Origin of the sequence: Nonomuraea rosea (assembly GCF_039539705.1) — a bacterium.
In the GTDB taxonomy this organism is placed as follows: Bacteria; Actinomycetota; Actinomycetes; order Streptosporangiales; family Streptosporangiaceae; genus Nonomuraea; species Nonomuraea rosea.
The window spans coordinates 54730-112400 of sequence record NZ_BAABDQ010000044.1; the positions used below are offsets into that span (position 1 = coordinate 54730).

47 protein-coding genes (2 of these 47 only partly in view) are annotated in these 57671 nt (G+C 70.1%); 27 read left to right on the forward strand and 20 right to left on the reverse strand.

All coding sequences use genetic code 11. The features are described from left to right. The 4 genes from ABEA43_RS55430 to ABEA43_RS55445 all read right to left on the reverse strand — a co-directional run. Positions 1–7, reverse strand: partial view of a hypothetical protein gene (locus ABEA43_RS55430; RefSeq protein WP_345575262.1) — the beginning only. It extends 410 nt beyond the left edge of the window; 7 of the gene's 417 nt are visible here — the first part of the coding sequence; the start codon lies at positions 5–7; the stop codon falls past the left edge of the window. Positions 8–214: 207 nt separating this feature from the next. Then, positions 215–694 (reverse strand): hypothetical protein, encoded by a 480-nt coding sequence (locus ABEA43_RS55435; RefSeq protein WP_345575265.1) that lies wholly within the window; start codon positions 692–694, stop codon positions 215–217. A gap of 50 nt (positions 695–744) precedes the next feature. Next, positions 745–1503 carry a PIG-L deacetylase family protein gene (locus ABEA43_RS55440; protein WP_345575266.1) on the reverse strand — a complete coding sequence of 253 codons (759 nt, stop codon included), beginning with the start codon at positions 1501–1503 and terminating at the stop codon, positions 745–747. Positions 1504–1629: 126 nt separating this feature from the next. Continuing rightward, positions 1630–3240 carry an FAD-dependent oxidoreductase gene (locus tag ABEA43_RS55445; protein WP_345575267.1) on the reverse strand — a complete coding sequence of 537 codons (1611 nt, stop codon included), beginning with the start codon at positions 3238–3240 and terminating at the stop codon, positions 1630–1632. Between the two features lie 146 nt (positions 3241–3386). Between ABEA43_RS55445 and ABEA43_RS55450 the strand changes: the two genes are divergently transcribed. From ABEA43_RS55450 to ABEA43_RS55460, 3 genes are read left to right on the forward strand one after another with little or no spacing between them, the layout of a single operon-like run. Next, a complete protein-coding gene (locus tag ABEA43_RS55450; RefSeq protein WP_345575268.1) occupies positions 3387–4019 on the forward strand; it encodes a TetR/AcrR family transcriptional regulator in 633 nt (210 codons plus the stop codon). A gap of 25 nt (positions 4020–4044) precedes the next feature. Continuing rightward, the gene (locus ABEA43_RS55455) at positions 4045–4674 is read left to right on the forward strand and encodes a sensor histidine kinase (protein ID WP_345575269.1); all 630 of its coding nucleotides are present in this window, start codon (positions 4045–4047) and stop codon (positions 4672–4674) included. A 22-nt stretch (positions 4675–4696) separates the two neighbouring features. Then, the gene (locus ABEA43_RS55460; protein ID WP_345575270.1) at positions 4697–5041 is read left to right on the forward strand and encodes a response regulator; all 345 of its coding nucleotides are present in this window, start codon (positions 4697–4699) and stop codon (positions 5039–5041) included. Between the two features lie 79 nt (positions 5042–5120). Here the strand turns inward: ABEA43_RS55460 and ABEA43_RS55465 are convergent, their stop codons facing one another. Further along, complete coding sequence (locus tag ABEA43_RS55465) at positions 5121–5417, reverse strand: hypothetical protein (RefSeq protein ID WP_345575271.1); 297 nt, start codon at positions 5415–5417, stop codon at positions 5121–5123. 197 nt (positions 5418–5614) lie between these two features. Between ABEA43_RS55465 and ABEA43_RS55470 the strand changes: the two genes are divergently transcribed. Continuing rightward, positions 5615–6775 (forward strand): DUF5685 family protein, encoded by a 1161-nt coding sequence (locus tag ABEA43_RS55470; RefSeq protein WP_345575272.1) that lies wholly within the window; start codon positions 5615–5617, stop codon positions 6773–6775. Between the two features lie 148 nt (positions 6776–6923). On the opposite strand, the gene ABEA43_RS55475 is transcribed toward ABEA43_RS55470, so the two are convergent. The 8 genes from ABEA43_RS55475 to ABEA43_RS55510 all read right to left on the reverse strand — a co-directional run bounded on the left by ABEA43_RS55475 (position 6924) and on the right by ABEA43_RS55510 (position 21763). Beyond that, a complete protein-coding gene (locus ABEA43_RS55475; protein WP_345575273.1) occupies positions 6924–8408 on the reverse strand; it encodes an AAA family ATPase in 1485 nt (494 codons plus the stop codon). A 113-nt stretch (positions 8409–8521) separates the two neighbouring features. Further along, positions 8522–8824, reverse strand: a complete 303-nt coding sequence (locus tag ABEA43_RS55480) for a hypothetical protein (RefSeq protein WP_345575274.1) — start codon at positions 8822–8824, stop codon at positions 8522–8524. After that, positions 8821–9198, reverse strand: coding sequence for a hypothetical protein (locus ABEA43_RS55485; protein ID WP_345575362.1), 378 nt, complete (start codon positions 9196–9198; stop codon positions 8821–8823). Before ABEA43_RS55485 ends, ABEA43_RS55480 begins: the two co-directional genes overlap by 4 nt. Next, positions 9161–11188 (reverse strand): hypothetical protein, encoded by a 2028-nt coding sequence (locus ABEA43_RS55490; protein ID WP_345575276.1) that lies wholly within the window; start codon positions 11186–11188, stop codon positions 9161–9163. Before ABEA43_RS55490 ends, ABEA43_RS55485 begins: the two co-directional genes overlap by 38 nt. 2 nt (positions 11189–11190) lie before the next feature. Continuing rightward, the gene (locus ABEA43_RS55495) at positions 11191–14835 is read right to left on the reverse strand and encodes a vWA domain-containing protein (RefSeq protein WP_345575277.1); all 3645 of its coding nucleotides are present in this window, start codon (positions 14833–14835) and stop codon (positions 11191–11193) included. Then, positions 14832–15998, reverse strand: coding sequence for an ATP-binding protein (locus tag ABEA43_RS55500; RefSeq protein WP_345575278.1), 1167 nt, complete (start codon positions 15996–15998; stop codon positions 14832–14834). The genes ABEA43_RS55495 and ABEA43_RS55500 overlap by 4 nt, the downstream gene beginning before the upstream one ends. 27 nt (positions 15999–16025) lie before the next feature. After that, entirely contained in the window at positions 16026–20906 is a 4881-nt protein-coding gene (locus ABEA43_RS55505) for a DNA-binding protein (protein WP_345575279.1), read from the reverse strand. Then, complete coding sequence (locus ABEA43_RS55510; protein WP_345575281.1) at positions 20903–21763, reverse strand: DUF4132 domain-containing protein; 861 nt, start codon at positions 21761–21763, stop codon at positions 20903–20905. Before ABEA43_RS55510 ends, ABEA43_RS55505 begins: the two co-directional genes overlap by 4 nt. A 180-nt stretch (positions 21764–21943) precedes the next feature. Between ABEA43_RS55510 and pta the strand changes: the two genes are divergently transcribed. Continuing rightward, positions 21944–24040: a phosphate acetyltransferase gene (gene pta, locus ABEA43_RS55515; protein WP_345575283.1), complete on the forward strand. Its 2097-nt coding sequence runs from the start codon at positions 21944–21946 to the stop codon at positions 24038–24040. Here the strand turns inward: pta and ABEA43_RS55520 are convergent. Further along, positions 23946–25157, reverse strand: a complete 1212-nt coding sequence (locus ABEA43_RS55520) for an acetate/propionate family kinase (protein WP_345575285.1) — start codon at positions 25155–25157, stop codon at positions 23946–23948. The two genes, pta and ABEA43_RS55520, sit on opposite strands and share 95 nt — an antisense overlap. A 497-nt stretch (positions 25158–25654) precedes the next feature. Between ABEA43_RS55520 and ABEA43_RS55525 the strand changes: the two genes are divergently transcribed. Both ABEA43_RS55525 and ABEA43_RS55530 read left to right on the forward strand, forming a co-directional pair. After that, positions 25655–27076, forward strand: coding sequence for an MFS transporter (locus ABEA43_RS55525; RefSeq protein WP_345575288.1), 1422 nt, complete (start codon positions 25655–25657; stop codon positions 27074–27076). A gap of 124 nt (positions 27077–27200) precedes the next feature. After that, positions 27201–27857: a class I SAM-dependent methyltransferase gene (locus tag ABEA43_RS55530; protein WP_345575290.1), complete on the forward strand. Its 657-nt coding sequence runs from the start codon at positions 27201–27203 to the stop codon at positions 27855–27857. Between the two features lie 82 nt (positions 27858–27939). Here ABEA43_RS55530 and ABEA43_RS55535 read toward each other — a convergent pair whose 3' ends face one another. Continuing rightward, a complete protein-coding gene (locus tag ABEA43_RS55535; protein WP_345575292.1) occupies positions 27940–29889 on the reverse strand; it encodes an anthranilate synthase family protein in 1950 nt (649 codons plus the stop codon). A gap of 329 nt (positions 29890–30218) precedes the next feature. Between ABEA43_RS55535 and ABEA43_RS55540 the strand changes: the two genes are divergently transcribed. The 4 genes from ABEA43_RS55540 to ABEA43_RS55555 all read left to right on the forward strand — a co-directional run bounded on the left by ABEA43_RS55540 (position 30219) and on the right by ABEA43_RS55555 (position 32933). Further along, positions 30219–30647, forward strand: coding sequence for a DoxX family protein (locus ABEA43_RS55540; protein WP_345575293.1), 429 nt, complete (start codon positions 30219–30221; stop codon positions 30645–30647). Positions 30648–30691: 44 nt separating this feature from the next. Next, complete coding sequence (gene chrA / locus ABEA43_RS55545; RefSeq protein ID WP_345575295.1) at positions 30692–31894, forward strand: chromate efflux transporter; 1203 nt, start codon at positions 30692–30694, stop codon at positions 31892–31894. 21 nt (positions 31895–31915) lie between these two features. Beyond that, the gene (locus ABEA43_RS55550; RefSeq protein ID WP_345575297.1) at positions 31916–32353 is read left to right on the forward strand and encodes an HIT family protein; all 438 of its coding nucleotides are present in this window, start codon (positions 31916–31918) and stop codon (positions 32351–32353) included. Positions 32354–32555: 202 nt separating this feature from the next. Continuing rightward, positions 32556–32933: a DUF6223 family protein gene (locus ABEA43_RS55555; RefSeq protein ID WP_345575299.1), complete on the forward strand. Its 378-nt coding sequence runs from the start codon at positions 32556–32558 to the stop codon at positions 32931–32933. A gap of 16 nt (positions 32934–32949) precedes the next feature. On the opposite strand, the gene ABEA43_RS55560 is transcribed toward ABEA43_RS55555, so the two are convergent. Further along, a complete protein-coding gene (locus ABEA43_RS55560; RefSeq protein WP_345575355.1) occupies positions 32950–35157 on the reverse strand; it encodes an NAD(P)-binding domain-containing protein in 2208 nt (735 codons plus the stop codon). 365 nt (positions 35158–35522) lie between these two features. On the opposite strand from ABEA43_RS55560, the gene ABEA43_RS55565 reads away from it, so the two are divergent. From ABEA43_RS55565 to ABEA43_RS55600, 8 genes are all read left to right on the forward strand, one after another. After that, a complete protein-coding gene (locus ABEA43_RS55565; protein WP_345575301.1) occupies positions 35523–36806 on the forward strand; it encodes an aspartate kinase in 1284 nt (427 codons plus the stop codon). Between the two features lie 12 nt (positions 36807–36818). After that, positions 36819–37643 (forward strand): 2-amino-3,7-dideoxy-D-threo-hept-6-ulosonate synthase, encoded by an 825-nt coding sequence (locus ABEA43_RS55570; RefSeq protein ID WP_345575303.1) that lies wholly within the window; start codon positions 36819–36821, stop codon positions 37641–37643. A gap of 87 nt (positions 37644–37730) precedes the next feature. Beyond that, positions 37731–38834, forward strand: a complete 1104-nt coding sequence (locus ABEA43_RS55575; RefSeq protein WP_345575305.1) for a 3-dehydroquinate synthase II family protein — start codon at positions 37731–37733, stop codon at positions 38832–38834. A 12-nt stretch (positions 38835–38846) separates the two neighbouring features. Beyond that, positions 38847–39608, forward strand: coding sequence for an amidohydrolase family protein (locus tag ABEA43_RS55580; protein WP_345575307.1), 762 nt, complete (start codon positions 38847–38849; stop codon positions 39606–39608). Beyond that, positions 39605–40921 carry a phenylacetate--CoA ligase family protein gene (locus ABEA43_RS55585; RefSeq protein ID WP_345575309.1) on the forward strand — a complete coding sequence of 439 codons (1317 nt, stop codon included), beginning with the start codon at positions 39605–39607 and terminating at the stop codon, positions 40919–40921. Before ABEA43_RS55580 ends, ABEA43_RS55585 begins: the two co-directional genes overlap by 4 nt. A gap of 27 nt (positions 40922–40948) precedes the next feature. Beyond that, entirely contained in the window at positions 40949–42145 is a 1197-nt protein-coding gene (locus tag ABEA43_RS55590) for an FAD-dependent monooxygenase (protein WP_345575311.1), read from the forward strand. 19 nt (positions 42146–42164) lie between these two features. Continuing rightward, positions 42165–42950 carry a 2,3-dihydro-2,3-dihydroxybenzoate dehydrogenase gene (locus tag ABEA43_RS55595; RefSeq protein WP_345575357.1) on the forward strand — a complete coding sequence of 262 codons (786 nt, stop codon included), beginning with the start codon at positions 42165–42167 and terminating at the stop codon, positions 42948–42950. Between the two features lie 41 nt (positions 42951–42991). Further along, positions 42992–43678, forward strand: coding sequence for an isochorismatase family protein (locus ABEA43_RS55600; protein ID WP_425570618.1), 687 nt, complete (start codon positions 42992–42994; stop codon positions 43676–43678). Here the strand turns inward: ABEA43_RS55600 and ABEA43_RS55605 are convergent. Both ABEA43_RS55605 and ABEA43_RS55610 read right to left on the reverse strand, forming a co-directional pair. Beyond that, positions 43627–44856, reverse strand: coding sequence for a LuxR C-terminal-related transcriptional regulator (locus tag ABEA43_RS55605; RefSeq protein WP_345575315.1), 1230 nt, complete (start codon positions 44854–44856; stop codon positions 43627–43629). The genes ABEA43_RS55600 and ABEA43_RS55605 overlap by 52 nt on opposite strands. Next, positions 44853–46172 carry an MFS transporter gene (locus ABEA43_RS55610; RefSeq protein ID WP_345575317.1) on the reverse strand — a complete coding sequence of 440 codons (1320 nt, stop codon included), beginning with the start codon at positions 46170–46172 and terminating at the stop codon, positions 44853–44855. The genes ABEA43_RS55605 and ABEA43_RS55610 overlap by 4 nt, the downstream gene beginning before the upstream one ends. Positions 46173–46491: 319 nt before the next feature. Here ABEA43_RS55610 and ABEA43_RS55615 point away from each other — a divergent pair, with 319 nt between their 5' ends. Then, positions 46492–47193, forward strand: a complete 702-nt coding sequence (locus ABEA43_RS55615; RefSeq protein ID WP_345575319.1) for an SDR family NAD(P)-dependent oxidoreductase — start codon at positions 46492–46494, stop codon at positions 47191–47193. Here the strand turns inward: ABEA43_RS55615 and ABEA43_RS55620 are convergent. Beyond that, complete coding sequence (locus ABEA43_RS55620) at positions 47186–47944, reverse strand: DUF6081 family protein (protein WP_345575321.1); 759 nt, start codon at positions 47942–47944, stop codon at positions 47186–47188. The genes ABEA43_RS55615 and ABEA43_RS55620 overlap by 8 nt on opposite strands. Before the next feature lie 241 nt (positions 47945–48185). Here ABEA43_RS55620 and ABEA43_RS55625 point away from each other — a divergent pair, with 241 nt between their 5' ends. From ABEA43_RS55625 to ABEA43_RS55645, 5 genes are all read left to right on the forward strand, one after another. Next, positions 48186–48521 (forward strand): DUF485 domain-containing protein, encoded by a 336-nt coding sequence (locus ABEA43_RS55625; protein WP_345575323.1) that lies wholly within the window; start codon positions 48186–48188, stop codon positions 48519–48521. Continuing rightward, positions 48518–50161 (forward strand): solute symporter family protein, encoded by a 1644-nt coding sequence (locus ABEA43_RS55630; protein WP_345575325.1) that lies wholly within the window; start codon positions 48518–48520, stop codon positions 50159–50161. Before ABEA43_RS55625 ends, ABEA43_RS55630 begins: the two co-directional genes overlap by 4 nt. Before the next feature lie 55 nt (positions 50162–50216). Next, complete coding sequence (locus tag ABEA43_RS55635) at positions 50217–51857, forward strand: FAD-dependent monooxygenase (RefSeq protein WP_345575327.1); 1641 nt, start codon at positions 50217–50219, stop codon at positions 51855–51857. 56 nt (positions 51858–51913) lie between these two features. Beyond that, positions 51914–52924 carry a methyltransferase gene (locus tag ABEA43_RS55640; RefSeq protein ID WP_345575329.1) on the forward strand — a complete coding sequence of 337 codons (1011 nt, stop codon included), beginning with the start codon at positions 51914–51916 and terminating at the stop codon, positions 52922–52924. 143 nt (positions 52925–53067) lie between these two features. Further along, on the forward strand, positions 53068–54510 hold the full coding sequence (locus ABEA43_RS55645; RefSeq protein WP_345575331.1) for a vanadium-dependent haloperoxidase: 1443 nt from the start codon (positions 53068–53070) through the stop codon (positions 54508–54510). Positions 54511–54593: 83 nt separating this feature from the next. On the opposite strand, the gene ABEA43_RS55650 is transcribed toward ABEA43_RS55645, so the two are convergent. Next, positions 54594–55394: an arsenate reductase/protein-tyrosine-phosphatase family protein gene (locus ABEA43_RS55650; RefSeq protein ID WP_345575333.1), complete on the reverse strand. Its 801-nt coding sequence runs from the start codon at positions 55392–55394 to the stop codon at positions 54594–54596. 331 nt (positions 55395–55725) lie between these two features. On the opposite strand from ABEA43_RS55650, the gene ABEA43_RS55655 reads away from it, so the two are divergent. Both ABEA43_RS55655 and ABEA43_RS55660 read left to right on the forward strand, forming a co-directional pair. Further along, positions 55726–57066 carry a metallophosphoesterase gene (locus tag ABEA43_RS55655; RefSeq protein ID WP_345575360.1) on the forward strand — a complete coding sequence of 447 codons (1341 nt, stop codon included), beginning with the start codon at positions 55726–55728 and terminating at the stop codon, positions 57064–57066. 91 nt (positions 57067–57157) lie between these two features. Then, positions 57158–57671 carry the 5' portion of a phosphatidylserine decarboxylase gene (locus ABEA43_RS55660; protein WP_345575335.1) on the forward strand. It continues 110 nt past the right edge of the window, so 514 of the gene's 624 nt are visible here — the first part of the coding sequence; its start codon is at positions 57158–57160; the stop codon falls past the right edge of the window.

Genomic DNA, 57671 nt, shown 5'->3' on the forward strand with positions numbered 1-57671 from the left:
TCCGCATGTCGGTTCCCTTCTGCCGCTTACTGGAGTCCCGAGTGAACACGACAGCGTCTTCAGTCGAACTTCGGGTCGGCTTCACCGCGCGTCAGAAAGGTGAACCTGCCTTGTGCCCTGGTCGTACCTGACGGCCTCCATGTCTCGCTCGGCCGTGTACGACCCCGAGGCGGCGACGCCGGCACGGGCGGATGATGCTCTCGGCATCCGCAGGCTAGGAGACGATCCGGCGCCGGCGGACCTCCGCGCCGTATAGGTCGACGTACTTGAAGGGCATGTCCGGCTGGGGTTCCGCCTGCCACGAGGTGATCAGGTAGTGCTCGATCGGGGTGCTGGCTGAGCCGTCCGGCCTGGTGTCACGTCCGCGAGCGTGCACCCGAAGGCGATAGAAGCCCGCCCCCTGCCAGGCAAGGTTCGGCAGGGCGGGGAGGTCCCCATCGAGCCCGCAAACGCTGAGTGATCCGCTCGTGGACTCGATGGAGACTTCGACGATCTCCTCCCAGTTGTCGAGGTCGAGAGGTGGGGGGCCGTCGGCCAGTTGCACCTCGACCTCTACGACGCCCAGCGCGATGCCGGTAAGGATCGTCGCGCCGTCCGGCTCGTCGTCCACGGCGATCAGACCGTTGTCGAACCTTGGCGGAAACTCCGGCCCCAGCTCGTCCAAGTCCAGAAGCTGGATCTGGTGGTAAGACATCCAGACTTCCGCCCGGTGGAGCGAAGGGCCGTCAGGCCGGGTCACCCGAGTCAATCCTGCGGGGCTTCGGTGAAGAGCTCCGGTGGGGCCTGCAGATCGTGGGCGCGGAACAGGACGGCGTGCTCGACCCCCATGGCCTTGCCGCTCATCGCGGTGAACTTCGGGATGAAGTCCTCGGGGGCGGGGTGGCCCGGGAGCGCGGCCAGGTACGCGGCGTGCGCCTCGAGCGAGGCGACGCCACGGCGCAGCGGCTCACCCGTGACCTCGACGCCGTGGGTCGCGTGGCCGGGGAGCCCGGGGACGATGAGCCAGCGCGCGGAGTGCGGTTCGAGGTTCTCTTCGTCGACCTGCTCCGGGAAGACCCACCGGTTGCCCGCGTCGCGCACCGCGTCGAGCGTTGCGAGCCCCGCCGCGCGGTGGTCGGCCTGATCGAAGCCATAGGGCGTCTCGATCTCGTAACCGGTGCCGAGTACGACGTCGGGCTTGAACCGGCGGATCTCCCGGCAGATGTCCCGGCGCAGGTCGAGCCCGTAGACGAGCACACCGTCCGGGTGTTCGAGGACGGTCAGGTGCTTGACGCCGACGACGGCGCAGGCGGCCCGCTGTTCGGCGACGCGCAGGCGAGCCGTCTCCTCGGGCGGGTTCGGCATGCCGGCCTCGCCGCGGGTGAGCAGGAGATAACCGACCTCGATGCCGCGCGCGGTCCAGCGGGCGACGGCCGCGGACGTGCCGTATTCCATGTCGTCAGGGTGCGCGACGACGCAGAGCACGCGCTGGAAGGACTCCTCGGGGAGGGGAGGCAATGTCATGCTGGTCATCCTTCCGCGTTGAGAGCCCGCCGTCCGCCGATTTGGGCGGCGGGGCCCTGCTTGCGAGTATTAGCCGTGAAAGCTGGCTGCCGTCGGGCAGGCGGAGCATCGATGGCGATCCGCGACCTACCGGACGAGCAGCCGTTCGAGGACCTGCTGCAGTTCCTGGTGTCCCAGCACGCCAGAGCGCCAGCCCACGAACCCGTCCGGACGTATCAGGCTCATGCCTGTGCTCGTGATGCCGTACGCGTCCAGGAACCGGTCGTCGGGATCCTGAAGCTTGTCGCCGATGTGGTGAATGTCCAGCTCGACGCCCAGCGATGTCGCCGCCGTCCTGGCCGCCGCGACCCACTCTCCACCGTGCGGGGCGACCAGGGCGACGAACGCACCGGTGCACAGGTCGAGTGTGGAGATGCGCGTCCCGTCCCGTTCCAGCCAGACATGGGGTGCGCGCAAACCGGGACGCCCGCTGGGCTTGCGAGGGTCTTCGATCGGCTCGCCGGGGGTGTGGGGCTCCGCGAGGACGGCTGCGGATTCGTACCGGTATCCGAAGATCATGCTCAGGTCGTCGATCGCCGTGAGGTCGTCCGCGGTTCCTCGGTGGCGGGCGTTCAGCAGCCGCATGGCCTGATCCAGGGTGACCTGGGCGACCGGCCGGCGCTCCTCCTCGTAGGTGTCCAGCAACGACGGGCCGGCCTGGCCCTTGTGGACCGCGGCGAGCTTCCAGGCGAGGTTGTGCGCGTCCGCGATGCCGGTGCTCGCGCCGTAGGACCCGGTCGGCGGGAAGACATGGGCCGCGTCGCCCGCGAAGAACACCCGGCCGGCCCGGTAATGGCGGGCCACGGTCGCGCCGAGCCTGACCTCCATCGGCTTCGGGCTCCAGCCGGGGACGGGAGGCACCAGCGTGAGGTCGAGGTCGGCGATCCCGACGGCCTCACGGACCAGTTCGGCACAGCGCTGCTCGGTGAAGTCCTCAAGGGTGGTGCCCTGCCGCTGCTGGAAGGGCACACCGAGCATCCATCGCCCGGCCTGCCGCAACGGCGCCAGGACCGTGCCGGCCGCCGGCCGGTCGAAATAGGCGAGCAGGAAGTCGCGTCCCCGCAGTGCGTCGTCGAGATCGGCGTCGAACAGGAAGTGCGCGGCATGGCCCAGCACTCCGGGGCCGTCGGCGCCGATGCCGAGGCGGGTGCGGATGCCGGCGCGGTTGCCGTCCGCGGCGATGAGGTAGTCGGCGTGGATGCGGTGTTCGGCGCCGCTGCCGAGATCGCGGACGACGGCCCGCACACCGTCCGGGTCCGTGTCGAAGGTGCTCAGTTCGGTGCCGAACCGCACGTCGGCGCCGTCGCGCTCAGCGGCGGCGCGCACGAGGAGCTCCAGCTCGTCCTGGTCGATCAGTCCCCAGTCGGTGGGGCTGAGCGACGCGGACGGCCGCACCTGGGCGAGCATGTCGATGCGGAAGCGCTCGGGGCCGGTCAGGGTGTCCGCGCCGATCATCTCGGGCCTGACGGCCAGGAGGGAGGAACGGGCTCGGATTTCCCCTTCCAGGCCGAGGGCCCGGTAGATCTCCATGGTGCGGGGGTTGAACGCCCGTGCCTGCGGCATGATCGCCGTGGAGGGGTGCCGCTCGACCAGGGTCGGGCGGAGGCCGAGGCGCGCCAGGAACAGTGCCGCGGACAGGCCGGTGACACCTCCTCCCACGATGAGCACGGTGGTGGTGTGTTCGTGCGGTGTCGTCATCGCCAGCGATCTCCTGTGGTTGCAGCGACGGACGCCCTGCCGGTGCGCCCAGAGACACCATCAACCGCATTCTCCACTGTGTCAAGTGAATGCTTGATTAATGCGGTGACTCACTTGAGATTGCCGAGTGTGGCTATGATCGTGGGGTGCCGACGTCGAAACCACGCCGCTCGCCCAAGCCGCAGGAGCGCCAGCGAGACCCGGAGCGCACCCGCAAGCTCATCCTGGACGCGGCGGAGGCCGAGTTCGCCGCCCATGGGTTCGCCGGTGCCCGCACCGGGGCGATCGCCGCCCAGGCCGGCGTCAACCAGCAGCTGATCTGGTACTACTTCGACGGCAAGGAGGGCCTCTACCAGGCCATCTCCGAACGCTGGCGGGAGCGCGAGAACGCCCTGGTCACGCCGGACACCCCCATACCCGAGCAGATCCGCCGCTACGCGCTGGAGGCCCTGAACAACCCGGACGGCGTCCGGCTGCTGGCCTGGGGCGGCCTGGAGTACACCGCTCCCGCGGACGACCCGGACCACGCACCTCGTACGGATCGGCTGAACGGCTTCGTCGAGCAGCTGCGGGCCCGGCAGGAGTCGGGCGGGCTGCCCGCCGAGGTGGACCCGGCCTGCCTGACCGTCATGCTCATGGCCGCCGCCATGGCCACCACCAGCCTGCCGCACGTCATCGCGGGCGTCTGCGGGGTGGATTCCCGCGACCCCGAGTTCGTGCGCCACTACGCCGATCAGGTCGCCATCGTCGCCGGGCTGCTGGGCCTCGACCCTTCCTAGCGCGGCCGCGAAACACCTGACCTCGTTGTCCCTGCTCGTACGGCGGGTCCGGCCCGCCTGGGTCACGGCGATCACCATGGGCGCCGATCTGGCGGCCATGTCCGCGCTCGTCGCCGGGGGCGCGGCGGCACCGCTCCTGGTCGGTGCCGCGGCCACGATCGCGTCCTGCAGCCTGATGCGGTTGCGGCACCGGCTGGTGGAGCGCAGGAAGCGGCGGGCGGCCGAGAGCGCGGTGGCGGCCGAGCGGCGCCGCATCGCCAGGGAGCTGCATGACATGGTCGCCCACCACATCACGGTGATCAACGTGCTGGTCGGGGCCGGACGCGCCACGATGGCGACCGATCGGGCGGCGGCGGAGGAGGCGTTCGTGACGGCCGAGCACACCGCCCGGCAGGCCATGGCCGAGATGCGCCGGCTGCTGCACGTCCTGAGGGCCGATGGCGCCGCGGAGCCGGTGGACCACACTGGGATCGGTGCCGGGGGAGTGCCCGCGCTGGTCGAGCAGGCTCGGCTGCCCGCCCGGCTGGAGGTCGTCGGCGAGGCCGTGCCGCTGCCCGCGGCCGTCGACCACGCGGTGTACCGGATCGTCCAGGAGGCCCTGACCAACACCCGCAAGCACGCCCCCGCCGCGCGGGCAAGCGTCCGGCTGTCGTGAGGCGGACGAGGGCGAGCAGGCGGTGCGGCTCTGTGCCGAGCTGCGCCCTGACGTGGTGCTGATGGACGTGCACATGCCCGGTCTGGACGGGGTCGCCGCCACGGAACGGATCACCGCGGCGTTGCCGCAGGTCCGGGTGCTGGCGCTGAGCATGCACGACCTGGCCGAGTACGTCGTGAACATGCTGCGCGCCGGCGCGTCCGGGTTCCTGCCCAAGGACATCTCGCCCGAGGAACTGGTCGAGGGCGTGCGGCTCGTTCATCGGGGCGAGTCGGCGGTGGCGCCGCGCCTGCTGACCCGCATCGGCCGCATTCTCGGCGTCGACCTGGAGCCGGAGGAGGTCTGCGTCTCCCTGAGGTGGTGCTGATGGCCCTGGACGCCATCCGTGACTGACACACGTGGCAGGCAGATAGCCATGGCTGCCTGCTCTGCACCGGGCCGCGACCTCAGCGGCGCGTGCGGATCAGCATGACCAGCCCGGCGATGAACGACCCGAGCAGGACCGGCGACAGGACCGCGAGGGCGCCCCACACGAAGAGGCCGATATAGCCGAGCGCGGACGAGCCGTACGTCGGGTCGGCGTCGGCGGCCGCGAACAGCCCCAGGCCGAGGGCGACACCGCCCACCGCGAGCGCGATCGGCGTCCACAGGAGCACATGCGCCCACACACGGTACGTCCGGCTGTAGACACGCCGGGTCGGCGGCATGTTCGGCGGCGGGGGATACCCGACGGATTCCCTCATGTCCCATTTGTATCAGCCAGCGTGACCCCCGCGCCGCTCATGGCCCTGGCGGCGGTCGGGTCCCGTGCGTCTCGTGGTTCCGCGAGCCTGAACGTGGTCACATGGCACGTGCCGCGGACTCGTTCGCCGTTGCGGGATCTCCCGGCGGCCCGCCTGGTGCTACGGTTTGGCTCTCTAATGCGTACATAAGGGGACGTATGTTCGGCATTGTCCGCCCGTGTCAGCACGTCCTGTGCAAAGGGCTCTACGCGGACTGGATGGGCCACCTGTGCGGGCTCTGCCTGGCGCTCCGCGACGAGCACGGACACCTTTCCCGGCTGGTGACCAACTACGACGGCCTGCTCGTGTCCGTTCTCACCGAAGCCCAGTCGCCCACGCCCACGTCGCGCCGGCGGGCGGGCCCGTGTGCGCTGCGCGGCTTCAAGGGCGCGGACGTCGTGGAGTCCGAGGGGGTACGGCTGGCAGCCTCGGTGTCGCTGCTCCTGGCGGCCGGCAAGATGAGCGACCACGTGGCGGACGGGGACGGCGTGTACGCCCGCCGCCCGGTGGCCGCCGGCGCCACCCGTCTGGCGGGCCGCTGGTCCTCGGCCGGCACATCCATGGCCGGCACGCTGGGGTTCGACCCCACCCCGCTGACGGCGGCGGCCGGCCGCCAGGCCCTGCTGGAACGCGCCCCCGGCCAGGCAGCCGCGGGGCCCGGGTTGCGCGAGCTGACGGGGCCGACTGAGGACGCCGTCGCCGCCGCGTTCGCGCACACAGCGGTGCTGACGCGGAAGCCGCACAACCGGGAGGCTCTGGAGGCGGCCGGTCGCGGATTCGGGAAGCTGGCACACCTGATCGACGCGGTGGAGGACCTGGCCGACGACCGGGCGTCCGGGGCGTACAACCCGCTGGCCGCCACCGGCACCGGCCTGGACGAGGCGCGCCGCCACTGCGACGCCGCGCACGCCGAGCTGCGCGCCGCCGTGGACGGGCTGGACCTGCCGCGCCCCGCCCTGACGCGCGCCCTGCTGGTACGGGAGACCGGCCACGCCGTCTCCCGAGCCTTCGCCGCCGCCGAAACACACGGCCCCGGCCACCCACCCGGCCACCCGCCCGGCCACCCGCCGGGCGATCCCGGCGCGCCGCCGGGACGACGGCCGCCGAAGCGGGATCCCGGCGGGCTGCTGTCGCTGGCGTGCACCGCGCTGACCTGCTGCACGTGCGGCCTGTACCGGCCCGCCTGGGACGAGGACCACGAGAGCTCCTGCTGCTCGCGCTTCGACTGCTCCGGCTACGACTGCTGCGGCAACTGCAGCAACTGCGGCTCCTGCTGTGGCGAGGACGGCTGCTGCTGTGACGGCTGCAGCTGCGACTGACCGCCCCTGTCGCCACGAGCGAACGTCTACGTCGGCACCGGCCGGCGCGAGGGCCTCGACCACGTGCTGATCCTCGATGAACGTCGCCTACGGAAAGCTGCTGGGTCATTAGGCTATGGGCGAGCCGTTCGCCGAGCCAGGACACCCCTCACACGCGCAGGACGGTGACCTGGCGGCCGGACGGGGTGGTCGCCTGCTCGAAGCCGCCGCGTTCCTTCCAGGGCGACGCTTCGGGGCGGCGGTCGAAGATGACCAGGGCGCCGGTGGTCAAGGTCAGCCGGTCGAGATAGCGGTCGAGCTGGGCCAGACCCTCAGGCTTCGGGTCGTCTGCACCGGGTCGCCACACCTTCAGTTCCATGGCCTCGCGTTGCATCAGCCGTCCACCATCGGGGCCGCTGTACGGCCAGCGAACGAGGACGTCCAGGCGTTTGGTGCCGGCGGCGTATTCACGGTCGAGGTAGCCGCCGCCGTTGACCAGACGGTGCAGGAAGGCCATGAGGATGATCTGGCAGGCGGCCTCGTGGTATCCCTCCTGCTGAATGAGGACTTCGCCGTGCTCGCGCCAGAACACGACGAACTCCTCCAGCAGGCGTGGCAGGTCGAACCGGCCGTCAGGGAGCACGAAGCTGTGCGGGTCGGCGTGGATGTTCTGTTCCGTCAGGTCGCCCAGCACGCGCAGGATGACCTCTCGGTAGATCGGGTTGGCCACCTGCGGCGGAGGTTTCTGCGTGATCAGGCCCAGATCACGGGCGTAGGACAGGTCGTCGGAGTTGCTGCGGTCGGTGTAAGGGCCACCTGCCACGATCGGTTCCATCACCCGCTTGACCCGGGGCTCGTGCAGCCGGGCCGCCAGGGAGTCCAGGTGCGTGGCGCGCGCCCGGATCAGCCGCTCTTTCGCGTCCTCCACCTGCCTGTCGCCGATCGTCCCGGTCACTCCCATCTTGAAGGTGATCTCATGGGCGAAGGCGTTGACCAGCCACGGTTGTCCCTGCGTCAGCTCGAAGACCTGGTCCACCGCGTCCTTGGTGAACTCCTGGCCTGTCGCCTGGGTGTGCTGGTCGTAGAGTTGGGCGATCTGGTCGGCGGTGAAGTCGCCCAGGCGCAGTGAGTCAGCGATGATGTTGAACGGGCTGATCGGGCTGAACCGGCCGGGGGTGCCGCCCGAGGCGACCTTATAGTCGCGCACGTCGCGCAACCCGCACAGCACCACCGACGCAGGGAACGGATGGCCATCTGGCCGTATGTTGTGACCGTCGCGGAGTTGGCTGAGGATGCTGATCAGGCTCTCGCCCTGCAGGGCGTCGATCTCGTCGAGGAACAGCACTACCCGGCGCGGGCAGCGGCGGCACCACGCGCTCAGCGCCTCACCGAACTGGGTTCTCACCGGGTTCTGCGGCCAGGGATTTGGCGGCAGCAGTTCCTCAGGCCATCCCGACAAGTCGGCGGCTCTGCGGAGGGACTTCAGCAGAATCGTCTCCGCGGCGCCGATGTCATCGCCGACGGTCCCGGCCCGCTCGCAGGAGAACGACAGAGCGGCGATGTCGCCCTCGGCGGCCAGGTCGGAGGCCAGGGTGCGCAGCATGGTCGTCTTTCCGGTCTGCCGGGGCGCGTGCAGCACGAAATAACGGTCCATCTCGATGAGCGCACGCGCCTCGGGAAGCCGTGGGGTGGGGGGCAGCATGTAGTGGAGCTGTGGATCGCAGGGACCGGTGGTATTGAAATATCTTGCTCGGGGTGGTGGCATGGTCACATTCTGCCACCGTTTCGAGCTGAGGACCCGAAGATCCTCAGGCGGGCCTCAGCCAGCACCTCGTCGCTGAAAGGTCCCTGCTGTTCCCGGCGCAGCAGGTCGGCGCCCAGAGGCGAGTGTCGCAGCAGGAACTCTCGGTAGATCGGGTTGGCGATCTCCGGGGCTCCGGTTCCCCGGATGAGACCCAGATTGCGAACGTAGGAGACGTCATCGTCGAAGGAAGCGTCCGTACCCGGCGGTGTTCCCTCCATGATCGCCCGGATTGCCCGTTCCACCCAGGGCTCGTACAGTCGTGTCATGAGGGCGTCCAGGTGGACGGGGCGTTGGCCTCATCGACCTGTGCGGCGGTGATGATGCCGCTCGCCCCCATCTTGAAAGTGATCTCGTACGCGAGGGCGTTGACCAGCCAGGGTTGTCCCTGGGGCAGCTCGAAGACCCGGCCACGATGTTCTTGGTGAACCCCTGACGCGGGTACGAGGGCTCGCGAACGGTAGGTTGGCCAGCCCACCACCGGGGTGATGGCGACCAGCGCGCCGAACCCACCATCCCATACGCGACCTGGGTCCGGCCGGACGAGCGGGTCGAAGCGCTCGTCCGGCCGAATCCCGGTCAGGTCGCCGGGGAAGACTGCAGCGTCACGTGCCGACCTGCCAGGACGCCCGGACGAGGGCACGTTCGGTGGCGGCCAGGTGGGTGGCCGAGGCGAGCCAGGCCCATGCGTACTGGTCGGGGCCTGAGTCGGTCAGACGGCCGAACACGTCCCGTTCGCGCCGGTCGGCCTCGGCGGTCAGGGTGGCGGCCAGCTCGGCCGCGGTCCTGAATCCCGAGCGGTGCAACGACGCCTCGTGCGCCTTGGCGTCCCCGCCACGACGGCCCGACTCGGCCACGGCGCGACGTCCGCCTGCGACGGCGAGCTCGACCAGCCGGCGGACCCGCCACAGCGGCGCGGTCGCCAGCGGATCCACCTCCGCCGCTGTTGCGTCCATCGCACCGCTGGAAGGGGCGGGCGGAGGGAGGTGCGCGCCCTGCAGACGGTCGTATCCGAGGTCTGCCCGGTCCTGCCACTCGCCGGGCAGCCGCAGTGTCATCTCGGCCCCCGGCACCGGTCCGACGGCGAACGGCCGCAGCGTGGTCGGCCGGTCCGGCTCCACCCGTCCCACGACCCGCACGCACAGGCCGGGCCGGGAGGCGAGCCGCCCCAGGTTGGCCACGTGGGCCAGCTCGGGATGGCGGCTTGCGGGCACGAGCCGGATCAGCGGCCCGACCGGCCGCATCCCCCCGGTGACAGGGTGAGGCTCGCCCTCGGCAGCCCCGGACCTTCCGCCGTCCGGGGCAAGGTCCCGGGCTCCGCCCGGAGCAGGGGCGCCGTCCAGGGCAGGGGCGCCGTCCAGGGCAGGGGTGCCGTCCGGGGCAAGGGCGCCGTCCGGAGTTAGGGCGAGGGCGCGGGCGAGGACGTGGTCTCCGGCCGCGCCGACGATCATCAGGTCGCAGCCGACCGGCTCCCTGGCCACCTCCTCCGTGCCCGACTCGCTCCAGACCTCCCCCGACAGACGCGCCTGGGCCTCCTCGGGCAGCGGACGGGCGAACAGAGCCGCCATCGGCCCCTCGGCCCACGGCATGCCGCGAACGGGAGTCGCCCGGACGCCCTTCCCCGCCCCGAGCCGGCCGTCCGGCGAGATCGTCGCCCCCACGATCAGCAGGCCGGACCTGGCGAGCTGGGAGTGGTTCATGGTGGCCGCGCCGATGGCGACGGTCGCGGTGGCCGCCCCACGGGCCCGGGACGCCCCGCCCGGCCTGACGTCGGCGACGGAGAACCATTGGCCGTCCTCCGTCACGACGTGCGTGACGACACCGCCGTAGCCGGTGGCGCTGATCACCGGCTCGCGGAAGACGCCGTACACCCGCAGGCTTTCGCCCTGCTCGTACGTACGCCGGACGCCGCCGGTCAGCGCCGGGTCCGGATCGCCCGCGGCCAGGCGGCCCGCGATGAGCAGGAGCTCGCGCAGCGCGGACACGAGGTCGGCGAGGTGGTGGCCGACGCGTTGTTCGCGGGCCGACCTCAGCCCTCGTACGACACGTACGGCCGCCGCCTCGGCCCTGGGCAGCCCCGCGAGACGGGAGCTGTGAGCGGCACGGAGCAACTCCGCCTGCGGCACCGCACCCGCCGCCGGCAACCCCGCGGTGAGCACGGCCGCCCCGGCGGCCCACAGCCCCGCCGCGGCCGCCACCTGCGCCGGAGACGGCCCGGAAGGAGCCGCAACAGGAGCCGCAACAGGAGCCTCGACCGGTGCCCCAGCAGGAGTTTCAGCTGATGCCACAACAGAAGCTTCAGCCGGCACCACGACAGGAGCTTCAGCAGGAGCCGCGTCCCCCACCGGGCACGCGCTCAGCACGGCGGCCCGATGCAGGCATCTCGGCGCGAGCAGGCAACTGCACCGCGCCTGCCCCTCCTCCTCGACCACCCCCGCCGCCCCGGGCGAGAGCGTGACCACCGCGTCCTCACCGCACGTGATCCGCACCCCCTCCCCGTCCACCACCACGACAGGCAGGGCGGCGTACTGCCCGACGGCCGCGTCCAGTTTCTTGCGCAACCGTGAGGTGAGCGCCTCCACGGCTCCCGCCACCACCTGCGGGGCCACAGGAGGCAGCTGTGCGTTCGACATGTTCACCGGTTCTCTCCGCGAAGGCGTTCCCCCACCCAGCGGGCGAGGGCGAGCGGGCTGAGCGCGGCGACCGGCATCCCGGCCGCGACGAGCTGCTGGGCGATGGGCAGCGAGTAACGTGGCGCCCCGCCGTCGTCCAAGGCGTCGCAGCCCAGCAGGTGGACGCCGGAGCCCGCGAGGGCGCGCACCTCGGCGAGCAGCCCGCCGATCGGATAGCCCTCCTCGAAGTCGCTCACGACCACGACGAGCGTCCGGCTGGGCACGGTCACCAGGGAGCGTGCCCGGGACAGGCCGGCCGCGATGTGCGTACCGCCGCCCACCCGCACTTCGAGCAGCAGCGAGAGCGGGTCGGCCACCTGGTCGGTGAGGTCGATCACCTGCGTGGAGAACGTCAGGAAGTGCGTCGACAACGTCGGCACCCCCGCCAGGACGGAGGCGGTCAGCGCCGACCACACCACCGACGCCTCCATCGAGCCGGACACATCCACGACGAGGATCAGCCGCCAGTCGGCCTCCTGCCGCGCCCGCGTGCTGAACACCGGCCGCTCCGGCACCACCACCAGCCGCCCGTCGTCCAGGCGCCGGCTGTGCTTGAGGTTCGCGCGCAGGGTGCGCGGCAGGTCCAGCGGGCCGCCGGGCCTGCGGGTCGGGCGCGGGTTCGCCAGGCCGGTCATGGCGGGGCGCAGCTTGGTCGCCAGCTCGCGGGTGAGCTCGGCCACCAGGCGCCGCACGAGGGGCCGCAGCTTGGCGAGCTGCTGCTCGGGCAGGCCGCCCGCCAGGGACAACACGGAGGTCAGCAGCTCGATCGAGGGCCGTACCGAGGCCGGGTCCAGCTCCGCCAGCACGTCGGTACGCCCGGCGTCGGCCGCGCCGGCCAGCACCTCCTCACGAACGTCGGCCCCGAACAGCGCCTCCAGCTCCTCGGCCCACTCGCGCGCCGTCGGGAACGACTCCTCCTGGCCGCCGCCCTCGCCCGGCGGGCCGAAGTCATCGGAGCCTTCGCCGCGCCCGGCTCCGTACAGCTCGTCGAGGGCACGCGCGTAGGCGCGGGCCTGGGGCGGCAGCTTCTGGGACTCGCGGCCGAGCAGCAGCCGCCACCGATCGACCGGCACCAGCCTGTGCTCCGCCTTCGGCCGCACGGCCGCCGGCTCTTCGGCAGGCGCCGGTGAAGCGGTGGGAGCGGTCGTTCTGGGCAGGCCGAGTGAGCGCAGGACCGTCAGGGCCGCCGCGTCGGCGGACGTCCAGAGGCCGACCAGCTCGGGCGGGGCGTCCAGGGACAGGTCAGGCCGTTCGCCGAGCCGTTCGGACACCGTGCCCAGCAGCCGCGTACGCGCCGCCGGGGTCAGCGTGTCGAACCCGCCCCGCAACGCCGGCAGCCGGTCCAGGAACTCCTTGTCGGCCAGGTCGTCGATGCGGTCCATGAGGGGGTGCAGCGCCGCGGGAGCCGATTCGAGCAGCGGGCCCGCGGCGGTCAGCACGCCGGTCAGCAGGCGGCCGAGGCGACGGCGGCCGTCCGGGCCGGTGGCCCGGTCGATCCAGCCCGCCGCCCGGGCGCCCAGCGTGCCGGCCCCGTCGAGGTCCAGCAGCACGCGAGCGGCCAGCGCCGCGCCCTGCATGAGCGGGGACGCCGTACGCGCCAGCTCGGCCAGCACGTCGTCCATCCGCAGCCCCAGGCGGTCCTCACCGGTACGGGTGACGAGCGCGACCAGGGCGGCGGCGTCCTCGGGCTGCTCGCTGCCCGCCAGGCCGGGAAGCGCCCGGACCGCCGCCTCCAGCAGCGTGCCGGCCAGCTCGACGGTTTGGGCGCGGCCCTCGGGCGTGGTGCCGGGAAGGTGCTCGCGGCGGAGGGCTTCGAGCAGGTCGAGCGCGGCCAGCAGCTCGGCCAGGGTCGCGGTGGCGGGCAGCGCGACGGCGGCCTCGGTGAGGCGGTCGGCGACCAGCTCGGGCAGGTCGCACTGCGCCGCCGCGCGCAGGCCGTCGAGGATGAGCCCGCACGTCGGCCCGCCCTCCGCGGACTCACGCCGGTACGTCTCCCGCAACGTGCCCGCGGCGGCCTGCGCCAGGGTCACGCCGCGTACGCCCGCCAGGTCGAGCAGGGCCGGGACCGCCGGGGTCCAGGTGAGCCGCCACTTGGTGCTGAGCGCGGTGGCGTCGCCCGTGCCCGCCACCTCGATCGGCTCGCCGTAGCCGACGCCGCAGACCAGCAGGCGGCGCAGCAGGATCTCGCGGCGCGCGTCGAGGTCGGAGCGGAGCGGGTCGAGACGTACCTCCCGCCGGTCCTGGTCGTCGGGGCCCGGGAGCCGCAGTGCCTTCAGCTCGGCCTCCACGGCGGGACCGAGGCCCGAGCGCGGGGTGCCGGGGGAGGTCCTGCCGCGCTGGGTGCCGACGAAGACGGTGTCGAGGGCGCGGGCCAGCGCCCGGCCGCGGCCGAGGGGCTCGCCCTGGCCGAGGACGGTGGTCACCGCCTCCATCAGCTCCCCGCGCCCCGGGGCGGGCAGGCCGCGCAGCCTGGCCAGGTCACCGGCCAGGCGGAGGGTCTCCGTGGCCTCGCCGGTGCCCGCCGTGTGGCCGGCCCGCCGCATCTCCCTGCACAGGTCCGTGATGGCCCGGGCGGCGCCGTCGGTGATCCGGCCGGGGTCCCCGCCGGCCTCGAACACCACCTGCTGCCAGCTCGGATCGCGGATGCCCGCGGGGTAGCCGGAGCGGGAGTCGAGCAGGTCGAACGCGTAGGGGACGAGCGAGACGACCGTCTCCGGCTGAGGCCCGGTTCCGGCGAGCGGTGCGGCCGGCTCGGGGGAGCCGGCCGTGACGAGGGCCGGGGCGTGGAAGGCGCCGATCACCGCGGCGACCCGGCGGCCGCCGGACGCGGCCTCGGCGATGACGCGGCGCATGTGGGCCTCGCGCGCCAGGTCCCTGGCCGGGACGCCGCCCGACTCCTCGGCGTCCCTGCGCAGGGCCCAGCCGACGCCGAGCGCGGCCCGGCGTACGGCCTCGGGCTCGCTCTCGGGGGCGAGGACCTCCACGACCCGATCCCACATGTCGTCGCCTTCGCGACCGGTGCCGGAGGCGGCCAGCGCATCGGCGAACGACCGCCGCCGCGGCGCCGCCGCCGCCCCGGGACCGTCCGGCCCAGGGCCGTCCGCGACGGGGGCGTCCGGAACGAGGGCAGGGGCATCAGGGACGAGGCCGTCCGGAACGAGGGCAGGGCCGTCCGGAACGAGGGCAGGGCCGTCCGGAACGAGGGCAGGGCCGTCCGGAACGAGGACGGGGGCGTCCGGGGCAGGGGCGTACACGCCACGGTCCGACAGCGGCAGATCGCAGCACACCACCTCCACCCCCCGCTTCCACGCCCACCGCACCGCCACCAGCTCCGGCGAGAAGTCCGCGAACGGGTAGAAGCCGAGCCCCCCATCCGCCCCCGCCCCCGCCAGCGCGACCGGCGCGACGGTCTCCGGAGCGGCCAGGTGCTCCAGCCACGGCTGGAAGTCCGCGGGCAGCTCGACGCACACCACCTCGGCATCGGCCGCCTCCAGCAGCGCGGACACGACCACGGCCAGCGCCGGGCTGTGATGCCGCACCCCGATCAGGTACGGCCGGACGGACCCGGCCAGGGCGCCGACCGTCTCACGAGGGCCGAAAGGCGTCACCGGAGGCTCTCCCGCAGGTCCCAGAGCCGCCGCCACATCGCCGACCCGTCCTCCGCCCGCCGCCGCACCGGCCCGTCCCAGTAGCCGAGCAGCCGCCCGTGATCGGCGGGATCGTCCTTGCGGACCACGCCGAGCAGGTGCCCAGGCACCAGGTCGAGGACGTCACCGGCGGGCAGGTAGGCGACCGCCGCCCCCAGCGAGGCGGCGACCTGCACCGCCTCGGCCGTGGACATGACGGTGCCCGGCCGCTCCACGTCCCAGCCCTCGTCGGAGCGTCCGTTGCGCAGGTCGCGGAAGACCGTCACGAGCGCCTCCAGCACGGCGTCGTCCACCCCGAACGCCGCCCCGGCCCGCTGCACCACCGCGGTCGCCTGGCGCCGCACCAGGGCGGTCTCCGCCGCGGCGTCCGCGATGGGCCCCACGGTCTCGAAGTTGAAGCGCCGCTTCAGCGCCGCGGACATCTCGGACACGCCACGGTCGCGCAGGTTGGCGGTGGCGATCACGGTGAACCCGGGCGCCGCCGGCACCTGCGCGTCCTCCATCCCGGCCAGCTCCGGCACGCTCACGCGCCGGTCGGACAGGATCGACACCAGCGCGTCCTGCACCTCGGGCAGGCAGCGGGTGATCTCCTCCACCCGGGCCACCCGGCCCGAGCGCATCGCGGTGAGCACCGGCGAGTCCACCAGCGCGCTCCGGGACGGCCCCTGTGCCAGCAGCAGGGCGTAGTTCCAGCCGTAGCGGAAGGCGTCCTCGGTCGTGCCGGCCGTGCCCTGCACGGTGAGGGCGCTGGTGCCGCACACGGCGGCGGCCAGCAGCTCCGACAGCATCGACTTGGCGGTGCCCGGCTCGCCCACGAGCAGCAGCCCGCGCTCGCCGACGAGCGTCACCACGCACCGCTCGACGAGCGAGCGCTCGCCGACGAACTTGGCCGCCACCTTCATGCTCGCCGGCCCCCCGGCGGTCCGCCGCTCCCTGGGCAGTTCGAGCGCGTCGCCGCCGCTGCCGCAGACGAACGTCACCACCGTCCGCGGCGTCAGCACCCACCCGGGCGGGCGGGGGCCGTCGTCGTAGGCGGCGAGGAAGGCCAGCTCCGTGGCGTAGCGTTCCTCGGCCGCGAGCACCTGGCGGGACGGAGCCTCCGCCGTCATCTGATCATCGGTCATGGGTAGTCCTCACGTGAAGAAGGGGGTTCAACGACGCCGTCCGGTCCGGACCTTCAGCTCCTCGTAGCGGGGCAGGTCGCCCTCGCGGATCCGCGCCCAGGCCTTGGCGTACAGGCCGGCGACGGGTTCGAGCGGCACCAGCGGCAGCCCGGGGCACGCCGGGAACATCTGCAGCTTCCACCGCTCGACGGGGAGGCTGGGCGCGGCCGGCTCCGTCCATCCGCCGGGCAGGAACAGCGAGCGCCCCGCCCGCCGTCTGGCGGCCTCGATCACGAGGTCGGTGGCGGCCAGCTCGGCCCGTGCCGCCTTGAGCCTGGCGGGCTTCCACCCGGTCCAGCGGGCGACGTTGCGGTCGGTCGGGTCCGGCATGGCCAGCAGCATCAGGTAGAGGGCCGCGGCGTCCGCGCCGATCCCGTACGCCGTGGCGGCCTCGGCCACCAGGTCGGGCACCGAGCGGGCCGGGTCCTGCGGCCACCACTCCGCGCCCTCGACGCCGGAGAGCAGCGCCTCGAAGCGCGGGTCGCGCGCCAGGCGCAGGGCGATCTCGGCCGCGAACGGCTCCTCCATCCCGAGCAGCGCCCTCAGGTAGGGGTCGTCCCCGTCGAGCAGGCCGACCCGGATGCCGGGTGCGGGCCGGTCGTCGTGGGTGGGCAGGATGAGGCACCCGTACCGGAGGAATCCCTCGCCGGTCTCGGTCGCCGCGCCCGCGGCCTTCCGGTACGCGGGCAGGTCGATGTACCGGTCGAGGTCGAGCATCAGCCCGGGCGCCGCCAGCCGCTCGCGTACGGTGGCCAGCGCGGCGGGCAGCGCCGCCCGGACCGGGTCGCCGGCGGGCAGCCGGTGGGCCAGCCACGCCGCCATGGAGACGACGGCGACCAGCGTGTCCCCCTCGAACCCCGCGTCCTGCCCGTCCGCCGGGCGCACCCGGTCGCCCAGCACGACCCAGGACAGGTCGTGGCTCAGCTCGCGGCTGGAAGCCGGGTCGATGAGGGCGCGCAGCGCGCGGCCCGCGTCCCAGTCCGTTCTGACCGCGCGGGTGGCCTCAGCCAGCAGCCACTCGGGGACGGCCACCTGCCTGCCGACCATGGCGTTCCACACCCCGGCCGCGGCGGTCACGTCGGGGCCGTCGGTCCAGAGCCGGGCCGGGTCCGCGGGCAGCAGCGCCGAGATGAGGGCCTCCCGCACGCCGTCCCGCAGGTCGCGGAGCTGGTCCCTGGCGACCCACGCCTCCGACGCCTTCACGTCGATCGTGGTGCGCGTCTCCTTGGACAGGAAATTGCGCTGGTACGACTCGACGTCCGGCATCCCCGCCACCACCAGGCTCGCGAGGGTCCTGGAGACGCCGGTCAGCCGGGCGAACCCGTCGGCCGCCTCCGGCCGCCACGGCGCCGGCCCGCGCGCCTCCAGCTCGGCGAGGAACGCCTCGGCCCAGCCGTCCCGCCGGTCCCCGCCGATCGGGGAGGAGGAGACGACGGAGTACGGCCGTGGCACCTCGAACCTGCCCGCCGGATCGTGGAAGAGCGCGTCCCAGGTGACCCCGGAGTTGTCGTACTCGAGCATGGTCACGAAGGCGATGAACGCCCCGCCGCCCAGCGGCAGCGACCCGAGCCAGGATCCGTTGCGCCGCCTGCCGTTCTGCGTGGCCATGTGCCGCTCCTCCAGCCGCAGCGTCATCCGCCGCCACCGGCCGGGTGCGGCCGAGAGCGGCTGCAGCTCCGCGAGCAGCGCCCGCAGCACGGTGCGATGCTCGGCGTCGATCGTGGCGGCGGCGGCGCGGAAGGCCACGGCGGGCACGTGATCGAGCAGCAGGGGCCAGCGCAGGGCGGAGCCGGGCAGTTCGGGCAGGTCCAGGTGGAGCGTGGCCGCCGCGGCGGCCACGTCCGCGGCGGACAGCAGCTCGCCGATGGCCTGGATCTGGCGGAAGACGCCGTCCCGTTCGCCGCTCTGCCAGTAGGAGCCGGCGCTGACGGCCAGCCCGCTGAGCGCCTCGCCGATCACCTGATCGGAGGGGCCCGCGGGCCCGCGCGCCCGGCGCCCGCCGGACAGCGCCTCGCCGAGCCTGGCAACGACGGTACGCAGCGTGGCCTGCTCGGTGGCGGCGAAACGCGTGACTCCGGCGATGCCCGCCACCAGCGCGTCGTCGGTGACGCCCGGCAGCAGCGACCTGATCTGGGCGGCCAGGTCGTCGTCGCCGGCTTCCGCGGCCTTGAGCAGCGAGGCCGCGGTGCCGCCGTCGATCCTGCGCAACACGGCCGACCCCTCGGCGTCGCGGGGCTCGAAGTACGTCCAGTACCGCCCAGGCGGCAGGATGATCGTGCCCTTGCCGAACGGCCCAGGCTCCCTGTCGGTCTTCACCGTGGCCGTGCGCACGCCGTCGGAGCCGACCAGGTCGAGCTGGTAGCTGCCGCGTACGACGGCACAGGCGTGCCCGGCGCCAGGGAAGAGCAGCGCGCGTTCGGGAACCTCGGTGCCGGCGGGCACGGTGACGCTGAGCCCGCCCGCGTCCTCACCCCGGATGGACCCGTCGGGCAGCCGCACCACCCGCCAGCCGAACACACCGTTGACCGGTGTGCCGACGGGCGTGGGCGCGCCGGAGGGGGCGGGCAGGACCAGGCCGCGATGATACTTGTTCACGTAGGCGCTGCCCGCGGGGGCGTCGCGCAGCGCGTCGGTGAGGAAGCCCGGCAGGCCCTTGCGGCCCAGCCGCCCGCTGACCGGGTCGAACTCGTACCAGCCGACGTCGGCGCGGTCGTCCCTGTCCCTGTCCCAGGACCACACCCAGAACGAGGTCCCGTCGCTCATCACCGCGCGCTCGTCGGGGACGGAGGTGTCGCCCCGGTGCAGCACGCCCAGGCCGGTGGTGCGTCCGCCGCCGGGCAGGGCCAGGCTGACGGGGTCGTCGCCGCGGTGGTAGTCGAGCTTGACGCCCCGTACGCGGTCGCCCTCCAGATCGAGGAGCCGGTCGGGGGCGGTGTGCCAGTAGCCGCGCAGCCGGTTGTCCTTGGCATTCGACTGCCAGTAGACCAGCAGCTCGCCGTCCACGTAGTGGAAGCCCGGGTCGCCCCACGTGTCCTGGGGCGGGACGCGCAGGTCGTGGGTGAGCACGGCGCCCTCGGGGCCGAGCACGCGGACCTGGGCGGTCCCGGCGACGATCGCGTACGGCCAGGCGTCGGCGACCACGATGTCGTCCACGTCCTTGCGCGGCACGAGGGTCGCGGCGGCGTCGTCCCAGGCCGGCCACCCCAGCTCGTCGATCAGGCCGGCGCGCAGTGTGCGGGCCAGCACGTCGGCGACGTCCAGGGCGGCGGCCTCGCGTACCGCCTCCTCCGCCAGCGTCAGCGCCTCGCCGGGCAGCCAGCCCAGGCGGCGCATGGCGTCGGGCAGGTCGGGCAGCCCGGCGGCCGACGAGCGCCGCGCCACCTCGCCCACCCACTCGGCCAGCATCGGGCCCCCGCCAGGGGAATCCGCCAGCAGCCGGAGCGCGCGATGGCCGCCCTCGTCGTCGCTCAAGGTGTAGGCGGCCGACCGGAACGAGCCCGGGAAGCGCCCGTCGGCCTCCAGCGCCACCAGGTCGCGCTGCTCCTCGCCGTCGGCCCAGCGCTCCAGCCAGAGGCGGTGGTGCTCGCCGGGGTCGGCCACCGGCACGCCCATGGACAGCAGCAGGTCGAGCAGGTCCACCTCCTCGACGGCCTTCATCGTGCGTCCGGCCGCGCTCAGCTCGTCGCGCAGCGGGCCCCCCAGCCGCTCGACCAGCGCGTAGAGCCCAGGCAGGCGCGGCGTGCGCCCCCACGGGCTGTCGCGGAGCTCCAGGAAGCGCGTCAGCCAGCCCGCGACGCCGTCGGCGGGCCGCAGCGTGCTCCCGGCCAGCTCGTCGGCCGCTCCCGACGACTCCAGGATCTCCAGCCACACGCCGGCCATGTCGTGGTCCCTGGCCTCCGGCATGATCTCCAGCAGCGTCGCGCGTACGGCGGCGTCGTCCTTGCCCAGCGCGGCGAGGGCGGGCGTGTGCGACCTCCACCAGCCGGTGGCCGCCCGCAGGGTGGCCGGCAGGGCGATCAGCTCGGCCAGGTAGGCGCGCTCGGCGGCGTCGGCGTCCGTCTTCGCGGCGCGGGCGAGCTTGCGCAGGTCCTGGGCCATCTGCGCGGAGGGCGGCAACCCGCCCGCGGTCCGCCGCAGGCACAGCCGGGTGAAGCGGCGCAGTGCCTCGTCGGCGGACAGGCGGGCGGCCAGCTCCTTGGCGTACCCGGACAGCACCTTGACCGGCAGCGCCCCCGCCAGCGCGAACTCCAGGAAGACGGCGTCGAGCCGGTCCTCGTCCACGTCGAGCCCGAACTGCGCCTCCGTCCTGCGGGCGTGGGAGAACATCTGGCCGGCGTACGTCGCGTTCTCCACTCCGGTGAAGACGCGACCGGCCTGCTCGTAGAAGGTGGGCAGGAAGTGCGGCACGGACGCGGCGAGCCGGCCGGCCAGCTCCTGGTACGCGTCGAGCGCGGCCTTGGGCTTGGACTTGGCCTGCCGGGCGATGCGTTCGAGCTCGGGCACGACGGCCAGCGCCCGGTGCCCGTCCTCGGGATGATGCACCAGCACCCACTCGGGGAAGCCGAGCGAGCGGCGCTGCCCCACGCCGACGACCTCGGGCTCGCCCTCCGGCTCCAGCCCGAGGAACCCGGCCGCCAGATCCTCGGCCGCCCGCAGCTCCTCGGCCACGACCCGGACCACTACGCGGTCGTCCAGCCCGGGGTGCCGGTAGACGCGGGCCACCAGCGGCACCGCGTTCTCGCCCGCTCCCTCGGTGCCGGGCGGCAACACGGCCCCGGCCTTCAACAGCTCCCGCGCCTCCGCCACCGTGCCCGCGACCTCGTGCGGTGCGGCCTCCGTCACGCCCTCCGAGACCTCGTCTCCCGTCATGATCCCTCCTCGATCTGCCGGCCGGCGTGCAGCGCGGCGGCCATCCGCATTCCCTCCGACCACGCCACCGGCCCGACCTCGGACAGCGGCAACGACCTGCCCTCCTGGTCGTGCCAGGTGAGGTTGCCGGTCTCCATCTCGCTGTCCCAGTACGGCTCGCCGATCCACACCGCCGCCTCCGCGATGCGCCCCGCGTCCCTGACCCGGCACGTGGCATAGCCGCCGGACACCCGGTAACCGAGCTGCGTGGCCCGGGCCGCCAGCCCGAACCGGGAGGCGTACCTGCCGCCGGCGAACTCCGTCACCTGCGTCGCGCGCGCCTTCACCTCGGCGGGCTTGCGCCAGGTGGCCCGGTGGATCTGCTCGACCTTCTGCGTCACGCCCAGCTCCGCCGCGAACTCCCGCAGGTCGTCCAGATCGGGCAGGAGGACGGGATGGGGCAGCGTCACCGTCTCCGGGGACAACCGCACGGTCTCGCCGTCGAGGTTGACCACCCGCAGCTCGCCCGAAGCGGTGGCGTCCCGCAGGAACCCGACCTCGTCGGGGTCGTCGCCGACGACGGCGAGGTCGCGCAGCGCCGACTGCCACGCCTCGTCCTGCCACACCCGGGCCAGCAGCCCGGTCGGAACGGGCAGGGACGACACCATCCAGGTGTCGGCCTGCGCCACGCAGGCCGCCGCGTGCCGGTCGAGCCATTCGGCCAGCCGGCGCAGCCGGTCGACCTCGGGGTGCTCACGCAGGGTCTTGGGCAGCGATTTGAGCTGCCGCCCCGCCGCACGGCCACTGGTGGGGCGTGCCGCCACCCGGCCTTCCATGAGAGCGACCTCATATCCGTCGCCCGCCGCCAGCCAGCCCAAAGCGCCCGCCTTTCCAAGGTCATGGGATACCGAACGCCGCGGCCCTCATCGCCGCGATGCGGGAACGCTAGCGAGCCCGACCGACAAATGGATCACTTTCCCGGCAATAGCCGCGAAGAGGTGTGCCGAGCCGAGCGGGCCGGCGTCTGCCGGCCGCCCCTTCCAGGGAGAATGAGGGACATGACACGTGCTGTGTACGTCGCCGCCGGCGAGGCGGGGAGCAACAAGGGGACCGTCGCCCTCGGCCTGGTGGAGATGCTGTCGCGGCAGGTGGGGAACGTCGGGGTGTTCCGGCCGGTCGTCCGCGCCGGCCGCGAGGACGCTCTGATCAACACCATCCGGAGCAGATTCCAGCTGACTCTGCCCTACGACGCCTACGCGGGCGTCACCTATGACGAGGTGCACGCCGACAGCGACGGTGCGGCCGGAGAGGTCGTGGCCCGCTACCGTGCCCTCGCCCGGCGGTGCGACGCGGTCGTGGTGGTCGGCACCGACTACACGGACGTGGGGGCGCCGACGGAGTTCGGGTACAACGCCACGCTGGCCGCGGACCTGGGAACCCCTGTGATCAACGTGGTGAGCGGGAGGGGCAGGACGGCCGCGCAGATCGCCGCGGCGGTCGAGCTGTCGTCCAAGGAGCTGGCCCACCACCACGCCCATGAGCTCGCGGTCGTGATCACCCGCGCGGGCGCGGAACCGCCCGTGATCGCCCATGCGACGCCGGTGTTCGTCCTGCCGGAGACTCCTTCCCTGCGCGCCCCGACCGTCGCCGACCTGCTCGACGCGTGCGACGGGAGGTTCTTCCTGGGCGAGCGTGACGGGCTCGGCCGGGAGGCGGGCGCGCTGATGGTGGGCGCGATGTCGCTGCCCAGCATCCTCGACCGCTACACCGAGGGCGCAGCGGTGATCATCCCGTCCGACCGGGCCGCCGCGCTGCTGCCCGGGCTCATCGCGGCGCACACGTCTCCGGGCTTTCCCGCCCTGTCGGCGGTGGTGCTGACCGGCGGCACCGATCTGCCGGCGCCGGTCGATCGGCTGCTGCGCGGCATGGCGATCCCCTTGCCGGTGATCGCCACCGACCACGACACCTTCGACACCGCGACCCGACTGTCGGCAGTGGAGGGCCGCTTCACCCCCGAAGCCGGCGGGAAGATCGACACGGCGCTGCGGCTGTTCGCCGAGCACGTCGACGGCCCGTTGCTGCTGGAGCGGCTGGCCATCGCCAAGACCGACGTCGTCACGCCGCTGATGTTCGAGTACGAGCTGCTGGACCGGGCGCGCACCCGGCGCAGGCACATCGTGCTGCCCGAGGGCGAGGAGCCGCGCATCCTGCGCGCCGCCGACACGCTGTTGCGCCGTGGCGTGGCCGACCTCACCCTGCTCGGCGACGAGAACCGCATCAGGGTGCAGGCCGCCCAGCTCGGTCTCGACCTGGACGAGGCCAAGGTGCTCAGCCCGTTCGATCCGGAGCTGCGCGAGCGGTTCGCCCGCGAGTACGCCGCGGTCCGGGCGCACCGGGGGATGACCGTCGAGCTGGCCCGCGACACCGTCACCGACGTCTCGTACTTCGGCACGCTGATGGTGCACACCGGCATGGCCGACGGCATGGTGTCGGGCGCGGCGCACACCACGGCCCACACGATCAGGCCGGCGTTCGAGATCCTGCGCCTGGGCCTGGTCTCCAGCGTGTTCTTCATGTGCCTGGCCGACCGGGTGCTGGTCTACGGGGACTGCGCGGTCAACCCCGATCCGACCGCCGAGCAGCTGGCCGGCATCGCGATCGCCTCAGCGGGCACCGCCGCGCAGTTCGGCGTCGATCCCAGGATCGCCATGCTGTCCTACTCGACGGGCGCCTCGGGCGCCGGCGCCGACGTCGACAAGGTGCGCGCCGCCACCGGCCTGGTTCGCGAGCGCCGCCCCGACCTCCAGGTGGAAGGACCCATCCAGTACGACGCCGCGGTCGACCCCTCGGTGGCGTTGACCAAGATGCCGGGCAGCGAGGTGGCCGGGCGGGCCACGGTCTTCGTGGTGCCCGACCTCAACACCGGCAACAACCTGTACAAGGCCGTCCAGCGCAGCGCCGGGGCGGTCGCGGTGGGACCGGTGCTGCAGGGGCTGCGCAAGCCGGTCAACGACCTGTCCCGGGGCGCGACCGTGGCCGACATCGTCACCACCGTGGCCGTCACGGCCGCGCAGGTGGAACGGCCTGCTGAGGAGGGGAGGCCAGCCGGGCGAGGGTCTGGCGGGCGATCTCCTGCTCCTCGTCGGTGGGGATGACCAGGACGGGTACGCCGGCATCCGAGGGCGACACCGCGCGCTCGCCCGTTGACTCCGCCTCGTTGAGCGCCGGGTCCACGGCGATGCCGAGGCGGTCGAGCCCGGTCAGGGAGGCGGCGCGGGTCGCGGCGTCGTGCTCGCCCACCCCTCCGGTGAACACGATCGCGTCCACCCGGCCGAGCAGGGCGTAGTACGCGCCGACGTACTTGCGGATCCGCCGGGCGTAGATCTCCAGGGCCAGCCTGGCCTCCTCGTCGTCGCGGGCCCGTACGGTGCGCATGTCACTGGACCCGGTGAGCGCGAGCAGGCCGCCCTCGTGAGTGAGCGCCTGCTCGACCTGCTCGGCGTCGAGCGCGCCCGCCCGGGCCAGATAGCCGGAGAGGGCGGGGTCGACGTCGCCGGAGCGGGTCCCCATGACGAGCCCTTCCAGGGGGGTCAGGCCCATGGAGGTGTCGACGCTGCGGCCGCCGCGGATCGCGGTGGCGCTGGCGCCGTTGCCGAGGTGCAGCACGATCAGGTTGAGCTCGGCGAGGTCGCGGCCCAGGACGGCGGCGGCGCGGCGCGAGACGTACGCGCACGATGTGCCGTGGAAGCCGTAGCGCCGTACGCCGAGCTGCTCACGCCATTCGCGCGGCACCGCGTACGTGTACGCCTCGGGCGGCAGCGTGCGGTGGAAGGCGGTGTCGAACACGGCCACCTGCGGCACCTCGGGGAAGACCTTGCGCGCGAGCCGGATGCCGGTCAGGTTGACCGGGTTGTGCAGGGGAGCGAGCGGGGCCAGCTCCTCGACGGCCGCGATGACCTCGTCGTCGATGAGCACGGCCTCGATGAACCGGGTGCCGCCGTGCACCACCCGGTGCCCGACCGCGACCGGCTCCAGCTCCGGCCCGACGGCGGCGAACGCCTCCATCATCGCGTCCAGGCCCTCTTCGTGGCTGCGGAAGGGACGGTCACGGACATACGGCGGCTCGCCGCCGCGCCGGTGCGTGAGGCGTCCTTGCTCCTGCCCGATGCGCTCGACCAGGCCTTTGGCCGAGCGCAGGTGGGTGTGCGGATCCACGAGCTCGTACTTGATCGAGGAGGATCCCGTGTTCAGGACAAGGATGCGGTCGGCCATGTCCAGGAGCCTATTCCGCGCTGCCGTCGCCGACGTAGCGCTCGGCGAGCCGATCCGAGGGAGGCCCCTGTGGCTATAGCGTGCGGTCTTCCTTGTGGGAAGCGAATGCCAAATGAATCAACCCCAAATGAACCAAATTATCTTGATTGATCTATTTAGCTTCGGGTAAAGTCCGAGTGTGCCTACCGCCATCTGGACAGACGCGCTGGGAACACCACCACCCGGTTTCCCCGCCTCTGTCCACGAATCCGATGCGGCGGCACCTGCTCAGCGAATCGGCGGGCAGTACGCAGCCGGTCCACGGACTCCCGGCCGCCCCGCTCTACGGCGGGTTCCCACCGTGCTGACACGTCAGACAGGCAAGCCTGGCCAACAGCCGAACCCAGCCCCCATTCGGGTGCTGCGTTCTTCAGCACGACAGTCGCGAACGTACAAGCCAAGTTCATCGCATTGTCGAAGGAAGCCGGCTGAGGCCTACTGAGACGAGGAGACTGGCCATGGCCAACGAGACTGAACGTCGCGGAAGTCCCGCAACGACGGCCGACGGAGAACGGGATCAATGGTGGCTGGTGATCGCCGCCGCCCTGGCCGTGTTCATGGCGTCCGTGGACATGAGCATCGTCAACGTCGCGCTGCCGGCGATCGAGCAGGATCTCGGCATCGCCACCAGCACGACCGAGTGGGTGGTGCTCGCCTACCTTCTGCCGCTCGCCGGTCTGGCCCTTCCGAGCGGCCGCTGGCTGGACAGTGTCGGGCGGCGCCCGGCTCTGGTCTTCTCGCTCACCGGGTTCGCCCTCGCGAGCGTCGCAGCGGGACTCGCGCCCAACCTCGCGTGGCTGGTCGGCGCGCGGCTGGTCCAGGGAAGCTTCGGCGCGCTGCTCTTCTCGCTGGTTCCGGCGCTGGCCACGACTGCCGTTCGGCCGCAGGCCCGCGGTCGCGCCATGGGGCTGATCACGACCCTCGGTCCGCTCGGGCTCATCAGCGGGCCAGGACTGGGTGGCCTGATCGTCGACGGCCTCGGCTGGCCGTGGATCTTCTTCGTCAACGTCCCGGTGAGCGTCCTCGTCATGGCGGTCGGACTGCGTATGCTGCCGGCCAACGCACCGTTGCGGATGCCCGAACGTCAGTGGTTCACCGAGGCCCTGCTGCTCAGCGCGGCCGTCGCCGCGCTTCTGCTCGCTCTTTCCTTCACGGCGAGCGGAGGTCCCGTATGGATGTTGCTCGCGCTGATCGCGGTACCGCTCCTCGTCCTGTGGCTGCGCATGCCCGTCAGCAGTGCCATCCGTGACCTCTTCCGCGTCCCGGGCGAGGTGGGACCGCATGTCGCGCTGACCTCGGCCGCGACGGCCATCGGGACCGTGTTCTTCATGGTCCCGTACTTCATGCAACGGGAGCTCGGCGAGTCGCTGTCGGTCGCCGGCGTCGCGGTCCTCGTCTTCCCCGCGGGAATGGCCTTGATGGGACCGGTCGGCGGTTTCCTGGGTGACTGGTGGGGGTCCCGGAAGACCGCCGTCCTGGGAGCGGTCCTGTTCACCGTCGGCCTGGCTCTCCTCCTGCCGATGGACCGTTCATGGAGCGTTGGCGATCTGGCGTGGCGGTTGTTCCTGGCAGGCTGTGGAAACGGCCTGTTCAACGCTCCGAACATGGCGATGGCGATGACCAACGCGCCGCCGCCGTTGCTGGCGACCACCGGCTCCTCGACCAGCCTCGCCCGAACGATGGGGTTCGCCTTCGGGCCTGCTCTGGCCACGTTGGTGTGGGCCGTCTCCTCCTACCAGCCTGCGGGGATGCGTGGCGCCATGACTGTGGCGACGGTGCTCAGCGCGTTGTCGGTCGTCGCCCTCCTGCGTACGCGAGTGCCCGGCGAGCAGGCTGAGGTGGCCCAGGATCAGCGCCCGGCGGGCGGCTCCGCGACCTGAGATCACACCAAGACCTCCCATTCCGGCGCAAGGCCTAGTTGTCGCGCCGGAGGGCGAAAGGACAATGCTGGTGACGAATTCGAGGCGGCATCGGAGCCGCCCATCGAGCACTGGGTGACCTGACATGGGCATCGAGCGCAATCTCTTCATCCGCGAGTTCCTGAGGAACCCGCTCCGCACCGCATCGATCATCCCGAGCTCGCGGAGCGTCGCGAGGTGCATGGCCGCCACTCTGCCCATAGAAGGCGATCCGGTGGTCGTGGAGCTGGGACCCGGCACCGGCGCGTTCACCACCGAGATCCAGCGCCGGCTCGGCGGACGTGGCCGCCACCTGGCCATGGAGCTGAACGACAAGTTCGCCGCGCTGCTACGCGACCGGTTCCCAGCCGTGGACGTCGTCGTCGGCGACGCGGCGCATGTGCGCCGGCTCCTTGGCGAACGTGGCTTGGATCGCGCCGACGCGATCGTCAGCGGTCTGCCGTACGCGCTGTTCTCCCAGCCCCTGCAGCATCTGCTGATGGGCGCTGTCCGCGACTGCCTGGCGCCGGACGGGATCTTCGTAGCGTTCGCGTACGTTCATGCCGCGTGGTCGCCGCCGGCCCGTCGCTTCAGCCGGCTGCTTGAATCCCTTTTCGGAGAGGTCGCGGTCGGCAAGATCGTCTGGGCGAACCTGCCTCCCGCCTTCGTGTACACGGCGCGTCACGTCAAATCCCCTCAGCACGCGAACGCCCGCGACAGGGGCGCCATCGACTCTTGGCGCGACTCTTGGCGCGACTCCTGACGCGAAGACGGACGTCGGCCACGCGCGGGTCGAGTGCCGTGGCCGACGTCCAGGCGCTCGGCCCGCCGTGCTCCAGTTGTCTTCATCTGGTGCGAGCGACAGGGACCAACGACGCAAGCGACTCGGCGAGGATCTGTGGCCCGTGCTGGGTGAGCACCGATTCTGGATGGAACTGCAGGGATCGAAAACCCGGACCGTACAGCGCGTGAATCTCGCCCGTTCGACGATCGCGGCTGACGCGTACGGGCTCGCGTAGCCTCGCGCAGGAGACGAGCCCCTTGTCGGAAAGGGCGCTGTAGGTGTTGTAGAAGCCCACTCGTTCAGGCCGGCCGAACAGGTCTATGAGCCGCTGAACGCCCTGGTTGGGCACCGTGCGCCGGATGAGCTGAAATCCGAGTTCGACGGCGAGCACCTGATGACCGAGGCAGATGGACAGGAAGGGAGTCGTACCAGCGAGCAACTCGCGGGTGAGCCCCCGAAGTGCGCCGATCCGTGGATCCGTCGCATCGCGAGGGTCGCCGGGGCCTGGGCCGATGACGACGAGTTCGAACGCCTCCGTGATCGGGGAGCCGTCGAACCGCGCGATCGTGGTCTCCAATCCGAGGGCGCGCAGTTGATGGCCCAGCATCGCGGTGAAGGTGTCCTCGCCGTCGACGACCAGAACGCGTCGCCCGCGCAGTATCGGATCCGGCGCACTACGGTGCGCTCCGTCGAGCCAGAACCGGGACAGTGTGGCGTTACGGTCCTGCAGCGCCCGACGCACCCGCGGGTCGGCGCCCGGTGACGCGTGCGCGCTCGCCCTGGTGTGCCGCGTGCCCGTGCCGGGAGGCTCTTGCACCAGGCCGAGCGCTTTGAGCATGCCCGCCGCCTTGGCGCGGGTCTCGGCTACCTCGGACTTGGGGTCCGAATCGCGGACGAGAGTGGCGCCGACGCCCAGCGACAGTCGGCCGTCGTCGCTGAACTCGCCGGTCCGGATCATGATCGACGAGTCGAGCGTGCGGCTGCCGAGAGAATCACGGCCGATCAGCGCGAGAACGCCGCCGTAATATCTCCGGCCCGTCGCCTCATGACGGCTGATGACCCGGAAGGCGTTCTCGAGAGGACTGCCCGTTACGGTGGGGGCCAGCAAGGTTTCTTGAAGCACACCGCGTACGTCGAGGTCGCTGTGCCCGCTCAGGTCGTACTCGGTGTGGGTCAGGCGCGTCATCTCCTTGAGAAACGGGCCATGGACCTGACCGCCCATGGAGCACATCCGGGCCATCATCTTCAGTTCTTCGTCGACCACCATGTAAAGCTCGTTCGTCTCTTTTGAATCGCTCAGAAATTGCAAGAGCCCATCTGCGTCGGGGCCCTCTGGTGGATGCCGGTAGGTCCCGCTGATGGGGTTCATCACGACCGTGCCGTCGGTCAGGCTGACGTGTCGTTCCGGAGATGCGCCGATGAATGTCCCCGCACCGGTGTGGAACAGGAATGTCCAGTAGGACCCGAGCTCACCGGTGAGGAGCCGGCGGAAGATGCTGAGCTCCGTACGAACCGAGTAATCATCCACCCGTGCGATAAAGGAGCGTCTGATGACGAAGTTGGACCCGGCGCCCTTTCCGATCTCATCGCTCAGGACCCGCCGTGCGGTCTCCGCATACGCCTGATCGTCGATATCGAAGCCGGCGTCGAAAACGCGCACGTTCTCGTCGGGCAGGCAGGTGAGGGCTTGAGCCAGGTCCAGTTCGGCCTGTTCCTGGACCCGCATCGCCAGCATCGGAGCATGGTCATCGCGGCAGGCGAACCCCCGCTCGATGATTTGCCGGTACGGGATCGCCACGAGAAGGTCCTGTTCGGGTGCAGGGAGCGTCGCCGCATCGGGCAGCGGCAGGTCGGCGAGACGGTCCGCACGCGAGACCTCGCCGACGAGCAGCTCTACGGGCGCTTTCTGAGCCGAGTGCGGCCTGTAGAGCAAGGCGAAGGCGCGCCCGTCCTCGCCTAGACCGGCCACATCGTGCGTCGAGTCGACCGACTCCGAATTTGTCCCGAACATATCTGGCCCTTTCTCCTGAGATCAGGGTTCCTCCCTCGATCCTGCGACGATGAAATGAGCTGGACAATCACCTGAGCAAGCCAACCATCGCAGCGGTATTCAAGCGGACAATGGCGTGAACACTCCATGGGAAAGCGTTCGGCACGGCTGGATCACGCGCTCCCAGCGCACCATCGTCATGGACGCGGCTGATGCCGCGGAACCTGGCCGGGAGCATGGCGTGAACACCTTAATCAGGTAGTCCTACTCGCGTGAGTAGTGGGAAAATCGGCATATGCCGATTACCGTCGTGTTCAGCCCAGTTCCCTATCGGAAGCGAGGTGGACGGTGTGAACGCCAACGAAGCCATCAGCAAAACCGTCCCGAAGGGACGAGTAGCCGGCAAGGCGCTGTGGGTGGTGCAGGTCGTGCTGGGCCTCGACTTCATCATCGGCGGGTCGCTGAAACTCCTCGGTGTGCCGTCGATGGTGAATCTGTTCGGCCGTATCGGCGCCGGCCAATGGTTCAGGTACGTGGTCGGCTCGTTGGAGCTGGCCGGCGGGATCGGTGTGCTGATCCCCGCCCTGGGCGGCCTCGCCGCGCTCGGATTGGTGTCGCTGCTGACAGCGGCCACGTTCACCAACGCGTTCATCGTCGACGACCCACCATGGGCCCCGCTGTTCTGGCTGGTGGTGGCCGCCATCGTCGCCTGGCGCCGCTGGCCGCGGACCAAGATGTTGTTCAGCGGTCTCAGACGCCGACGGGTGGGCCTTCCCTAGAGAGCGGTCCGAACTGCTGAAAGACGCGTTTGCGGGTGGTGACAGTGGATGAGCGCCCCGCCGACGGCCACACGGGCGACATCAGCCACGGCGGCGATCGGCCCGATTCGTCCTGGCGCGTGACCCGCGAGGTCGCATTGCTGTTCCTCAAACTGGGCACCATCGCCTTCGGGGGCCCTGCCGCACACATAGCGATGATGCGCGACGAGCTGGTACGCCGCCGCGGCTGGGTCACCGATGAGCGCTTCGCCGACCTGATCGGCGCGACCAACCTGATCCCGGGCCCCAACTCCACCGAGCTGGCCATCCACCTCGGGTTCGACCGGGCCCGCTGGCGCGGCCTGGTCGCGGCCGGCATGTGCTTCATCCTGCCCGCCGCACTCATGGTGACGGCGCTGGCATGGGCATATGTCCGCTACGGCGACACTCCCGCCGTCGGCGGCATCCTGTACGGAGTGGTTCCCACGGTGATCGCCATCATCGCCCACGCCTTGCTCAGCCTGTTCCGGACGGTGATCAAGAACATCTGGATGGCGGCTCTGGCGCTCGCCGCACTGGTGGCCTATCTGCTCGGCGGCAACGAACTGCTCATCCTCATCGCCGGAGCCGTCCTGGCCGCTGCCGCCCACCTGCCGCGCGTGCGTTCCTGGATGCGCCATCCGCACATGCTGCTGCTGCCACTGCTCGGCGGCCGGCTCCCGGTCCTGTCCGACCCTACCGGCGGCCAGCTGACCCAGCTGTTCACCACCATGCTGAAGATCGGCTCGGTGCTCTACGGCAGCGGCTACGTGCTGGTGGCCTTCCTTCGCGGAGACTTCGTCGAGCGGCTCGGCTGGCTCAGCCACCAGCAGCTCATCGACGCCGTCTCCATCGGCCAGGTCACTCCCGGCCCGGTGTTCACCACCGCCACCTTCATCGGCTACCTTGTCGCCGGTCCGCTTGGCGCGTTCCTGGCCACCGTGGCGATCTTCCTGCCCTCGTTCGTGTTCGTCGGCCTGCTCACCAGGCTCACCGGCTGGCTGCGCTCCCGGGCCTGGTCCTCCACTCTCCTGGACGGGCTGAACGCCACCGCCCTGGCCCTCATGGCCGGGGTCTCCTACCACCTGGCCCGCACCGCCGTCATCGACCTGCTCACCTTGGCCATCTGCACGCTGACCCTGGCGTTGCTGTGGAAGACCAAACTCAACACCGCCTGGTTCATCGCTGGTGGCGCCCTCATCGGCCTGATCCACAGTCTGCTCACCTGACCGACCTCCCGGAGGACTCACATGAGCGACAACCACACCTGCCCGTACTGCCATCTCAGTGCGGCCACCGACGAACCTCCAGGCGGCTGGGTTCACCGAGACGAGTTCTGGCTGGTCCATCACGGCCCCGCCGGAACCTCCAGGCCAGGTACGATGAAGATCATCTCGCGGCGGCACTTCGTTGACTTCGCCGACATGACCGCCTCCGAAACGGCGACCTTCGGCCCGCTGCTGAGCCGGCTCGACATCGCCCTGCATGCCACCACCGACGCCGAACGCGTCCACCTCATCTCCACCCGTGACCGCGTCCAGCACTTCCACGCCTGGCTCTACCCACGGCCCGCCTCCCATCCCCTGCGCAGCATCGACTTCCTGGCTGCTCCTCAGCACAGCGACCCGGCCGAAGTCGACTCCGTCGCCGAAGCCGTCCGCCGCCGTCTCACCGCGGCAACCGGCTGAACCGGAGCGCGGGCGCCTCCTGCGCGGGGACGACAGGTCCGCTACCGCGCACGCGGTACTTCCGCGGCTTCTGCGGCGTCCGCGGCAGCCGGCTACGGCGTCGGCGGCAGCGCGAATTGCCTGCGCAGGCTGGACGACCCGCGAGGGCTTCGACGGGCATCATCAGGCGACAACCAGTCGTAGAAGCCAGAAGGAGCGTCTCATGTCAGTCCGTCATCTGCTCGCCACACCGGCGGCCGCGTACATCCTGGCCCAGCCGGACCCCGTCACCGTCTATGGCTTGACTCCCGCGCGTCTCTGGGCCTCGCTGGCCGCGCTGCTGGCGCTGGCCGGCGTGGTGATCGGCGGGCTGGCCATGGCTCGATCCGCAGGCCGGTTCGGCACCGGGCGGAGAGGGGCCATCGTTGCCCTGGTGACGGGCCTGATCGGCGCGGTCATCGGCGGGGTGGTCGTGGGCGCCGCCGAGGGTGGCCCCGGCGCCGGCTACGGAATAGTCGGCGGTTACGCGGCCCTGGTGCTGGGGCTGATCGCCATGGTTCTGGGCGGGCTGGCCCAGGTCCGCTCCCGCCGCACCGGCTGACCGGGGACGTGAGCCGTCAGAGTGCCCGTTCTGGAGACCCCCGGTCGAGGGGCTGCGAGGAACGGACCCGCACGACATAGTTCTCGTGGTCGAACCGGCGGGTCCGCTGGCGGAAGGCACGGGTGAAGCCGGGCCACAAAGTGGTGTTACGGCCGTGGGCGTCGAGGTACCAGTTCGTACACCCGGACGACCACACGGTCCCGGCCATCTTTCGCTGGACGTCGGAGACGAATGCCGCCTGGACCTCCGCGCGTACCTCCACCGCCGCGATATCGGCCCCGCCCATGAAACGTATGGCATCGACCGCGTACTCGATCTGGGCCTCCATCGTCAGAAGCGAGGAGTTCTGGCCCGACACGGTGTTCGGCCCCAGAAGCAGGAAGAGGTTCGGATAGCCCGCTATGGACGAGCCCAGGTAGGCCTCCGCACCCTTGCCCCAGGCGTCGGCCAGCAGCCGGCCGTCCCTTCCGCGAAGCCGGCGGGCCACGGGCATGTTGGCCGACTCGAACCCTGTGCCGAAGATGATCGTGTCGACCCTGCGTTCAGTCCCGTCAGCGCTGACGATGGAATGTTCGCCGACCTCACGGATCTCGCTCGTCACCAGTTCGGCATTCGGCTGAGTGATCGCGGGGAAGTAGTCGCTGGAAAGGATGATCCGTTTGCAGCCGAGCCGGTAATCGGGAGTGAGTGCCGCGCGCAGCTCAGGGTCGTCGACCTGCCGACGCAGGTGACGCCGGGCCAGCCACTCCACCGGCTTGAGCATCCGCTGATCGAACGTCAGACCGAGGATGAGGGACTCCCGCCACAGGTAGACCCCCGTTCGGGCCAGCCGCTGCACGCTCGGCAACTTCCGGAAGAGCCCTCGCTCAAGGACGGTCTTGCTGCGATCCCAGCGCGGAATCACCCACGGAGGCGTGCGCTGGAAAACGTAGAGCCGGCTGACCTCCGGCTGGATCTCCGGAATGAACTGCACGGCGGACGCGCCGGTGCCGATCACTGCCACATGCTTGCCATGAATGTCGTAAGAGGGGCTCCATGCCGCCGAATGAAAGGCGGTGCCGGCGAATCGCTGCAAACCCGGAAGGTACGGCGTGGCGGTCTCGCTGAGTGGGCCGGCCGCGACCACCAGGACGTCCGCCGTCAGACATCCCTTCGATGTGACGATGCGCCAATGAGCGGAATCGTCATGCCATTCGGCGGCCAGCATCTCATGCCCGAAACGAAGATGCCGCTCCAATCCGACCTCCGCCGCGCACCGTCGCAGATATCTCTGGATCTCAGGCTGCAAGGGGAACGTACGGGTCCAGCCCGGATCAGGCGCGAACGAGTATGAGTAGAGATTGGACGGTACGTCGCAGGCGGCGCCAGGGTAGACATTGGCCCGCCAGGCCCCGCCGACGTCGTCGCCGCGTTCGAGCACGACGAAATCGTCGATGCCGAGCTGCTTGAGCCGGATGGCCATCCCCAGCCCGCCGAACCCGGCACCGATGATCGCAATGCGCGCGTGCGGCTCCGGCAACTGGGCGAACGTCTGGGGCATCGACGCTCCGGCGGTTTCTCGCCCGGCAGGTGGCGACGATCCGGTCACAGCCGGAGCCGGCCGGGGAGAGCGCTTCAGGACCCACAGGGCCGGCCCTGAGGTCAAGTAGGTGGCGGTCAGCAATCCGAAGGCCGCCTTCGGATTCGTCAGTACGGCCGGGATGGAGATCAGCCAGAACCACCACCGGAGAGTGAAGAGCGGACCGAACTTGGCATAGGGGAACGTGGTGATCATAAGGATGGCCAGGCATCCGATGAGCCCCGCATAGCCGGCGGCCGGCTCGATATCCAATTGCATGGCGATGCCGAGGATGACGGCGGGCATCGCCGACGGAAGGCCGGAAAAGTACTGCGCCTCCTTGGGGAGCACGTTGAAGCGCGCGAGCCGGATCATCGCGCAGATGGCCAGGATCGCGCATGTGGACACGATCGCGTAGCGCGGGGCGGCACCGTTGAGCCAGTGATAGGCGAGCAGGGGCGTCGCCACCCCGAACCCGCAGAGATCCGCCAAGGAGTCCATCTGGGCGCCGAAGGGGCTGGAGACTCCGAACCTCCGGGCAAGCGCGCCGTCGATCCCGTCCAGGCCGAAACAGCCGAGCAGACAGACTCCCGCCCAGCGCAGCTCGCCGGCCGCGGACAGCAGAATCGCGCTGGAGCCGAGGAGCAGGACGGCCATGGTGCACATGTTGACAACGGCGAATTTCACCAGCCGGCCAGGAGTCGGTTCCCCTGGAAGGAGTGCGGTGAGCCACCTCGCCGGCCACCGTGCCGCAATAATGCCGGCCGTTCGAGACCTTTGCCCGGCGGACAGTTGTCGGATGGACACGGGAGATCCTCCCAACCGATATCGGCATGTTTTCCATCTCCTCGAAGTCTCTGCGCACGATGGGGAAGCGGCGTCACCCGTTCACGCGATTCCCGTCAGATTCACGTGAACGAGTGATGCGAATGGCCGCATAAGAGGCACTACTCGTATGAGTAGTTGGGCAAAAGGCGCATCGCTATTACTGTCATTCTCAGTCGAGTTCGATATCAGGCGGTGATACCACCATGGAAGTGCTGGTCCAGAAATATGGCGGTACCTCCTTGGAGACGCTTGACCGTGTTCGCAACGCCGCCCTGCGAATCGCACCGGAGTGGCGGCGGGGGCGGTCGCTGGTCGTGGTCGTTTCCGCGCGTGGCAGCAGAACCGATGATCTCCTCCGGCTGGCCGCCGACATCGGCCCGACGCGTCCGTCGCGAGAGCTGGATCAGTTGCTGGCCGTCGGCGAGTGCGAGTCGGCCGCGTTGATGGCCCTCGCCTTGACGCGTCTGGGAGTGCCGGCCACTTCGCTGACGGCTCATCAGGCCGGGATCCGGACGACTGATCGCCATGGCGACGCGCTCATCTCGAGCATCGGCGCGGCACCTGTGCGGGCGGTTCTGGAGAAGGGCGAGGTCGCCGTGGTCACCGGGTTCCAGGGGGTCGACCAGGCCGGCGACATCGCCACCCTCGGGCGCGGCGGCTCCGACACGACCGCGGTGGCGCTGGCGGCGCGGCTGCGCGCGTCCGCGTGCGAAATCTACACCGATGTCGATGGTGTCTTCAGCGCCGATCCCCGCGTACTTCCCGCCGCCCGATGCCTACCGTGGATCCGCCCCGACGTGATGGCGGAGATGGCGTTCGCGGGCGCGCGGATTCTGCATACCCGCTGCGTCGAGCTGGCAGCCATGGAGGGGGTCGAGGTGCGCGTCAGAAACGCGTCATCGCAAGCGCCGGGAACGACCATCGTCGAACTGCAGGACGGCCGGCCGCTGGAAACCAGGCGAGTCGTCGTGGCGGTGACCCATGACACCGACGTCGCGCGCGTGCTGGTGCACTGCCAGAACGGCTGTCGCGATCTGGCCCCTGAGGTCTTCGAGGTGCTGGCCGCCCAGGGAACGGTGGTCGACCTGGTAGCCAGATCCGGACCCTATGAGAACGAATTCCGCATGGGGTTCGTGATGCGTCGCAGCCAGGCCGGTCGCATTCGGGCCGCTTTGAACGAAGTCGCGGTTGGTTTCGGGGGTGGCGTGCGTTTCGAGGAGAACGTCGGCAAGGTGTCGGTGGTCGGGATGGGTTTGCTCAGCCGCCCGGAGTACACGGCCAGGGTCATGGCCGTCCTGGCCGCGGCCGAGATTCCGACGAGCTGGATCTCCACCTCTCAGCTGCGGATATCGGTCATCGTGCCGCAGGACCGCACCGTCGACGCCGTCGCCGCCCTGCATCGCGAGTTCCACCTCGACCAGCACGAGCAGCGCTCTCCTGATGCGCCGCGCACGTCCGCGACCTCCGCCCACTCAGCTCCGGTTTGAGAGGCAGACACCATGGCCGTACACAACGCCTCGTTCGCCCGGCGTCTCCGCGTGCGACGCCTGTTCCGTCACGGCGACGGACGCCTGCTCGTGGTCCCCCTCGATCATTCCGTCACCGATGGCCCCCTCGGCTGCGGCGATCTGAACGCCCTGGTAGGTGAGCTCACCGGTACCGGCGTCGACGCCGTGGTGCTGCACAAGGGCAGTCTCCGCCATGTCGATCACGGCTGGTTCGGTGACATGTCGCTGATCGTGCATCTGAGCGCAAGCACGAGACACGCTCCGGATCCGAACGCGAAATACCTGGTCGCCGACGTCGAAGAGGCACTGCGACTGGGAGCCGACGCGGTGAGTGTGCACGTCAACATCGGCTCGGACGCAGAGGCCCGTCAGATCACCGATCTGGCCGCGGTGTCGGAGGACTGCGACCGCTGGAATGTGCCGCTGCTCGCCATGGTGTACGCCCGGGGGGCGAAGATCAGCGACTCGCGGGCGCCCCATCTGGTGGCACACGCTGCCACGCTGGCCGCCGACCTCGGCGCGGACATCGTCAAGACGGACTATCCCGGAACGCCCGATCAGATGGCGGAGGTCGTGCAGGCCTGCCCGATACCCGTCATCGTGGCCGGCGGGCCACGCCAGGAGGAGAACGGCGCCATCCTGGCCAATGTTTCCGACGCGCTGCGTGGCGGAGCCGCCGGGGTGGCCGTTGGACGCAATGTCTTCCAGGCGAGCCGGCCAGGCCGGATGGCCGCGACGGTCGCGAGCCTGGTCCACGATCCGCGCTGTCCCGCACGCGGTGAGGTGCTGGACGACCGGCTGAACCTCATCACCTGACCGCCGGACGACCGGCTGAACCTCACCACCTGACCGCCGGACGACCGGCTGAACCTCACCACCTGACCTCGGCAGAGGAGAGAACCCGTGAAACTGTGCTGGCTGGACATCCGTAACGCCGACCGGGCCAGAGAAGCGATCGTCGAGGAGGCCATCCACCAGCGGGTGGACGCCGTCGTGGCGGCCGATCCGGACGACTTGGCGGCACTGCCCCCGACCGTGAAGAAGGTCCTGTTCCCGCTGACCGAGTCGCTACCGGACAAGCTGGAGATCGCCGATCTGGTCATCGTCGACCCAGACCGCCATGGCGACCCGGCCGAGCTGGCCCGTCAATACTCTGACGTGGAGTTCGGCCGGTTCGTGGAGATCACCGACCCTGACAGCCTTGAGGAAGCATGCCGGGCCGCGCGCCTCGACCGGTGGAGCGTGCTGTCCTTCCGCGACCCCACCAAGATCCCGTTGGAGATCGTGCTGGCCGCCGCGGCCAGATCGGACGGCTCGGTCATCACGCAGGTGGCCGACGTCGAGGAAGCACAGATCGTCTTCGGGGTGCTCGAGCACGGCTCCGACGGAGTGATGCTCGCCCCCCGCGCCCCGGGCGAGGCCACCAGCCTGAAGGCGGCCGCGGCGGTCACTCTGGCCGACCTGTCGCTGGTGGAGCTGGAGGTCACCGCGATCCGGCGGGTCGGCATGGGGGAACGGGTGTGCGTGGACACCTGTACGCAGTTCCGCCCCGACGAGGGCATTCTCGTCGGCTCGTACTCCCACGGCATGATTCTGTGCTGCAGCGAGACTCATCCGCTTCCGTACATGCCGACGCGGCCGTTCCGGGTCAACGCCGGGGCGCTGCACTCGTACACGCTGTCGGAGCAGGGACGCACCAACTACCTCAGCGAGCTCAGCGCCGGCGGCAAAGTGCTCGCCGTGGACTCGGCGGGGCGGGCGCGAGCCGTCACGGTGGGCCGGGTCAAGATCGAGAGCCGGCCGATGCTCGCGATCGACGCGGTGGCGCCGTCGGGCGTTCTCGTCAACCTCATCGTTCAGGACGACTGGCATGTACGGGTGCTCGGGCCGGGCGGCACGGTGCTGAACGTCACAGACCTGGCGGCGGGCACGAAGATGCTCGGCCACCTGCCGGTCGAGCAGCGGCACGTCGGCTACCCGATCGATGAGTTCTGCATCGAGAAATGAGCGGTGACCGCGATGACAGTGCAACCCGTCATGGACTTCCACGTGCGCTTGGCTCCCCGGGCCGGAGCACGGGAGCGGCTGCTGGCGGCGCTCGACGACTGCGGGCTGGATCGGGCGGTGGCGTGCGCCGGCGGCACCATCGATCTCGACCGGTTGTCCCGTCAGCTCATCCTGGGAGGGCACGTCGAGACGGACGCCGGCAACGACGCGGTGCTGGCCGCCTGTGAGGGCACCGACGGACGCCTGGTGCCCTTCTTCTTCGCCAATCCGCACCGGCTGCCTGGTGCGTACCGTGCCAGGGCCGCCGAGTTCCGCGGCTTGGAGGTGTCACCCGCCGTCCACGGCGTAGGCCTGACCGACCCGCGTGTCGCGGCGCTGGTCGACGTGGCGGACACGTTCGGCCACCCCGTGTACGTGGTCTGCCTGGCCCGCCCCGGCGCGGGGGTGGCCGACCTGGTTACGCTGGCCCGTCGATTCCCGCAGGTGAACTTCGTGCTCGGCCACTGCGGCATCGGCAACATCGACTTCTACGCCCTCGCTTTGATCGAGGACGAGTCCAACATCCACCTGGAGACCTCCGGCGGCTACACCTGCGTGGCCGAGGCGGCGCTGCGCCGTCTGGGCGCCGGCCGGGTGTTGTTCGGCTCCGAGTACCCGCTCCAGCACCCGGCCGTGGAGCTGGCCAAGTTCGGGTCCCTGCGCCTACCGCCCGAGCAGTGGCAGCGGGTCGCCTGGGACAACGCTCACCGACTGCTAGGAGAGGAAAAGCCATGAACGCCTCGAGCTCCAGCCTGCCCCAGCTCGGTCAATGGAACGGCATGGACGACGTACGGCGTCTCCAGGAGAGGCAGTTGCCGCAGACCATTTCCTGGGCCGCCCGCTCGCCGTTCTACGGCAAACGGCTGAATTCGGCCGCCCTGCCCGCCAGCACCGCGGACCTCGCCACGTTGCCGCTGACCACGAAGCAGGACCTACGGGACAACTATCCGTACGGCATGCTCGCCGTGCCCAAGGAACGGCTGGCCACCTACCACGAGTCCAGCGGCACCGCCGGTCAGCCCACACCTTCGTACTACACCGAGGAGGACTGGATCGACCTGGCCGAGCGCTTCGCCCGCAAGTGGTGCGGCATGTCGGAGAAGGACATCTTCCTGGTGCGCACGCCCTACGCCCTCATGCTGACGGGGCACCTCGCGCACGCTGCCGGCCGCCTGCGAGGGGCCACCATCGTGCCCGGCGACAACCGCTCGCTGGCCATGCCCTACGCCCGCGTGGTTCGCGTCCTGCACGACCTGGGGGTGACGCTGACGTGGGCGGTGGCGACGGAGTACCTGCTGTGGGCCGCCGCGGCGACCATCGCCGGGCACCGGCCCGGCGCCGACTTCCCCGCGCTTCGCGCGCTGTTCACCGGCGGCGAACCGCTGACCACCGCTCGCCGCCAGCGGATCAGCAGGATATGGGGCGTTCCGGTCATCGAGGAGTACGGCTCCACCGAGACCGGCAGCCTGGCCGGCGAGTGCCCGCACGGGCGGCTGCACCTGTGGGCGGACCGGGCGATCTTCGAGGTGTACGACCCGGCGACCGGCACCGTCCGCACGGAGGGTCAAGGGCAGCTCGTGGTCACGCCGCTGTACCGAGAGGCCATGCCGCTGCTGCGCTACAACCTCGAGGACAACGTGGAGGTCTCTTACGCCGACTGTGCATGCGGATGGGGTCTTCCCAGCGTCAAGGTGCTCGGCCGCTCGGCTTTCGGCTATCGGGTCGGCACGGTGACGGTCACTCAGCACCGCCTGGAGGAGCTCGTCTTCTCCCTCCCGGACTCGTACGGGGTGCTGTTCTGGCGGGCAAGGGCCGAACCGGAGGTCCTGCGCGTCGAGATCGAGGTGCCTGAAGAGCACCGGGAGGCCGCCCGGGCAGAGCTGACCGCATCGATACGGACCGAGTTCGGTGCCGACAGCGACGTGGCCGGGCTGCCGCCGGGCACTCTGGTTCCGAGCGCCGTCCTGACCTCGATGTCGGACGTGGTCAAACCCCGCAGCCTGTTCGGCCCGGGCGAGGACTGGGACAAGGCCCTCCTCTACTACTGAATCTTTGGGTGAGCCGACATGCCGCAGATGAGCGTGGCCATTGTCGGGGCCGGCATCGCCGGCCTCACGTTCGCCGCCGCCCTTCGCCGGGCCGGCGTCGACGTCCATGTCTATGAGCAGGCGCCGCGCCTGTTCGAGGTGGGGGCCGGGGTGCAGTTGGCGCCCAACGCCACCCGGCTGCTGCACCGGCTGGGCCTGGGAGATCGGTTACGTGCCGTCGCGGTGGCGCCGCAGGCGATCGAGATGCGCCGCTGGGACGACGGCACGCTGTTGCAACGCACGCCGCTGGGCGACCTGTGTCTTCTCAGGTTCGGGGCTCCCTACTACACCGTGCACCGGGCGGACCTGCACAGAAGCCTGCTGTCGCTCGTACCGCGCGAGCGAGTGCACCTCGCCGCCCGCTGCGACGCCGTGACGCAATCGGCCGACGCCGCGCGGCTGACGATGGGCGACGGCACGACGGTCGTCGCGGACCTGGTGGTGGGCGCCGACGGTATCCACTCGGTGGCGCGGGAGCACCTCGCGTCCGATCGGCCCCAGTACTCCGGGCAGACGATCTACCGGGGTCTGGTACCGGCAGAACGCGTGCCCTACCTGCTCGCCGAGCCACGGGTGCAGCTGTGGTACGGACCGGACCAGCACTGCGTGTGCTACCCGGTGTCGTCGGGTCGGCAGGTGAGCTTCGGCGCCACCGTGACCGCGCCCGACTGGCGGGAGGAGTCGTGGTCGGCGCGGGGAAGTGTGCGCGATCTCGCGCCGGTGTACACGGGCTGGCACGAGGACGTCACCCGTCTGATCGACGCGGCGGAGACGGTCAGCAGGTGGGCGCTGCACGATCGGGAGAGCCTGGATCGGTTCGGCTCCGGAAGAGTGGCCGTCATCGGTGACGCCGCACATCCGATGCTGCCGTTCCGGGCGCAGGGCGCGAACCAGGCGATCGAGGACGCCGTCGCCCTCGCTCGCTGCCTCCTGGAAGAGGGTGCGGACGGCCTGGGCGCTGCCCTGCGCCGCTACAGCCGGATTCGCCTGTCACGTACGAGCCGGATCCAGCGTGAGTCGCGCGACAGCGTGCGCAGCTTCCACCTGGCCGACGGGGACGCACAGCGACGCCGCGACACCGCCGCCCGCACCTCGTCGGGCCTGGACCGGCATCAATGGCTGTTCGGCTATGACGCGGAACGAGCCGTCGCCGGCCGAGCCGCGGCCGTCCAGAACAACGGATGACCGACCACGGGAGATCATGATGGAACTGTCCGGAATCGAGTCGAAGGTCGCACTGGTCACTGGCGCGGCCCAGGGCATCGGCGCGGAGGTGGCGCGCACGCTGGCGAATGCCGGAGCGCACGTCGCAGCGGCGGATCGCAACGCCGAAGGGCTCGCAACCGCCGTGGCCAAACTCGCGGCCGAGAGTCTGCCGGTCCGCGGACACACCGCCGACGTAGCGGACAGTGAGGCGGTGGAGGCGCTTGTCCAGCGGGTCGAAGACGAGCAGGGCCCCATCGACATACTCGTCAACGCGGCCGGGGTCCTGCGCGTCGGCAGAGTGGCCGATATGCCGGACCGGCATTGGAGCGAGGTGTTCTCGGTCAACGCGGACGGCGTGTTCTACGTCTGCCGCGCGGTGGCCCGCCGGATGATCCCGCGTCGCCGCGGCGCGATCGTGACGGTGGCCTCCAACGCCGCCGGTGTGCCGCGAACGGAGATGGCCGCCTATGCCGCGTCAAAGGCCGCGTCCGCCCAGTTCACCCGGTGTCTGGGGCTGGAGCTTGCCGATTACGGCATCCGGTGCAACATCGTCTCGCCCGGCTCGACCGATACTCCCATGCTGCGCGCGATGCTCGGGGAGCAGGTCGATCCGGCGTCGGCGATAGCAGGCTCACCGGCCGCCTATCGCGTCGGCATTCCCCTGAGAAAGCTGGCCCAGCCTCGGGACGTGGCCGAGGCGGTCGCGTTCCTGGTGTCCGATCAAGCGGGGCATATCACGATCCATGACCTGTACGTCGATGGCGGCGCCGCCCTGCACGTATGACGTCATCCCAGAAGATCCAGCAGCGGAACAGGAGACAGGCGATGGCCATGAAGAAGATAGCGCCGTACCGCATGCCCGGCGACGATGATCTGCCGATCGCGGAGGTGCCCTGGCGGCCCCGCCCCGACCGGGCTGTCGTGCTGGTACACGACATGCAGCGGTACTTCCTGCGGCCCTTCGCCGCCGGGCAGTCGCCGCTGAGAGAGCTCGTGGCCAACACCGCGAAGCTGATCGCGGTGGCACGGGGGGCGGGTGTGCCGGTGATGTACACGGCTCAGCCGGGTGGCATGAGCACCCACGACCGCGGGCTGCTGAACGACTTCTGGGGCCCGGGCATGGGAGTGGAGGAGGCCGACCGCGGGATCGTCGACGAGGTGGCTCCCGAGGCGGACGAGACGGTGCTGACCAAATGGCGCTACAGCGCGTTCTACCGCAGCGACCTCGAATGGCTGCTGGGGCGCTGCGGCCGCGATCAGCTCATCGTCTGCGGCGTCTACGCCCACGTCGGATGCCTCATGACCGTCTGTGACGCGTTCACCCGTGACATCCAGCCGTTCCTCGCGGCGGACGCGATGGCCGACTTCTCTCTCGAACATCACGTCATGGCGCTCCGCTACGCCGCGGGCCGGTGCGCGGTGCCGCTGCCCACGGCCGACATCCTCAAGGAGCTGGAGGCTCAGCCGGCCGCGTCCATCACGTCCTCCGCCGGCGCTCGCCCGGCCGAATAGTGCAGCAGGGTCAGCCTGGCCAGCTCGATGCGCGAGCGAATGCCCAGCTTCTGATAGATCCGGCGCAGGTGGTAGTTGACCGTGTGCGGTGACCGCAGCACGCGGCTGGCGATCTGCTGGTTCGTCAGTCCTTGGCTGACCAGATGCGCGACCGTACGCTCGAGGTCGCTCAATTCCGTCCAGCCGGAGACCTGCGCGACAGGCCGGGCGAGCTGGATGTTCAGAACCTGCAGCCGTTCCCCGGCCCGCGACGCGTCCAGGGGCGGGCCTGCGCGGTCGGAGGCGGCGAAGGTGAGCCGCTGGGCTGCGGCGTCCTGCTCCAACGCCGTTCGCGCGGGCTGCGGGAGCGACGCGAGAACGCAGCGCCAGAACAGGTTCTGGGAGAAGACGAGCCGGTCGCCGTCGCAGGCGAGTATGTCCGCGGCGAGCGCCTCCTCGACCGGCGCGAGCAGTTCTCCCGCCGGCCGGCGGAGCATCTTCGTCGCATCGCCCAGCTCGAAGCGCGCGCCGAGCACCGCGGCCGTTTGCAGGAGCCGGCGGCAGTCACCGCTGAGCTCCGCCATGCACCTTCGTACGCACCCTCGCACCCGGTCCGGGGGACGGCCGGCGGTGCTGTCCACGGCCTGGGCCAGTTCGACGGCCAGCAAGGGGTTTCCACCGGTCGCCCGCATGAGCTCCGGCAGACCGGTGACGGCGCATGCCGAATGGTCGGCCACCAGCAGCCCGGTGGCCTGGGCGGACAGTGGGCGCAGGTCCACGAGAGCGGCCGCCGGGTGTGGAAGGGCGAAGAGCCGCTGGACCTCCGGCCCTCCGGCGTGGCGGCGGCGGCTGAGGATCCAAGCGATCGGCTGATCACGCAGCCGCCACGGCAACGCGCACAGGCTGCGGGCGAACGCCGGATCGGCATGATGGACGTCGTCCAGGACCACGAGGACGGGTCGCCGCGACGCACGGGCATCGAGGAGGGCGCCGAGCGACCCCCCTGGCGGCCAATCGCCGTCCAGTACGGTGAATCCGAGGCGGCCGGCGGCGTCGGCCGCCTCCCGCAGCAGCCGTGTGCGGCCGCTGCCCCACCCGCCCTCGACGTGCAGGACGGCGCTCGCGCCCGCCGCGACCAGGTGGATCATTCGCATGATCTGCCGCTCTTCTCCCTCGCGGCCACGTAGCTTCTGGGTCATCGGCGCTCCGATCCAACCGGTCCCGGACGACGTGACCGGGGGCCGCGGGCGAGCGGGACGGCACTGGCCGCCACGACCACCGACGCGGCGGCGAACGCACCGCGGATTCCACCGATCCCGTAGTTCGACAGACCCCATACCAAGGTCGCCATGGCCGGGCCGAGCGCGAAGCCGCCCTGCCGGGCCACGCTGGTCGCGGCTCCCGCCGTGGCGAGGAGCCCGCTGGGAGACGCCGACATCGCCGCGCTCATGTTCGGCGCATTGAACAGTCCGATGCCGGACCCGGCGACGGCGAGCCGCCACGCCACGTCCGCCGCCTGCCAGGACTGACTCGCCGGCATGAGCGCCAGCAGGCCGCATGCCAGCGCGACCAGCCCGAGAAGCGCGATGCGCCGGTACCCGAATCTGTCCGCGAGCAGCCCGGCGGGCGGACCGAGTGCGGCAGCGGCCAGCGGAAAGGCCAGCATCGTCAGCCCGGCGACAGGAGGAGAGGTCCGCAGCACCGTCATGAGGTAGTACGGGACGATATAGAAGAGCAGCCCTGTGGCCGCCGCGGTGGCGGCCAGCGCGGCGAGCGGTCCCCGCATTTCAGGCAGTCTGAGCAGACTCCGCACCGGCACGCTCGCGGGGAGCCGGCGCCAGGCCACGATCAGCGGTACCCCCACCAGCCCCAAGGCCAGCCACTGCGGTTCACGGCCGGTGGCCAGCGTGAACGCGATCATGACGGCGCCGGCCGCTCCTATGAGAAACGCCGCCTCCACAGCCGCGCCACGCTCAGGCGGAACGATCCTCCCGGTACGCCGAAGCCGGACGAGTGCAAGGACGATCAGCGCTCCGCACGCCGGCACGTTCACGTAGAAGATCCACGGCCAGCCTGCCGAGGCCACGAGCAGGCCGCCGACGGCCGGCCCGCTGATCAGCCCGAGCATCCCGAGCGTGTCGACGAAGCCCATCGCCCGGCCGCGTACCCGAGCCTCGACGGACGTGGTGATCAGCACCGGAATCAGCGTCATCAGCGAGGTACCGAACAGTCCCTGGACAACCCGCGCGGCGATGAGCCAGCCGATCGACGACGCGAGGCCCGCCGTGAGGCTGGAAGCCGCGAACCCGGCACAGGCGCAGACCAGCGCAGCCCGGTGATCGACGTGGTCCAGCCATCGCCCCACGGGCAGCGCCAGCGCCACCAGCGGGAGCAGGTATCCCAGTACGACCCACTGCGCGGTGGCCGTCGGAGCCGCGAGCGTGTCACGGATGGCCGGTAGCGCCACATTGACGATGCTCATGTCGAGCGAGGCCATGAACACGGCCAGCCCCATGCCGCCGACAATCCACCAACGGTTGTCAGGAGAACGCCGGTGAAGCTCATCGTGGCGTGTCTGGATCACTGTCGCGCCCCTATTCGGGTCTGTTCTCCGCTGTTCGCGCTATTCCGCCGCTGTCCGTCGTGAGGCACCACCGTTTCGTGCGGTACTGACACGTAGAGCCTCACCGGTTTCGACCGCGCGAGCCATCGCCCATTCACGTGATTCACCGGGTGGAATACCGCGAACACGTGAGGACCGGCCGTCACGGCGCCGGGTACGGTCAGCGGACCGGCCATTCAACTGGGGCTTCCACGGCAGGAGGGACAGTCCAATGTCCGATCGCATTCATGTCGTCATCATCGGCGGGACGTCGGGAATCGGGCGGCATGTCGCCGAGTCGTTCGCCGCGCGCGGCTGTGACGTGGTCATCACCGGCCGCACGGAGCGCCGGGCCAAAGGCGTCGCCGACGAGATCGGCGGGCACACCCGTGGACTCGGACTGGACCTGACCGTCCAGGAACAGATTCCGGCCGCGCTGTCAGACGTGCACAAAGTGGATCGGCTGGTGCTCACGGCACTCGAGCGGGATCACAATACGGTTCGCGAATACCGTCCCGCCGACGCGATGCGCATGCTGACGATGAAACTCATCGGCTACACCACCGTCATCCATGCTCTCGCCCCGAGAATGTCCGACGGCAGTTCGGCCGTGCTGCTCGGCGGGCTGGCCATGCACCGGCCCTATCCGGGCTCCACGACCGTGACGACCGCCAACGGCGGCATCAGCGCGCTGGTGAGAACGCTGGTGACGGAGCTCGCGCCGATCCGGTTCAACGCCCTGCATCCGAGCATGGTGGCCGATACGCCGTATTGGCGCGACAAGCCCCACGGCTGGGAGGCCGTCAAGGCGCGTACGCCGACCAAACGGCTGGTGACGATGCAGGATTGCACCGAGGCGATCGCGTTCCTGCTGGAGAACCGATCGATCAACGGTGTCAACCTGAGCATCGACGGGGGAGAGCTGCTCATCTGATGGGGCCGTGCGCCGGACCGGATGCCGTGATCCTCCATGGACTCCATCGGCCGGTCGCGCCCTGCCCGTGCTCCCGCTCCTCGCGACTGTAACGAGAAAGATCCCGGGCCGAGAACAGGGCCATGCCCACGTGGAAACCCTCGACCGGCACCGGGGTCCTCGCCCAGTACGCGCGCCGACCGTCGACGTACCAGACCGCCTCTGACGTCTCGGACCGGTAGTCGATGGCGTAGCGGTGCTCGCGCCCCGGCTCCGTCGGCACCTCCAGAACCACCCGGTGGACATAGTGCTCCTCCGGGCGGCTCACGCCGGGAATGACCAGCCTTTCGACCACCGCGTAAACGGTGTCATTGGTCGCGGCGAAGTTGAACACGACACCGGTTTCCAGGTCGAAGACGTTCATCGTGCCGAAGGCGTCGAGCAGATCGCCGGGAAGCTGACCATAGGTCTGCACCGCCATTTCGACCGCCACCTTCAGCCGGCCGCCTGCCGGCACGATGAAGCGCTGGACGGATTGGTACATCTGTTTGGCGTTGTTCTGCATCGGGTCCGTGTCGTGGAAGCGGCTGAACGGATTGACACTCAGCTCGAAGCGGCCGTCACCGGTGCGCAGCCGTGCGTTACGGTCCTGATAAGCGTGCCGTTCGCCGTTGGCGCCTTTTACCGCCAGGACTCTCCAACGGGTGGGATCGAGTTCACCGCTGGTGAAATCGTCGTACGTCCACGCGTCTCTTCTCGACGCCACGTTCATCGGGGCTCCTTTCAGCGTTCCCGGGATAGGCCCGCACGGCGCCATCGGGCGGCGGGCCACGGCCACATTGTCACCACCATTGACCGCGGCGGCGTCGCCGCACATCGCACTTTCGCGTGGTTCGGCCGAGGTGGCGCGCCATTTTCAGACCACGCTGTGAATCCCGTATTTGGGTCATGCTCGCTGCGGCGCGATGACAGATGCTGCGTTTCTGGCCATCACGTCACGACGAGGAGGTGTCATGGGCAGGATGAGCTCGCTGTCGGAAGGCGACCGCTACGTCGCCGTACATGACAGTGCCCGGTTCACAACCCTGCGTCGCCGGCAGCGGACATTCACGCTCTGGGCAGGCGCGGTATTCACGGGATGGTGGTTCCTCGCCAGCCTGCTCGGCGCCTTCGCCCCCGGCTTCTATCGGCAGATGATCGCCGGGGACCTGAGCGTCGGCCTGCTGGTCGTACTGGCGACGTTCGTCCTGGTACTGGTGATCGCCGCAGGCTACCTGAGATACGCACGGGCCACGCTGGATCCCCTCGCCGAACAGATCCGCGCGGATCTGGAAGGAGCTCCCCGATGAGTAACGGTTTCGCGGCGCCGGCGATCGGGTTCGCCATCTCCGTCGCCCTGGTCGCCGTACTGTTCGGCATCGTGGTCGCGGCGCGTCGCGGTCAGCGCACCCCGACCGACTTCTATCTGGGCGGCCGGCGGATCGGCGCCGGGCAGAACGCTCTGGCCCTGTTCGCGAGCTTCATCCTGCTCTCGACCATGGTCACGATGACCGGGCACATCGCGCTCAACGGCTTCGACGCCTTCATCTTCGCGTCGGGCTTCGCGGTGTCCTGGCTGGTCGCGCTGCTGATATTCGCAGCCCCGCTGCGCAACGCCGGCGGATGCACGATCGGCGACGTCTTCGCCATGCGCGCCGGTGAGCGGTCCGCCAGGACCGCGTCGCTGGTGGTCACCCTGCTGCTCTTCGGCACCTACTTCATCGTCATGATGAACGCGGTCGGCATCGTCGCCGCGGTGATGTTCGACGTCGACTCCCGTGTCGTCCAGGCCGTCGTCGTCGCGGCCGCCGGCCTGATCGCCACCCTGTTCGTGGTCATCGGGGGAATGCTCGGAACGACCCGGGTGCTGGTGGTCAAAGCGATCCTGGTCATCGCGATCCTGGCGGCGCTGACCGTGGTCGTCCTGGCCAAGTATCAGCTGAACCTGGCCCAGCTGCTCGATGACGCCCAGGCCAGGGCACTGCCCCATCCAGGCGGCTACGACCTGCTGGAGCCGGGCCGCGAGTTCAGCGAAGGCAGCCCGGTCGTACACCTGTCCAAGCTGTTCGCCGTGCTCGTCGGGCACGCGGGGCTGCCGTACATGTTCATGCGCTACTTCACGGCCTCCTCAGGCCGGGACGCGCGCAGGTCGGCCGGCTGGGCAGGCATGATGTTCGTGCCGTTCTACCTGTGCACCGCTGTTCTCGGCCTGGGCGCTGTCGCGTTGCTCGGCGGACAGAACATCGGCATGACGCCGCCCACACGCGACATCACCATGACGAGGCTTGCGGATCTCCTCGGCGGACCATGGGCGGTCGGCGCGCTGGGCGCGGTCGCCCTGCTCATCGTCACCGGAGTGCTCGCCGCGCTGCTCATCAGCGCGGTGACGTCCGCCACGCGGGACCTTCGTGTGCTGCGCCGGGTACAGGAGGCTCCGGCCGCCGAACTGCGCGCCGCCCGGCGGAACACCGTGGTCATCGGGATCGCGGCCGTGGTCGTGAGCGTCGCGTTGCTGCCCTTGCCCACCCATGCCCTGATTCCGATAACGGTCGACCTCGGCGGCGTCGTCCTGCCGGCCGTCCTGTACTCGCTGTTCTGGAGACGCTTCAACACCGCGGGGCTGCGCTGGACGGTCTTCGGAGGAATCGCCGTGACCGGGATCCTGTTCCTGTTCTCCGGCCTCCTGTCAGGCACTCCGGTCGCCCTGTTCCCGGGCTTCGACATCCATCTCATCGATATCGACCCCGCGCTGGTCGCGGTGCCGCTCACCTTCCTCATGGGGTACCTGGGCACGATCAGCAGCCGCGAGCGCGATGACGCCGGCTTCGCCGAGCTCCAGGTCCGTGCCTTCACGGGCGCCGGCGAACCCGCCAGGCAGGACCATTCCGCCGGGCCCGATCTCGCGAAGGAACCCGCTCGGGCGGACCAGACGCCCAGCGAAGCACGCTGAACCGCGCGAACGGGTGTGGGGCGGGCCGAACCGCCCCGCACCCCAGGAGGCAATCGTGGATCCGGCACCGATTCTCGTGGTGGGCGCGGGCCCTGTGGGCATGGTCGCGGCCCTGACCCTCGCCCGTCACGGCGTATCCTGCATTCTCGCCGAAGAAGGCTTCGAGACGACCAATCATCCGAAGCTGGACTTCGTCAACTCCCGCAGCATGGAATTGCTCCGGCAACTCGGCCTCGCCGACGACGTCAGGTCCGCCGGTGTGGGGCCGGAGCACCCATCGGACGTCATCTGGTCGACCGGCCTCGCCGGTGAGCCCATCACCGTGTGGAGAATTCCCTCGGTGGCCGAAGAACAGCGGCGCATCGCGGAACGAAACGACGGCACCCAGCCTGCCGAACCCGGGCAGCGCCTTTCACAGATCGACTTGGAGCCCGTCCTGCGCGCCCACTGCCGGCGGCACCCTCTGATCGACCTCCGGCGCGGCTGGCGCTTCGATTCCCTCACCCAGGACGACGACGGCGTCACCAGTCATCTGGTCAACACGCTGACCGACGACCAGGCCACTCTGCGGTCCCCCTACGTGATCGGCTGCGACGGCGCGTCGAGCCGGGTCCGCAAATCCGTGGGCATCGGCCTGAAGGGCTTCGACGTGCCCGAGCTGCCCAACGCCCTCATGGTGCATTTCAAGAGCCGTGATCTGGGCGGCCTGCATCGGCACGGGCGGTTCTGGCACTACTTCGCCTTCAAGTACATCATCATCGCCCAGGACGAGGCGGACACCTGGACCGTGCACGTGAACGGCACGGAGCCGGCCGAATTCGACCCGCTGCCCGCCGATCCGGCGGCATTCGCGCTCCACACGATGCGGACGGACCTGAAGATCGACAAGGTGCTTCTGACGTCTCGCTGGCGTCCCGGCTTCCTGATCGCAGATCAGTACCGTGCCGGGCGGGTCCTCATCGCCGGGGACTCCGCTCATCAAATGTTCCCGACCGGCGGTTACGGCATGAATTCCGGCATCGCCGACGCCATAGACGCCGCCTGGAAGATCGCCGCCCTCGTCAAGGGCTTCGGTGAGCCCGGTCTCCTCGAAAGCTACGAGGCCGAGCGCCGGCCGGTGGGCCTGCGCAACATGCGGACATCACACAGGCACCTCGGCGTGCACCTGAAGGCGGGAGGGCTTCTCCGCGAAGGTGCCTCGCTGCAGGCCGTGGCCTCGTTTCTCGAGGAGGAGCGGGGCGAGAACGAGTACACCGGGATCGAGCTGGGCTACCGCTACAACGGCTCCGGCATCGTCTGTCACGACGATTCACCTGAGCCCTCGTGGAGCCCCCGGCGCTACACGCCGACGACCTGGCCCGGAGGCCGCCCGCCGAGCGTCCTTCTCGATGACGGCAGGCCGATCCACGACCGGCTCGGCTCATGCTTCACGCTCGTCGACTTCGCCGGTGACGGCCGCGCGGACGCCCTCCTCACAGCGGCGACCGCTCAGGGGCTGCCGGTCAGGCACACCGTGGTGACCGACCCCGTGGCCCGGCAACTCTGGGAACGCGACCTCGTCCTGGTGCGGCCTGATCAGCATGTCGCCTGGCGCGGGAACAGCCCCCCGGCGAACCCGGCGGCCGTCGTGCGGCGGATACGCGGCGCGGCGCCCACCGCCTCCGAGACGACCGGCAGAAAGAGGACATCGAAATGACCGGGCAACGCGTGCTCGAAAGATTTCGGGAAACCATGGTGGGGCCGACGAGGTTCATGAACGTGCTGTGCTGTTTCGAGCTCGGAATCATCGACGCGCTCAGAAGACACCCCAGGATGACCGCCGGCCAGCTCGGCGATGCGGTCGGTGCCGCACCGGACGCGGTCGAGCAACTGCTGCACCTGCTGGTCAAGGAGAGCTTCGTCTCGTATGACGCCGATTCTGGCGCCTACGCTCTCGACGGGCTCGCAACCGTTGCCGACGAGGATCTGCAGCGCGTGCTCGCCATCATGAACATGATCAAGACGGTCGTGCTCCGGCAGAGCTTCTATCTCGCCGACAGCGTCCGCACCGGCAGGACGGTCGGTCTCAAGAATCTCTACGGACACGACGGAAACCTGTACGAAGCCCTCGCGGAGCACAAGGACCTCCGAGAGTCCTGGGGCACGATGATGGACACCATCACCGCGCACATCGACCCCTGGTTCTTCGAGAACATCGACATACCGGCCGGTTCGAAGGTGCTCGACCTCGCGGGAAACACCGGTCTTGGCGCGATCCTCACCTACCGGCTGAAGGCTTCCCCCGGTCTTCGCGTGGCGACCTTCGACCTTCCCGAGAAGGAAGCCGAGTGCCTGCGGAACTTCAAGGAGCACGGGGTGGAGGAGCACTGCTCGTTCATCGGCGGCGACGTCTTCGAGAAGGTGCCCGGGGGATTCGACGTCGTGCTGATCAAGCACTTCGTGGACATGTTCGACAAGAAAGAAGTGTTCAACATGCTCGTCAACGCCAACCGGGCGCTCGAAGCAGGCGGGCAGGTGAACATCCTGGGGCCGGTATACCCGGAAGACGTCAAGGATTTCCCGGCGGTCGACTTCTTCCCCACCTATTTCCTCGGCTGCACGATGGGTCAAGGTGGACCGCAGAAGCTGTCGACATACCGGGACTGGCTGACGGAATGCGGGTTCACGGTCACCAGGGCGATCGCTCAGGACCCGGCCGGAATGCCGGCGGACGCCCTCGTCGCCCATGGCATCCTCTGCGCGACCAAGACGGCGCCGGCATGAGGTGAATCGCCGGGCCCGGCGAACCATTCACCGACAACTGCCGCTCATTCGCGGGATCGACTCGTGATCTGGCAGGTCAAGCGAAAGGAGAACGTCCGGTGACGAATACAAGGCGATCTTGGAGCCGGCGTCTGAAGGGCTGGGTGACCCTCGCCACCGCGACGGTCCTGACGACGACATCGGCCACCGCGGCGGCGGCCTCGCCGCAGAAGGCGGCGAGCTTCGACCCCGATCAAGGCAACGCCCTGATCGAGGTGATCTACCCTGCGTTTCAGAAGGCCGTGCGCACGGTGACCCCGGACGGCTCCGACGCGACGATGGTCGCCGACCACATTCTGATGACGGAGGTGGCCTGGTTCGACGCCATCGCCCCCTATCACCAGACCGCGGTGGGCATCTATTCCAACCTGGGCCGGCGCCCTCGGAGCGAGGCCACGACCCGCAACAGGAACATCGCCGTCATCTACGCGGCCTACACCGCGCTCAACGCCGAGTTCCCCCAGTTCAAGAACGAGTTCCGCACCATGGTGGATTCGGCGGGGTTCAATCCCGATGACAGGTCGGAGGACACCAGCACGCCGGTCGGCATCGGCAACGTCGCTGCCAAGAAGGTCCTGGAGGCGCGGAAGCACGATGGCTCGAACCGGGACGGTGATGAGGGCGGCCGCAAGTACAACCTGCAGCCCTACTCCGACTACACCGGCTACCAGCCGGTCAACACCCCCACCGAGCTCCGCGACCCGTCCCACTGGCAGCCGCGGATCGTCGCTTCGAACGGTCTTTTCAAGGCTCAGCAGTACGTGACTCCTCAGTATGGCCGGGTCAAACCCATCTCCTACGGCAGCCCCACCGAGTTCACGCTGGCTCCGCCGGTCAACAGCGATCATCACAACCGCGCGGCCTACAAGCGCCAGGCCGACGAGATCCTGGACGCGTCGGCACACTTGACGGACCGGCAGAAGATGACAGCCGAGTTCTTCAACGACAAGATCTTCGCTCTGGGGCGCACGACCGGCACCGCGGCCTTCCAGCAGGGCGACTTCGATATCGAGAAGGCCGTCCAGTACGTCGCGACCGTCGACATCGCCATCTTCGACGTCGCCGTCGCCTCGTGGCACTTCAAACGGAAGTACGACACGGTGCGACCGTTCAGCGCGATCCGTTACCTGTACGGAGACAAGAAGGTGACGGCATGGGGCGGGCCGGGGAAGGGCACCGTCAGCGACATCACCGGAAACCAATGGCGTAGTTACCTGAACACCGCCGACCATCCCGAGTACCCGTCCACCTCCTCCGCGTACTGCCTGGCCTACGCGCAGGCGGCACGGCGTTTCCTCGGCACCGACAAGCTCGACGTGAGCGTCTCCTATAAGAAGGGATCCTCCATGATCGAGCCGGGGGTCACACCGGCCTCCGACGTCACTCTGAGCTGGGACAACCTGACCGATGTGGCCAATGACTGCCGCATGAGCAGGGTCTGGGGCGGTGTGCATTTCCGTTCCGCGGTCCAGAACGCCGAACAGTTCGCGCCCAAGGTCGGCGATCGGGTCTACACCTTCGTCCAACGCAAGCTCAACGGCGGCTGATCTGCCGCGACCCATCGGCGGCGCCTTCGAAAGGCGCCGCCGATGGCGTCTTCTTCAAGCAATCGACCGCTTGGCAGCCGGCGTCACGCTTCCTGAACGGATTCTTGTCCGAACGGGCTCAGTGCCACGCCGATGGCGGCCAGCCAGAACGTGACGCGGGTCTCTATCTCGGCTGCCATCAGCTCGAACGCCGCATAGCCGCCCCCGGGGGCGTTCGGGTCGGGGATGCTCCAGTGGATGTGGGTGGGGTCGCCGGAGAAGGGCGGGCACACCTCGCGGACCTTGTCGCACAGAGTGATCACATACTCGAAGTGCCGCTGGGCGAACACGCTCAGGTGCTTGGACTGCTGGCCGGCGATGTCGACGCCCCGAGCGGCCATCACCCGCACCGCATCGGGATGCAGCGGCTTGGGCTGGCTGCCCGCACTGAATCCTTGCACCCGGCCACCGGAGTGAACCCGGCTGAGGGCCTCCGCCACCTGCGACCTGGCACTGTTGCCGGTGCACAGGAACAACGCCGTGTACGAGGCTGTGCCAGGCGTTTCTGCCGCGGTGACGAATGGGGGATCGAGGGCCAGGCCCGGGTGCAAGGTTGCTCCGGCCTCGGTCAGCAATTGGGCGCACCGCCCCAGGTCGAGGTGGTAGTAGGTGTCGCGGCCGTCGAAGCTGCTGCGCCGGGCCGTCACCATCCCGCTGGCCCGAAGCCGCCCCAGGTGATACGAGATCAGATTTTGCGGCTGGCCGATCAGCGTCACCAGCTCCCGGACGCGGCGATCGCTGAGCGCCAGCTCCTGCACCAGCCGCCAGCGCAGCGGATCAGCTGCCATCCGCGCGAAAGTCGGCGGCTCGAGTCGTGTACCCGGCCTCATGCTCGAACGATACATCAACGTAGGATGTATCACTATATTTTGATGAGATAAGCCGAGCGCGCACTTGCCGGGTGCCGAGCCTGCGGCGTCGCCGCCGCTCCCAAGTTTACGGACGGGATCCGCGTCGCGGCCCGACGCGTTCGATCCTGCGCCATCTTCCGTGGTGATCGCGAGGACGGCATCCCGTGATGACGCCATATCCGGCTCGCGGACAGCGGTTTTGCGTGGCCGCTGAATCCCGACGTCAAATCGCGCGGACACGTGGTGTCCGATGGCATGCCGGCTCTTCAGACTTCGAGGTGAGAGTGACACACGGCTATCAGATTCGACACGAGCAGGTGTGGACATGCTGACGAATAGTCCGGTCGTCTTCTTCGGAATCATCACGCTGCTTGCAGTGTCGATTCACCTCTATCTGTGGGCGCGTCTCGTGCGCTCCACCACCCGGCCCGGCAGGGGCCGCCGCATCGGCACGATCACGATCGCGGGCCTCGCCATCCTCGGCGTGGTCGCGTTCATGATCACTCGGACCATCGGAGTCGACGCCTGGTGGCTGGCCTGGCTGGGGTACGTATGGATCGCCCTGATGTTCTACCTGGTGCTCGGCTTGCTCGTACTGGAGGTTCCCCGTGCGGCCGTCACGCTGTGGTGGCGACGGGCGAGGAGCCGATCCGCCGCCGCCGGAACGACATCCAGCCCGGGGACGGCACGACCCCGCTCAGCGGCGGCTCTCGTAGGGACACCGCGCAGCAGACTGGAAACCACGACCCGTGCGGCCGGGCATGAGACGACCACCGCAGGGGAGCCGAGCGATCTCGATATCCCGGAACAGCCGCCGGAGCTCGTCGATCCCGGACGCCGGTTGTTCCTCGCCCGTGCCTGCGCCGTCGCCGCTTGCTGTACCGCAGCGGGCATCGTCGGCTACGGCATGCGCACGGCGTTCGGTGATCTGCGGACTGTACGGGTGACCGTTCCCATCAATGGTCTCGACTCCCGCCTCTCCGGCTTCCGCATCGCCCTGATCAGCGACACGCATTTCGGCCCGTTCCTCCACAAGGAGCTCGCCGAACGCATCGTCACGCTGGTCAACCGCGAACAGCCGGACATGGTGGCGATCGCGGGGGACCTGGCGGACGGCACGGTCTCGGAGATCGGGCTCGCGAGCGAGCCGTTGCGTCGATTGCGGTCCCGCCACGGCACGTACTTCGTGACCGGCAATCATGATTACTCCTCAGGAGTCGACGAATGGATCGACCAGGTCCGGAATCTCGGAATGCGGCCCCTTCTGAACGAGCGAGCGGAGATCACATCCGGGAGTGCCGCCTTTGACCTCGCCGGCGTCAACGACGTCATGGCGCCCCTGTACGAGCGCCCAGGGCCGGACTTCGCCGCCGCGCTGGGCGACAGGGACCCCGGACGTCCTGTCATCCTCCTGGCCCACCAGCCCGTACAGGTTCACGCGGCCGTCCAGCATGGAGTCGATCTTCAGTTGTCGGGGCATACCCACGGCGGTCAGACGGCCCCCTTCGACCGGCTTATCGGACTGCAGCAACCGGTGGTAGCCGGCTTGGCGAGGAAGGGGCGCACCTCCATTTTCGTCACCCGGGGCGCCGGTCTCTTCGGCCCGCCCGTTCGTGCCGGGATTCCGCCCGAGCTCGCCATCGTCGAGCTCCAGTCGCGTTCCTGACGCTCGCGCGCCCGGATCATCGACGATCTCGCCGGTTCGGTCGTCCCGCGCGTCCCGGCACGTCCCCCAAGAAGCGCACAGAGGGGTGCACATGTTCATTCTTCGACGAATGAAGCTGGCGCGCGGAACGAGTCCGTGGCTCATTCCAGTGGCGGCCCTGACGGCGGCCGCAGTGGCCGGATCCCGGCGATCACGGTCATGGGCGATGGCCGCTCCACTGCTGGCGGCACTGACAGGGATGATGCTCTGGTTCTTCCGCGACCCGGAACGGCAGCCTGCGGAGGGCGGCGTCCTCTGTCCTGCCGACGGCGTCGTCCAGAGCATGGATCCAGCTCCGGACGGCCGCACTCGTGTGTCCATCTTCATGGGCCCGCTGAACGTTCACGTCAATCGGGCTCCCTGCTCCGGAACGGTGACCACGATCGAGCACATCCCAGGTGGCCACCTCCCCGCCTTCGACAAGGACAGTGAGCGCAATGAGCGGGTCGTCTGGCACGTGAACACCCGCCTCGGCGATCTGGAGTTCATCCAGATCGCCGGCGCCGTGGCGCGCCGCATCGTTCCCTACGCGAGCGTGGGGGAGACCGTCCGCCGGGGCGACCGGA

What these genes read in the sequence shown, in the direction of transcription:
- ABEA43_RS55505 (WP_345575279.1), bottom strand. Translation starts at nt 20,906, where the DNA reads ATGACGGGAGACGAGGTCTCGGAGGGCGTGACGGAGGCCGCACCGCAC.
- ABEA43_RS55580 (WP_345575307.1), top strand. Translation starts at nt 38,847, where the DNA reads ATGACAGTGCAACCCGTCATGGACTTCCACGTGCGCTTGGCTCCCCGG.
- ABEA43_RS55650 (WP_345575333.1), bottom strand. Translation starts at nt 55,394, where the DNA reads ATGTATCGTTCGAGCATGAGGCCGGGTACACGACTCGAGCCGCCGACT.
- ABEA43_RS55600 (WP_425570618.1), top strand. Translation starts at nt 42,992, where the DNA reads ATGGCCATGAAGAAGATAGCGCCGTACCGCATGCCCGGCGACGATGAT.
- ABEA43_RS55470 (WP_345575272.1), top strand. Translation starts at nt 5,615, where the DNA reads ATGTTCGGCATTGTCCGCCCGTGTCAGCACGTCCTGTGCAAAGGGCTC.
- pta (WP_345575283.1), top strand. Translation starts at nt 21,944, where the DNA reads ATGACACGTGCTGTGTACGTCGCCGCCGGCGAGGCGGGGAGCAACAAG.
- ABEA43_RS55620 (WP_345575321.1), bottom strand. Translation starts at nt 47,944, where the DNA reads ATGAACGTGGCGTCGAGAAGAGACGCGTGGACGTACGACGATTTCACC.
- ABEA43_RS55615 (WP_345575319.1), top strand. Translation starts at nt 46,492, where the DNA reads ATGTCCGATCGCATTCATGTCGTCATCATCGGCGGGACGTCGGGAATC.
- ABEA43_RS55500 (WP_345575278.1), bottom strand. Translation starts at nt 15,998, where the DNA reads ATGACCGATGATCAGATGACGGCGGAGGCTCCGTCCCGCCAGGTGCTC.
- ABEA43_RS55640 (WP_345575329.1), top strand. Translation starts at nt 51,914, where the DNA reads ATGAACGTGCTGTGCTGTTTCGAGCTCGGAATCATCGACGCGCTCAGA.
- ABEA43_RS55530 (WP_345575290.1), top strand. Translation starts at nt 27,201, where the DNA reads ATGGGCATCGAGCGCAATCTCTTCATCCGCGAGTTCCTGAGGAACCCG.
- ABEA43_RS55465 (WP_345575271.1), bottom strand. Translation starts at nt 5,417, where the DNA reads ATGAGGGAATCCGTCGGGTATCCCCCGCCGCCGAACATGCCGCCGACC.
- ABEA43_RS55625 (WP_345575323.1), top strand. Translation starts at nt 48,186, where the DNA reads ATGGGCAGGATGAGCTCGCTGTCGGAAGGCGACCGCTACGTCGCCGTA.
- ABEA43_RS55535 (WP_345575292.1), bottom strand. Translation starts at nt 29,889, where the DNA reads ATGTTCGGGACAAATTCGGAGTCGGTCGACTCGACGCACGATGTGGCC.
- ABEA43_RS55555 (WP_345575299.1), top strand. Translation starts at nt 32,556, where the DNA reads ATGTCAGTCCGTCATCTGCTCGCCACACCGGCGGCCGCGTACATCCTG.
- ABEA43_RS55585 (WP_345575309.1), top strand. Translation starts at nt 39,605, where the DNA reads ATGAACGCCTCGAGCTCCAGCCTGCCCCAGCTCGGTCAATGGAACGGC.
- ABEA43_RS55445 (WP_345575267.1), bottom strand. Translation starts at nt 3,240, where the DNA reads ATGACGACACCGCACGAACACACCACCACCGTGCTCATCGTGGGAGGA.
- ABEA43_RS55435 (WP_345575265.1), bottom strand. Translation starts at nt 694, where the DNA reads ATGTCTTACCACCAGATCCAGCTTCTGGACTTGGACGAGCTGGGGCCG.
- ABEA43_RS55560 (WP_345575355.1), bottom strand. Translation starts at nt 35,157, where the DNA reads ATGTGCACCATGGCCGTCCTGCTCCTCGGCTCCAGCGCGATTCTGCTG.
- ABEA43_RS55595 (WP_345575357.1), top strand. Translation starts at nt 42,165, where the DNA reads ATGGAACTGTCCGGAATCGAGTCGAAGGTCGCACTGGTCACTGGCGCG.
- ABEA43_RS55550 (WP_345575297.1), top strand. Translation starts at nt 31,916, where the DNA reads ATGAGCGACAACCACACCTGCCCGTACTGCCATCTCAGTGCGGCCACC.
- ABEA43_RS55630 (WP_345575325.1), top strand. Translation starts at nt 48,518, where the DNA reads ATGAGTAACGGTTTCGCGGCGCCGGCGATCGGGTTCGCCATCTCCGTC.
- ABEA43_RS55590 (WP_345575311.1), top strand. Translation starts at nt 40,949, where the DNA reads ATGAGCGTGGCCATTGTCGGGGCCGGCATCGCCGGCCTCACGTTCGCC.
- ABEA43_RS55520 (WP_345575285.1), bottom strand. Translation starts at nt 25,157, where the DNA reads ATGGCCGACCGCATCCTTGTCCTGAACACGGGATCCTCCTCGATCAAG.
- ABEA43_RS55655 (WP_345575360.1), top strand. Translation starts at nt 55,726, where the DNA reads ATGCTGACGAATAGTCCGGTCGTCTTCTTCGGAATCATCACGCTGCTT.
- ABEA43_RS55490 (WP_345575276.1), bottom strand. Translation starts at nt 11,188, where the DNA reads ATGTCGAACGCACAGCTGCCTCCTGTGGCCCCGCAGGTGGTGGCGGGA.
- ABEA43_RS55440 (WP_345575266.1), bottom strand. Translation starts at nt 1,503, where the DNA reads ATGACATTGCCTCCCCTCCCCGAGGAGTCCTTCCAGCGCGTGCTCTGC.
- ABEA43_RS55525 (WP_345575288.1), top strand. Translation starts at nt 25,655, where the DNA reads ATGGCCAACGAGACTGAACGTCGCGGAAGTCCCGCAACGACGGCCGAC.
- ABEA43_RS55475 (WP_345575273.1), bottom strand. Translation starts at nt 8,408, where the DNA reads ATGGACCGTTATTTCGTGCTGCACGCGCCCCGGCAGACCGGAAAGACG.
- ABEA43_RS55480 (WP_345575274.1), bottom strand. Translation starts at nt 8,824, where the DNA reads ATGACACGACTGTACGAGCCCTGGGTGGAACGGGCAATCCGGGCGATC.
- ABEA43_RS55610 (WP_345575317.1), bottom strand. Translation starts at nt 46,172, where the DNA reads ATGGGGCTGGCCGTGTTCATGGCCTCGCTCGACATGAGCATCGTCAAT.
- ABEA43_RS55605 (WP_345575315.1), bottom strand. Translation starts at nt 44,856, where the DNA reads ATGACCCAGAAGCTACGTGGCCGCGAGGGAGAAGAGCGGCAGATCATG.
- ABEA43_RS55570 (WP_345575303.1), top strand. Translation starts at nt 36,819, where the DNA reads ATGGCCGTACACAACGCCTCGTTCGCCCGGCGTCTCCGCGTGCGACGC.
- ABEA43_RS55565 (WP_345575301.1), top strand. Translation starts at nt 35,523, where the DNA reads ATGGAAGTGCTGGTCCAGAAATATGGCGGTACCTCCTTGGAGACGCTT.